Source organism: Olivibacter jilunii (assembly GCF_900607235.1).
GTDB lineage: Bacteria > Bacteroidota > Bacteroidia > Sphingobacteriales > Sphingobacteriaceae > Olivibacter > Olivibacter oleidegradans.
In genome coordinates this window covers 115,344-173,014 of the sequence record NZ_LR027854.1, presented here as the reverse complement: position 1 = coordinate 173,014, position 57,671 = coordinate 115,344, and the positions used below count along the sequence as shown (strand labels likewise).

39 protein-coding genes (2 of these 39 cut by a window edge) are annotated in these 57,671 nt (G+C 42.1%); 19 read left to right on the top strand and 20 right to left on the bottom strand.

Annotated features, from left to right (window positions below):
- The 10 genes in view from E0E36_RS20800 to E0E36_RS20755 are tightly spaced (at most 52 nt apart) and all read right to left on the bottom strand, a layout consistent with a single transcriptional unit that may run on beyond the window.
- On the bottom strand, positions 1 to 512 hold the 5' portion of the coding sequence (locus E0E36_RS20800; protein WP_130857695.1) for a GMC oxidoreductase. Its footprint begins 1,192 nt before the window's first position; the window shows 512 of its 1,704 coding nt (coding positions 1–512); the start codon lies at positions 510 to 512; its stop codon lies off the left edge, out of view.
- Positions 513 to 525: 13 nt separating this feature from the next.
- The gene (locus E0E36_RS20795) at positions 526 to 2,028 is read right to left on the bottom strand and encodes a PQQ-dependent sugar dehydrogenase (RefSeq protein ID WP_130857592.1); all 1,503 of its coding nucleotides are present in this window, start codon (positions 2,026 to 2,028) and stop codon (positions 526 to 528) included.
- 16 nt (positions 2,029 to 2,044) lie between these two features.
- Positions 2,045 to 2,818 (bottom strand): SGNH/GDSL hydrolase family protein, encoded by a 774-nt coding sequence (locus E0E36_RS20790; protein WP_130857591.1) that lies wholly within the window; start codon positions 2,816 to 2,818, stop codon positions 2,045 to 2,047.
- A 26-nt stretch (positions 2,819 to 2,844) separates the two neighbouring features.
- Entirely contained in the window at positions 2,845 to 4,224 is a 1,380-nt protein-coding gene (locus tag E0E36_RS20785; protein WP_130857590.1) for a Gfo/Idh/MocA family protein, read from the bottom strand.
- 52 nt (positions 4,225 to 4,276) lie between these two features.
- The gene (locus tag E0E36_RS20780) at positions 4,277 to 5,566 is read right to left on the bottom strand and encodes an enolase C-terminal domain-like protein (RefSeq protein WP_130857589.1); all 1,290 of its coding nucleotides are present in this window, start codon (positions 5,564 to 5,566) and stop codon (positions 4,277 to 4,279) included.
- Positions 5,553 to 6,710, bottom strand: a complete 1,158-nt coding sequence (locus E0E36_RS20775; RefSeq protein WP_207303795.1) for a dihydrodipicolinate synthase family protein — start codon at positions 6,708 to 6,710, stop codon at positions 5,553 to 5,555. The genes E0E36_RS20780 and E0E36_RS20775 overlap by 14 nt, the downstream gene beginning before the upstream one ends.
- The gene (locus E0E36_RS20770) at positions 6,652 to 7,674 is read right to left on the bottom strand and encodes an NAD-dependent epimerase/dehydratase family protein (RefSeq protein ID WP_242627351.1); all 1,023 of its coding nucleotides are present in this window, start codon (positions 7,672 to 7,674) and stop codon (positions 6,652 to 6,654) included. Before E0E36_RS20770 ends, E0E36_RS20775 begins: the two co-directional genes overlap by 59 nt.
- A 1-nt stretch (position 7,675) precedes the next feature.
- Positions 7,676 to 8,929, bottom strand: coding sequence for an Nramp family divalent metal transporter (locus E0E36_RS20765; protein ID WP_130857588.1), 1,254 nt, complete (start codon positions 8,927 to 8,929; stop codon positions 7,676 to 7,678).
- A gap of 16 nt (positions 8,930 to 8,945) precedes the next feature.
- Positions 8,946 to 10,418 (bottom strand): RagB/SusD family nutrient uptake outer membrane protein, encoded by a 1,473-nt coding sequence (locus E0E36_RS20760; RefSeq protein WP_130857587.1) that lies wholly within the window; start codon positions 10,416 to 10,418, stop codon positions 8,946 to 8,948.
- Between the two features lie 4 nt (positions 10,419 to 10,422).
- On the bottom strand, positions 10,423 to 13,500 hold the full coding sequence (locus E0E36_RS20755) for a SusC/RagA family TonB-linked outer membrane protein (RefSeq protein ID WP_130857586.1): 3,078 nt from the start codon (positions 13,498 to 13,500) through the stop codon (positions 10,423 to 10,425).
- Between the two features lie 359 nt (positions 13,501 to 13,859).
- On the opposite strand from E0E36_RS20755, the gene E0E36_RS20750 reads away from it, so the two are divergent.
- The 13 genes from E0E36_RS20750 (at position 13,860) to E0E36_RS20690 (ending at position 39,339) form a co-directional block, all read left to right on the top strand.
- On the top strand, positions 13,860 to 14,297 hold the full coding sequence (locus E0E36_RS20750) for an Hsp20/alpha crystallin family protein (protein ID WP_130857585.1): 438 nt from the start codon (positions 13,860 to 13,862) through the stop codon (positions 14,295 to 14,297).
- A 310-nt stretch (positions 14,298 to 14,607) separates the two neighbouring features.
- Positions 14,608 to 14,820 carry a hypothetical protein gene (locus E0E36_RS20745; RefSeq protein WP_130857584.1) on the top strand — a complete coding sequence of 71 codons (213 nt, stop codon included), beginning with the start codon at positions 14,608 to 14,610 and terminating at the stop codon, positions 14,818 to 14,820.
- Positions 14,821 to 14,905: 85 nt separating this feature from the next.
- Positions 14,906 to 16,720, top strand: coding sequence for an alpha-L-fucosidase (locus E0E36_RS20740; protein WP_013666128.1), 1,815 nt, complete (start codon positions 14,906 to 14,908; stop codon positions 16,718 to 16,720).
- Between the two features lie 120 nt (positions 16,721 to 16,840).
- On the top strand, positions 16,841 to 19,930 hold the full coding sequence (locus tag E0E36_RS20735; RefSeq protein ID WP_130857583.1) for a SusC/RagA family TonB-linked outer membrane protein: 3,090 nt from the start codon (positions 16,841 to 16,843) through the stop codon (positions 19,928 to 19,930).
- Between the two features lie 11 nt (positions 19,931 to 19,941).
- Positions 19,942 to 21,510, top strand: coding sequence for a RagB/SusD family nutrient uptake outer membrane protein (locus E0E36_RS20730; protein ID WP_130857582.1), 1,569 nt, complete (start codon positions 19,942 to 19,944; stop codon positions 21,508 to 21,510).
- Positions 21,511 to 21,528: 18 nt separating this feature from the next.
- Positions 21,529 to 22,983, top strand: coding sequence for an alpha-L-fucosidase (locus E0E36_RS20725; RefSeq protein WP_130857581.1), 1,455 nt, complete (start codon positions 21,529 to 21,531; stop codon positions 22,981 to 22,983).
- Positions 22,984 to 23,203: 220 nt separating this feature from the next.
- The gene (locus E0E36_RS20720) at positions 23,204 to 25,672 is read left to right on the top strand and encodes a glycoside hydrolase family 2 TIM barrel-domain containing protein (RefSeq protein ID WP_130857580.1); all 2,469 of its coding nucleotides are present in this window, start codon (positions 23,204 to 23,206) and stop codon (positions 25,670 to 25,672) included.
- A gap of 188 nt (positions 25,673 to 25,860) precedes the next feature.
- Complete coding sequence (locus E0E36_RS20715) at positions 25,861 to 28,428, top strand: glycoside hydrolase family 95 protein (protein ID WP_130857579.1); 2,568 nt, start codon at positions 25,861 to 25,863, stop codon at positions 28,426 to 28,428.
- Positions 28,429 to 28,439: 11 nt separating this feature from the next.
- Complete coding sequence (locus E0E36_RS20710; RefSeq protein ID WP_207303794.1) at positions 28,440 to 30,587, top strand: glycoside hydrolase family 31 protein; 2,148 nt, start codon at positions 28,440 to 28,442, stop codon at positions 30,585 to 30,587.
- Entirely contained in the window at positions 30,584 to 31,768 is a 1,185-nt protein-coding gene (locus E0E36_RS20705) for an alginate lyase family protein (protein WP_207303793.1), read from the top strand. Before E0E36_RS20710 ends, E0E36_RS20705 begins: the two co-directional genes overlap by 4 nt.
- 127 nt (positions 31,769 to 31,895) lie before the next feature.
- On the top strand, positions 31,896 to 33,782 hold the full coding sequence (locus E0E36_RS20700; protein WP_242627349.1) for an alpha-L-fucosidase: 1,887 nt from the start codon (positions 31,896 to 31,898) through the stop codon (positions 33,780 to 33,782).
- A 10-nt stretch (positions 33,783 to 33,792) separates the two neighbouring features.
- On the top strand, positions 33,793 to 35,049 hold the full coding sequence (locus E0E36_RS20695) for a glycoside hydrolase family 88 protein (protein WP_130857577.1): 1,257 nt from the start codon (positions 33,793 to 33,795) through the stop codon (positions 35,047 to 35,049).
- A 105-nt stretch (positions 35,050 to 35,154) separates the two neighbouring features.
- A complete protein-coding gene (locus tag E0E36_RS20690) occupies positions 35,155 to 39,339 on the top strand; it encodes a two-component regulator propeller domain-containing protein (RefSeq protein ID WP_130857576.1) in 4,185 nt (1,394 codons plus the stop codon).
- A gap of 66 nt (positions 39,340 to 39,405) precedes the next feature.
- On the opposite strand, the gene E0E36_RS20685 is transcribed toward E0E36_RS20690, so the two are convergent.
- From E0E36_RS20685 to E0E36_RS20675, 3 genes are all read right to left on the bottom strand, one after another.
- Positions 39,406 to 40,407 (bottom strand): aldo/keto reductase, encoded by a 1,002-nt coding sequence (locus tag E0E36_RS20685; RefSeq protein WP_130857575.1) that lies wholly within the window; start codon positions 40,405 to 40,407, stop codon positions 39,406 to 39,408.
- A gap of 76 nt (positions 40,408 to 40,483) precedes the next feature.
- Complete coding sequence (locus tag E0E36_RS20680) at positions 40,484 to 41,401, bottom strand: helix-turn-helix domain-containing protein (RefSeq protein ID WP_013666140.1); 918 nt, start codon at positions 41,399 to 41,401, stop codon at positions 40,484 to 40,486.
- A 117-nt stretch (positions 41,402 to 41,518) separates the two neighbouring features.
- Positions 41,519 to 41,770 (bottom strand): hypothetical protein, encoded by a 252-nt coding sequence (locus tag E0E36_RS20675; RefSeq protein ID WP_130857574.1) that lies wholly within the window; start codon positions 41,768 to 41,770, stop codon positions 41,519 to 41,521.
- A gap of 109 nt (positions 41,771 to 41,879) precedes the next feature.
- On the opposite strand from E0E36_RS20675, the gene E0E36_RS20670 reads away from it, so the two are divergent.
- Positions 41,880 to 42,521, top strand: a complete 642-nt coding sequence (locus E0E36_RS20670; RefSeq protein WP_130857573.1) for a hypothetical protein — start codon at positions 41,880 to 41,882, stop codon at positions 42,519 to 42,521.
- Position 42,522: 1 nt separating this feature from the next.
- Here the strand turns inward: E0E36_RS20670 and E0E36_RS20665 are convergent, their stop codons facing one another.
- Genes E0E36_RS20665 through E0E36_RS20655 form a run of 3 tightly spaced genes read right to left on the bottom strand, consistent with a single transcriptional unit; the run spans position 42,523 to position 45,235 of the window.
- Complete coding sequence (locus E0E36_RS20665) at positions 42,523 to 43,602, bottom strand: dipeptidase (protein WP_130857572.1); 1,080 nt, start codon at positions 43,600 to 43,602, stop codon at positions 42,523 to 42,525.
- A 9-nt stretch (positions 43,603 to 43,611) separates the two neighbouring features.
- Entirely contained in the window at positions 43,612 to 44,736 is a 1,125-nt protein-coding gene (locus E0E36_RS20660) for a D-TA family PLP-dependent enzyme (protein WP_130857571.1), read from the bottom strand.
- A gap of 28 nt (positions 44,737 to 44,764) precedes the next feature.
- Positions 44,765 to 45,235 carry a RidA family protein gene (locus tag E0E36_RS20655; protein WP_013666145.1) on the bottom strand — a complete coding sequence of 157 codons (471 nt, stop codon included), beginning with the start codon at positions 45,233 to 45,235 and terminating at the stop codon, positions 44,765 to 44,767.
- A gap of 291 nt (positions 45,236 to 45,526) precedes the next feature.
- Between E0E36_RS20655 and E0E36_RS20650 the strand changes: the two genes are divergently transcribed.
- Positions 45,527 to 46,507, top strand: a complete 981-nt coding sequence (locus tag E0E36_RS20650; RefSeq protein WP_013666146.1) for a sugar phosphate isomerase/epimerase family protein — start codon at positions 45,527 to 45,529, stop codon at positions 46,505 to 46,507.
- Positions 46,508 to 46,674: 167 nt separating this feature from the next.
- Here the strand turns inward: E0E36_RS20650 and E0E36_RS20645 are convergent, their stop codons facing one another.
- A complete protein-coding gene (locus E0E36_RS20645) occupies positions 46,675 to 47,700 on the bottom strand; it encodes a LacI family DNA-binding transcriptional regulator (protein WP_013666147.1) in 1,026 nt (341 codons plus the stop codon).
- 236 nt (positions 47,701 to 47,936) lie between these two features.
- Here E0E36_RS20645 and E0E36_RS20640 point away from each other — a divergent pair, with 236 nt between their 5' ends.
- From E0E36_RS20640 to E0E36_RS20630, 3 genes are all read left to right on the top strand, one after another.
- Positions 47,937 to 48,671, top strand: coding sequence for a rhamnogalacturonan acetylesterase (locus tag E0E36_RS20640; RefSeq protein ID WP_013666148.1), 735 nt, complete (start codon positions 47,937 to 47,939; stop codon positions 48,669 to 48,671).
- Between the two features lie 8 nt (positions 48,672 to 48,679).
- Positions 48,680 to 49,663 (top strand): pectinesterase family protein, encoded by a 984-nt coding sequence (locus E0E36_RS20635; protein ID WP_130857570.1) that lies wholly within the window; start codon positions 48,680 to 48,682, stop codon positions 49,661 to 49,663.
- 157 nt (positions 49,664 to 49,820) lie between these two features.
- Positions 49,821 to 52,301 carry a glycoside hydrolase family 95 protein gene (locus tag E0E36_RS20630; protein ID WP_130857569.1) on the top strand — a complete coding sequence of 827 codons (2,481 nt, stop codon included), beginning with the start codon at positions 49,821 to 49,823 and terminating at the stop codon, positions 52,299 to 52,301.
- 249 nt (positions 52,302 to 52,550) lie between these two features.
- On the opposite strand, the gene pelA is transcribed toward E0E36_RS20630, so the two are convergent.
- The 3 genes from pelA to E0E36_RS20615 are packed head-to-tail and all read right to left on the bottom strand — an operon-like array spanning position 52,551 to position 56,229.
- Positions 52,551 to 53,585 carry a pectate lyase gene (gene pelA / locus E0E36_RS20625; RefSeq protein WP_130857568.1) on the bottom strand — a complete coding sequence of 345 codons (1,035 nt, stop codon included), beginning with the start codon at positions 53,583 to 53,585 and terminating at the stop codon, positions 52,551 to 52,553.
- A gap of 2 nt (positions 53,586 to 53,587) precedes the next feature.
- Entirely contained in the window at positions 53,588 to 55,228 is a 1,641-nt protein-coding gene (locus E0E36_RS20620; RefSeq protein ID WP_446686257.1) for a glycoside hydrolase family 43 protein, read from the bottom strand.
- A gap of 2 nt (positions 55,229 to 55,230) precedes the next feature.
- Positions 55,231 to 56,229, bottom strand: coding sequence for a pectinesterase family protein (locus E0E36_RS20615; RefSeq protein WP_130857567.1), 999 nt, complete (start codon positions 56,227 to 56,229; stop codon positions 55,231 to 55,233).
- Positions 56,230 to 56,459: 230 nt separating this feature from the next.
- Here E0E36_RS20615 and E0E36_RS20610 point away from each other — a divergent pair, with 230 nt between their 5' ends.
- Positions 56,460 to 57,671: the start of a SusC/RagA family TonB-linked outer membrane protein gene (locus E0E36_RS20610; RefSeq protein ID WP_130857566.1), read on the top strand. Its footprint extends 1,779 nt past the window's final position; the window shows 1,212 of its 2,991 coding nt (coding positions 1–1,212); its start codon is at positions 56,460 to 56,462; its stop codon lies beyond the right edge, outside the window.

Here is a 57,671-nt window from a genome sequence, read left to right as displayed (position 1 = left end):
TTCTCCAAGCCGTCTCTATTGCCCGAAACGCCAATAAATTTTTCGACATAACTGTACCAAGGCGCAAGGTCAGCGTACCGAATAGGCCAATCCGTTGCAAAACCATCCCGTTTGGGCGCCTCAAATTCGTAATCGCTCCAGCGCTGCGTTTGCCTTGCCCATAACAAAGATTTACCGCCCACCTGATAACCTCTAATCCAATCAAATGGCTTTTCTTGAATGTAAGGGTGGAGGTCGTCACGAATGTAAAAATGTTCGGTCGACTCATCAAAAGCATAATGTTTGCTGATAATCGGATTATCTTCAACCATTTGTCGCGTCTTGTTATTATGGTGCTTAAATTGCCACGGATCCAGCATAGCCGTTGGATAATCCTTTACGTGTTTAACCATCCGCCCCCTTTCTATTACCAATGTCTTTAGTCCTTTTTCACAAAGTTCCTTGGCTGCCCAGCCTCCGCTTATACCGGAGCCTATTACGATGGCATCGAATGTGTATTCTCCTGTATCCATACGTGTATCCATGTTAATGGTTCACTCTCTCCTTTTTAATATCGTCTTTGCTTATTTGCTTTCCTTTAGACGCAAACTTCTTTCGTACATAACTTAATACAATCGCTAAATCCTTGTCATTAAGAAAGGAAAAGCTCGGCATTTCATTTTTTCCGTGTAATATCAAGCGAATGAATTCGGCTGTTTCTCCTTCAACTACTTTGTTATGCAGAAGCGAAGGGTAGGTCCCCGTAAGACCACGACCATTGGGTTTATGGCATGAGGCGCAGTAATTCGTATAGAGTATTTCTCCCTCACTTCGCATCTCTTTAGTATTACTTGCGATTTTTGCTTTTAATACAAGGTTGGCAGTTGATATGCTTTTGTCTACTTTCTTGATTTGTAAAATGCGATCATCATTTTCTTCTGCAAATCCATTGGGATTCCAATCACGATTACTGGTGGCCATATACACTGTTCCGTCAGGGGACGCGTATACGGCGCGGATGCGACCGAAGGTGCGTTCAAAAAAATGATAAACCGTATCGGCCTTCGTCCCTTCTTTGTTTAACGGAAGCGCATATAGGCTATTACCCTTTAGGGTTGCCAATAGCAATGTATTTTTCCATTCGGGAATTTCAGCTGATGCGTAATAAGCTAAACCTGCGGGTGCGATGGTCGGTGTCCAAGCATGTAAGGGCGGTGCTAATATAGAATCCTGGGCAAATAATCGTTCTTCTTGGCTGTCGACGTATCCGGCTATTTTAGGCCAGCCATAGTTGCCACCCCTTTGGATAATATTGACCTCATCGTCTGTGGCATCACCATGGTCGGAATTATATAAGATCCCCTTGGGACTAAAAACAAGTCCCTGTGGGTTTCGTAAACCCCAAGCCCATACTGCGTTGTTTGGAAACGGGTTATCTGAAGGAATGCTTCCATCTATATTAAAGCGCAGTATCTTCCCATTTGGAGAGGCTAAATTTTGCGCATTCTCATTTTGTGCGCCGTCGCCCGTGGCTATGATCAATTTACCGTCCGGAGCTATAGCTACTCGGGCCCCAAAATGGCCTTTCCATGCCGGATATTCCAATATCGTTAAGGGGTGAACCAATGTATCTGTTTCATAGGTGTAGCGAACCACCCTTGAAACATGAACTTGATCACTTTTACGCGCAGAATAGGCAATAAAAACATAAGGAGTTTCGGACATATTTGGATGTGTTACCATTCCCAATAATCCAGCGGTCCGTTCACGGTAAAGGTTCGGTAGCGTAAGAAGTGTTTTGATATGACCTGATTTAGCATCTATCTTGTTAACTTTTCCTGATTGCTCTGTAAACCAAATTTCATCGTCGGGTCCGCTGGTAATTTCCCACGGTACATCTAAGTGACTCGCTACAATATTTACACTTACATAGGTTGAATCCAGCAGGAAAATAGGTGCTTCTTCCTCTTGTTTATCTGTATGCTTACAGGTAAAAAAAAGAAATATACCGTAAATAATGAGTAGCCACGCAATGCATTTTTTTTTCATCTTATCTGTTCATAATTTAAATTTCGATAGCTTTTTGCCAGGAATGCGCAATTAGCCAGGCACCTGCTACCGTCGGATGAACACCATCCCATGACCAATGATTATCAGGAGCAATCTTACGCGCCTCATTAAATATCGCTTGATAGGGTATAAAAGCAGCCTTAAATTGTTGTGCTAATTCTTTGACAATTGATTGGTAGCTGGCAAACTCAGGATGCAGTGCCTCATACGGACTTCCTTTGAAGCCAGGCTGATACCATGGCTCGCCGATAATTAACTTGACTTGCGGTAAGCGGGCTTTAGTTGCTTTCAAAAGTTGCTCATAGGATTGGCGGAAGTCGCGAGTGGTTCCTTGGTAGCCTTTGGTTTTTGTATGCCAGAAATCATTAACACCAACCAATATGCTTAATACGTTTGGTTTTAATTTTAGGCAGTCTTCTTCCCACCTTTCAGCTAACTGATACACCTTATTGCCACTTATACCGCGGTTGTAAAAGACCATTGGTTTATCAGGATGATCAAATTGAAGTTGAGAAGTAACCAAGAATGCATATCCCGAACCGAGTGCCAGGGGATTATTCATCGAATGATCATTTCTTTTTCTTCCGGCATCGGTAATCGAATCTCCCTGAAAAAGTATGATATCATCTCTTTGAAGCTGAATGCTGGAGGAATTATCGATTAATTGGTTAGCTTTGCATAAGGCATCGGCTATCGGCAGTGTCGTAAGTAAACTAAGTGATGCTTTCTTTAGGAATGAACGTCGGGAAGCTGTAATTTCTTTTTTCATGATCGCGATGGTTGATGAGTATAAACTTAAAGATGATAGGGTTTCCTATAAGCGTAGTGCAGGTATTTATTCGCTTCTTCGTGATTCGTGAAGACTTCCTTTTGCGGATCCCAGGTTAATTGTTGCTTCTTTTCCAATGCGATATTAGCCAAATGTGCAAATACCGTAGAGTAATGCCCTTCCTGTAGTGGACAACAAGGCTCCTTTCTTGTTTGTACACTATGTAGAAAATCGCTTACCATGTTTTCGGTAATATCTAATGAATACCCTTTCGGAAGATTTGCTTGTGTTAAGTCAAATGACTCATCTTCTAGGTAATGATCCCATTTCTGAAATTGTCCTTCGGTAGTATGGTAAATTCGATAACCCCGATCACTAACGTACATCGTTCCATTCGTACCTCTGAATTCCAGTTCGCCATAAGGAAAAGGTTTGCCACTTGATCCTTCGTAAATACCTAAGACAGCTAATGTGCCTTTTGATAACTCAAAGCAGATTTGCATGGTATCCGGAATGGTACGGTCGTCATCAACAACAAAATTACCTCCCATGGCTGAGACGGCGATGGGGGCGGTTTCCCCTAACATCCAACGCATCAAGTCTGCATAATGCACACCCCAATTGGCCATTTGACTCGAATAGTCGCTCCACCACCTAAATTTATAGGGTGCAATATTATATTGGTAGGGCCGATAGGCCCGGGGACCAAGCCATAAATCCCAGTCAAAATCGGATGGTGGGATTTCCGGTTTTTGCTTCCCGATGCCTCGGGGGAATAAATTATTAAAGGTGTAGGAACGTGTTAAGGTAATTTTTCCCAAGCGACCCGATTGCACAATCTCAGCCGCTTTTTGATGTACGATAGAGGCTCTCCGATGCAGACCAACACTGACAATACGATCGCTCTGCCTTTGGGCCTCCAGCATTTTCTGTCCTTCATAAACCGTCATACCTAAGGGCTTTTCAATATAAACATCTTTTCCTGCTTTGATCGCGTCGATGGTTTGCAGGGCATGCCAATGATCCGGTGTAGCAATACATACAGCATCCACATTTTTGTCTGCCAATAGATCCTTATAATTTTTATAGCGTTTCACCTGCATAGGGAATTGTTCGCCCATTTGCGGTATTCTTGCCCCATTCTCTTCTTTAAATCGCTGATTAACTCGACTATCATCTCGGGTTAAGTAGGGTTCATAAATATCGCACAGGGCTACAACTTCACAATTTGCTTGCTTCATAAAGCTACGCAGTAATTGTGTCCCTCTATTTCCAACGCCAATAAAGCCCATTTTTACTTTTTTGGTATTAGCCAGCGAGGGGATTGATAGATTCATCAACCCGGCTACGGTTGCTAAGGTAGCTGTGTCTTTTAGGAAAGATCTTCTGGATGTTTGCTTTTCCATATGTCAAGTTGTTATTTGAACGTTTAATGAGATGTATACATAAAGCGTGCGTTTAAAGCAGAGAACTATAATGTTCAGCGCTTTCAAAAATACCACCACTTGTTGCATAGAAATCTTCATTTAAATAAAACACGCCCTGCTTGATTTTCGTCCAGTTCGCGTTATTCTTAGGATGATAAGTGCACATCTTTTCCCAATTAATATAATTCACATCACCATTGGTCTCGATCAGCCCCATGCCGATATCAGGGAAAGGAAGCACCCTACACGCTAGATTTTTATGCCAGTCTACCAGAATAGGATTAACCGTTAAATCAGAACAAGCACAGGGGATTCCTTTTTCCCAAGCAGCTTTTGCGATTTTTATCGACATGCTAAGCGTTTTTGCAATTCCTTTTAGTATAATAGCCCGATATCCTTTCTGTATAGCAACAATTGCCCCCTGTTCATCATGAACGCTTTCGTCAGCACCAATCCGTATGGGCACATCGGAAATGTCTTCTTCATTTGATTCCATAAGCGGTTCTTCGTACAATAATATTTGCTTGGCAGCGCCAATAGATTCAGCATGTTGCAAATACTTTAAAAACGTTTCTTTTTTTTCGTATCGTCCATTGGCATCCATGGTATAAAGTACTTTACCGTCCTTGGTATGGGGAGTTCGATAAGCTTGAAGTGCCTGATGAATTTGTGTTAACCGTTCTTGATCATGTTGTAACATCGTTTGTTGATCGCCTGGATAACCGGTTTTGATTTTGAAAACAAAATAACCCGATTGGGCGGCTTCTTTAATCTGTTCCAAGGGCATACCATAAGGAATTTGGAACATGACTGCCAGCCGATCACTTTTACTGGATAGTGCCGACTGATACGGTGCCGGAATAAGCGCATCGAAAGTTTCTAGACCATGTTCGGCAGCAAATAATAGCCAAGCTGCATGGTCAATGCCCACATAAGAGTTTAGTATAAAATTAATATGCAGATCGGCTTTGTTCGTGATGGATTTTCCATTTGAAATCAAATCAGGGAATATTTTCTCCTGTAAAGAAATGGGATGAGTAAAAGGCGTTTCCTTAATCAGATTTAAAGTGCTATTAGTCAATGCATACATCAAAGCATTACCTTTTGTTTCGCCATACTTAACAAATAAATCGGCGTCTCCATATAAAATACTTTGATTAGACAGGCCGATACTTTCTAAACTGGAAGAAGCTCTTAGTTTGGTGACAATTTGCCATAATTCGGTGAGGTAAGCCCCCTTAAAGCCAAAGGGACGAATCAGCTTCTCAATTTCAAAAGCACTATCGGTTTCAATAATTTGTATCGTTCTATCTTTTTCCATTTGACAAATCTTTAATTAAGAAATCTTGGAGAAATGTGTGATCCACTAAATCCGGATAGGCATTAAAAATGCGATCAATTTCTTCCATTTGTCCGGCTGAAAGGTCTTCTTCAGGATCCAAGCACCAACGACCGGGTAAAAGGCCCTGTCTTCGTAGTACTTCGTGTATTCCCGGGATACAACCTTTAAATTGATGGGCTGAATCGAATATTACCGCATTCATGTCTGTTACTTGCACACCTTTGGTAAGTAATGCCTGAACACCGGTAAAGTTGGTTCGTTTACACGTTTTTATTTCTTCCAGTAGAGCCACCGCTTTGCTTGTAAAAACGGCCCAGTGTCCCAGCAATCCGCCAACAAATTCTTTGGTAACTAGCTTGCCATTGATGGGAAAAGCGTAGGTGGTTAATAAATCGGCGACAATATTATCGTCGTTACCCGTGTATAACGCAATGTCATCTTTACGGCTTGAATGACATAGCGCGCGCACGACATCCAGGGTTTGATAACGATTGAATGGGGCAACCTTAATGGCCTCGAGATGCTTTATTTCGGCAAATTTTGCCCAAAAATCATAGCTAAATATGCGGCCACCCACGCTTGGTTGCAAATAAAAGCCGATAATAGGAATTATTTCCGCCACCTCTTTTGCATGCAACAGGATTTGATCTTCACTCCATTCGTTTAGTCCGCCAAGACTCAATAAGCCTAAATCGTAACCATATTTATTGGCTAACTGCGCTTCTTTAATGGCCTGTTCGGTGCGGCCACAGATCCCGGCAATTTTTAAAAAAGGATAAGGGGGACGATTACGCTCAATTTCGTCCGCAGCAATAGCTAGCACTTTTTCATATAAATTGACATGGGGTGATCGTATTGCAAATTGCGTGCTATGGACGCCTATGGCTATTCCACCTGCGCCGGATGCTATATAATAGCGCGTCAATTGACGTTGATAGAATTCATTTAGAGTCCTATCGGCGTTCAGCGCTAGTGGATGCGCAGGAATAACGGTACCCGTTTGTAAAAGCGATTTCTTCTCAGCTGATAAATATTGAAAGCTCATGTGATAATGTTGTTTGGTCTTAAAATCGGCCTTGTCTTTCTTGAAAATGCGTCGGCTTTTCGATGGTTTTTCCGCCATGATTTAACCAATTAGCGGTGATCTCGATCATTTGCCTTAAGGTTACTTTCGGATAACCGAATAACTGATGGGCCGCTGATGCATTGCTAAGAAGGGCAGTTGGCTGAGTTTCGTTAATAAAACGGGGAGTTTTGTTTAATAAATTACCGAATTGGTTCGCTAACCATTGAATAGAAACAGTTTCCGGCCCCGTGACGTTTAAAATTTTAGCGGGTACGGTACAGTGGAGCAAAGATCTCAACGCAATCTCATTGGCATCTCCTTGCCAGATGACATTTACATTCCCCATACGAAGATCAATAGGTTTGTCTTCCATCACTGCTTTGGCAATTTCCAGTAGAACACCGTATCGTAAATCAATAGCATAATTGAGGCGATAAATCAAGGTGGGAATTTGATATTTCTCAGCAAAGAATTGGAAGATCCGCTCCCGTCCGAGGCACGATTGTCCATATTCCCCAATAGGTTCCGGACTTTGCTCTTCTGAGCATCCTCCTGCAGTTACCAATGATAAGGGGTAGACATTTCCGGTAGAGAATATAACCATACGCGAATTTTTGAAGCGCTCGGCTATTCTACCTGGTAAATAGGTGTTCATGATCCAGGTAAACGGTTCTTTGCCCGTCGTTCCGAATTTCTGTCCTACGAGGTAAATAATATGCTCAACGTCCGGAAGTGACTGTAAGTGATCTTCGTTTAAGAGGTCCGCCGTAATGGTTTCGACGCCGCTTGCTTGAAGCAAATCCCTGCTTTCCCCATCTGAAAATCGGGATACTGCAATCACTCGTCGGTCTTTACCGGCAAGTTTGGAGGCTACATGCGCCGCTTTTGCCATACTTGGTCCCATTTTTCCACCAGCACCCAAGATCATAATGTCACCATCTATTTGAGACATATCTGCGATTAAGGAAGCTGAAGGCTCGTATAGCTTTTGTTCTAATAATTCTAAATTCTGCATCATCATTTTATTTTAAGAATAATTCATTGGCATTGCTGATAGCCAGCATAATTAAGACAATCAAACCTATAGAGGCGAAAAAATTGGTAGGTTTTGTATTGACAAGCGTCCCCATAATGTGGGTATCATTCGATATAACAAACATAGCGATGCCAATGAAGGGCACGAGGAATATGGTTACACTTTGAGCAAATACAATAAGCTCCAAAGGAAGCTTCCCAAAAACAATGGCAATGGCACTTCCAAAAAGCATAACCAAGGCGATAAAAAAACGTACTGCTTTGGCATCCAACTGATAATCAAAGCCAAATGCGTCTGCTATCAGAGTGCCACCAAGCGTCGCGTTTCCAATTAAGGAGGAGAAGGAAGCGCCAAAAAGTCCCATCAAAAATAAGCTGGATGCGTATCTTCCAAATAACGGCTCAAGTGCCCGCGCCATGTCCGAAGCATTATTCACGGGTAATTTTTCCGCATGCAAAACGGCCGCTGCACAGATCATGACCATAGCGCTCATTAGTCCCAGCATAATAATGCCTGTCATACTTCCATTTCGATGGCCGTCCGTAGCCAATGTGTTTTTTTTACGTTCCTGCACTAAATAAGATTGGTAAAATGCACCAACAATAGAGAAGCACGAAGCAAAAAATGCGATAACGAGACCGATTGATCCCGCGGGGAGGGAAGGAACGAATCCCGTAATAATGTCCTCAACAGAAGGCTTAACAAAGAACAAAGTGACGATAAACGAAAAGAGCATTAACGCAATCAATAGAATCATCAACCTTTCCAATATTTTATAAAAACCGCGAAAAAATAACAGCACGATTCCAATGATGTTAAAAAGTATAATCCATATAGGAATAGAACTATTATTGATTTCAGCAATGGAAATCCCTACGCCGATGGCATTTCCGGCTTGGAAGGACGTCGCTACTAAAAATAGCCCTAAACCGATAATTATAGCGGAAATTTTACCCCATTTTTTACGGATCACACCCAATAGCGATTCCTGTGCAGCGATGCCGATCCGCGCACCCATATGAGTGAAGATCGCCATAAAAAAAATGGCTAAAACCACAATCCATAATAAAGAGAAACCATAATCTGCACCTAGTTTAGAGGTAATTGTCATTTTGCTCGGACCGAATACAAGCGCTGCTGTAATAACTCCGGGACCTAAAGAGGCAAACCAATGCTTGAAATATTGGGTACGTGGCTTGTGGTAAGATGTAGAATTGGAGATTATTTCTTGATTTGGCATTTTATTATGTCTATAATTAATATCCTTCGTTTTGTACCAAAATACCTGCTGCCGATTGATCAATCTGACGTTGAGGAATGGGAAAACGCTTCATATAGGCTTGTGGCTTAAGTGTAACTTTTACGGGTGTTTGGTTTGCGTGATTAAATAATCGCTCTTCTTGTTTCATAACTTCTTCAAATTTTCCAGATCGAACCAGGTCAAACCATCGCTCATTTTCGTACGCAAATTCGAGCTGCCGTTCCAGAAATAACACATGGAAAAAGTCTTGCTCATTTGTAATTGATGCAGTTGTGTAGTTGTGATCGCTATTTCCAAAGGCCCGTTCTCGTATTTTATTAAGTGCATTCAATGCTTCTTGTTGTTGCCCAAGATGATATAGCACTTCGGCCTGCAGGAGTAGAATATCGGCATAACGCAAAATCGGTAAATCGAGTCCTGATTGCCCTTGGGTATGTGGCACGGCGTATTTATTGACATAGGGATACCAAATAGGAGGTACATTAGGTGTGTTTGGCGGAATCCACCATTCCGTAATGGTTGGGCTTTTGCGCCTATCGCCCTCCACATAATTCTTGTGTAGGCTCCAGGAAGGCAATGCAATTTCATTTCCGCGCGAGGCAATGCCAATAACGCCTGAATTCGGCAGAAATGCCGTGGATAAATTATGGCCATTCGAGCCGTCAATGTAGTTCAATGAAAATAGTACTTCCGTATTGTTTTCTGATGCAATCTTCCATAAGGAGCTAAAATCACTTACCAAGCTAAAAGAAGAGCCTGCTTCCTTAAAGAAACGATCCAATTGCGCTTTAGCAAGATCCCAATTTTGTTGGTAAACATGAACCTTTATCAGTAAAGCGATGGCCGCCGCTTTATTTGCTCTTCCATTCTCAATAGCGTTTTTCAGGGGAAGTATTTCAATCGCTCGTTCAAGGTCTTCTATAATCAAGGCGAAAATTTCGTCTTCGGCACTTCTACCGATACTAGCTGCTTCTTCAACAGACAGTATGCCGGTAACTTTGGGCACGTCGCCAAATAGCCTAACCAGATCAAAATAAAATAGCGCACGCATAAATTTGGCTTCTCCTTCAAATTGTTCTTTTTCACCTGAAGCATAGTCTGTCGGTTTATCCAAGTTAGTTAGTACTGCATTTGTACGGAAAATACCGTTATAGGTTGTTTCCCAAAAAGCAGCGATTAAAGGATTCGTAGCATTCACAGATAACATATCCATTTCGGGAGTCCCTTCGATTAAGGTATTCGCCGATAGATATAAGTTATCAGTTGGTACTTCTAAAATTTGATAATCGGTTGGTTTTCTTGTTTGTAATCTATTATAGATACCTAATACAGCTAGATCAATATCATTGGCGGTATTGTAATAGTTTTTTTCAGTTAACACCGATTCAGGAACAGGGTTTAGTAGACTGTCGTGGCATCCGCTTAGCAAAAATGCAAGAGAACATAGCGTATAGAAAATCTTCTTCATGTGACTAGAAATTAACATTTAGGCCTAATGTGAAAATTCGATTAACAGGTTCTGAACCACTATTATAACCAGGAGTACTATTGATTCCGTCGATTTCCCCAGCTGTATAACCTTCCGGGTTATAGCCGTGAAAATTTTTATCGGTAATCATAAAAAGGTTGTTGATGGAAGTGTAGAGCCGAAATTTTTTCATTTTTAGTTTGTTCGCAAGGTGTTCGGAAAAAGTATAACCGAAGTTTACGTTGCGAACGGCAAGAAAAGAGGCATTTTCGATATAGATACTGGAATTCGCCTGAAATTCCAATTGACTTAACGCCGCTGCAGGCATCTTTCCGTCGCCCGGCTCCTGTTCCGACCACCACTGCCCTTCTACTAAGGAGCGGCGCATTGCACCTAAGACATTGCCTTGGTAATATTGGTTCTCGAAGTTATAGATCTTAGCACCCAATGAAGCTTGAATGGCAATGCTGAGATCAAAATTTTTCCATGAGAAATCGTTCACCAAACCCAAAATAGTTTTCGGCATATAACTACCTAATATCACCCGGTCTTCGGGGTTAATGCGCCCGTCATCATTGACATCTTGATATTTCGGATTTCCGGGTTTGGATCCTGAAAGAACGGGGGTATTAGCTACTTCTTCCTGATTTTGTAAAACACCTATGGCTTGATAACCATAATAAGAAAACATGGGTTCTCCCAGTCGCAGCAGCCAGCTCATACCAAAACGATCCGTATATAAGCGCTCGGAAAGCCCACCCAGATCAATAACCTTGTTCTTATTATGAGCAAGATTGAAGGAGGTCGACCACGAAAAAGATCCTCCTTGAAAATTTCGAGAAGTCAATTCCAGTTCGATCCCTTGATTGCGGATTTTTCCAATATTCGTAAGCCAGCTTGTAAAGCCGGTAATCGCAGGAATAGATACATTGTACAACAAATTAGAGGTGGTTTTTTGGTAATAATCCACGGTAAGATTAAGTCGGTTTGCCCATAAGCCCAAATCAATACCGAAATCATATTCCTGCGTTTTCTCCCAGCTGAGTGACGGATTACCCAGGGTAGTTTGTACCTGTGCATTGGAAAGCTCATTGTTTGGCGAATAATAAGTGTTCCCGATTTGGCCTAGATAGTCAAAATTGCCAATATTAAAATTTCCGGTCGAACCGTAACTTGCACGTAGCTTTAAATCACTTATGGCAGAGAGACTTTTCATAAATTCCTCTTGCGAAACTCGCCAAGCAAGGGATGCCGAAGGAAACCATCCCCATTTATTATTTGGTCCAAAACGCGATGAAGCGTCCGTTCGCATGGAAGCGGATAATAGGTATTTGTCTTTATAAGCATAATGAACGCGAGAGAAATAGGAAACGAGTCCCCATTCTGTTTTAGACGTCCTGGTTTGGGCGGGATCGATAATCGCATTATTTAAGGTATGGATAATGTCATTATTGAATGACCCGGGTACGGCCCCCATAGCCGATGATCTGGAGGTTGCTCTTTGATAAGATGCTCCCAGAATCGCATCGAAGTGATGATTATTAAAATCCTTATTATAACTTAATACGTTTTCATTCAGTAAGTTAATGGTTCTGGAGTCACTAGCTGTACCAATGGATATGCCATTGGTTGAACCCCAAGTGCTTCGGAACCGATCGGAAGAAGAATAACTTATGGTGGTTCCTATGGAAGATTTTATTTTGAGCCCTTTGGCAAGATCGATACTGGCATACATTTCGCCTATGGTGGTCATGGCATCGTCAAAGTAGAAAGAACCTTCCATAAATGCCATGGGATTCGTTTGGCCGGATACGACGAGCCCCCAATAATCACGCGCTTTTGGATAGGAGCCATCTGGGTTTTGAACTGGCACAAATGGCGGATATTTGACCAAGTCGATCATCGCATGGGGGGATAAGCGATTACGTGTATAATTGGGATTAAGCATCAGCCCCATATTCACGCGATCGTTTACCTTTACATCCACATTTGCTCGCGCACCGTAACTTTTAAACCAGGTGTTTTTCAATGTTCCTTGCACATCTTTTATAATGGCTGATGCATAGTATTTTACGTTTTCGGTACCACCACTTACTGATAGATCGTAGTTCTGGAAAGGGGCAGGGGATAAGAGGGCATCTTGCCAATTGGTATTGGCATTGTTTCTTAGCGCATCGCTAACCTGATATTGAGGAGGGCGTCGATTGTCTCCCCAAACGGGAATACTGGTATCTCCACCAACATAATTAAATTCCCGGTTTTGGTATCTAACAGCGTAAGCGTAATATTCATCTTTATCCAGCCAATCATCGTGTCCCATGGCTGTCGAAACACCGCCATTTGCATTGATGTTAAGCACCGGCTTTCCCGTTTTTCCACGTTTCGTAGTAATAATAATTACTCCTCCCGCACCTCTCGATCCATAAATGGCAGCAGAAGAAGCATCTTTAAGTACTTCGATCGACTCCACATCATTCATATTGACATTGGCAAACGAGCCGCCGGGGAAACCGTCGACTACCACTAAAGGACTATTGCCTGCATCAATGGACCCTGAACCACCACGGATACGTATCAGCGGCGCCGAACCGGGAGCACTGCGCGTTTGCGATACGTTAACGCCCGCTAGCCTACCCTGGAGAGCGGCTTCGGGTCTAGCTAAGGGAATCTGGTCGAGATTTTTATTTTCCAGTTTTGACACGGCCGCTGTGACCGAGGATTTTTTCATTGTTCCGTAACCGATAACCACCACTTCGTCCAATGCGGAAATGTCTTCTTTTAACGTAATGGTTAAGTGTTGCCTTCCATTCACTTTATGGTTTTGACTGAGGTAACCTATCAACGAGAAGGTTAACGTAGATCCACTATTCGTCATGATACTGAAATGGCCGTCAAGGTCGGTAGTAACGCCCGTACGGTTAACGGTGTCCCGAACGGATACACCGGCCAAGGGTGCATTTTTTTCATCGACTACTTTTCCCTGCATACGAATGGTCTGGGCAGCCAGTTCGCCGATGGTGGAACAGGCCATTAACAAAAAAGCCAAGATTTTTGATGTTAGGTGATTTGTCTTTTTCTCCATAATTTAAGTTTTAATAAGCACCACTTTCGACCTACACCTACAGGTTTAAATCTGTAATGTGTACGTACACGTTAATATCGCAAGCAATTATTCATAAGTAATAGTCTAATGAGCAATATAGTCCCGCAGAAAGAGTTTATAATTTCGGTTACGTACCCGAAGATAGAAATTTAAAATTTACTTATCAAATATTTTGTAAATTTTTAAAGTAACAAAGCTCAGAGGATAACTGATACTTTACGGAGTCGGTCTACAATAATCTATTTAGAATAGAATTCTTTGAAACTTTCCATTTTTCTACTTGTTTTTTTATTGACTTGCATAAGGTTAACGAGTAAACTATAAAAAAGGAGGTTGTGATGTCACTTATTAGAAGAAGTAGAAGTGGTTTTCCTTCCCTGTTTGACGACTTTTTTAACAGGGATTTAATGAATTGGGACAGCGGCAATTTTTCACCGAACGCTACCGTCCCTTCGGTAAATATCAAAGAAACGGCGGACAATTATGAGGTGGAAATGGCAGCGCCGGGAATGAATAAGGATGATTTTAAAATTGAGCTCGACGGTAATCTGTTAACCATCTCTTCAAGCAAGGAATATGAAGATGAAAAAAGGGATGACGGATATGCGCGTAAAGAGTTTAGTTATCGATCGTTTCAACGGAGCTTCAATTTTCCTAAAGATGTAGTGGATGAAGATAAAATTGAAGCAAAATACGAAAATGGCCTATTGAAATTAACGATTCCCAAAAAAGAGGAGGCTAAACGAAAGGGACCCAGATTAATTAATATTTCTTGATTTCTATAGCCACCGACAGGTGGCTTTTTTATACCTTGTGGTATTTAACCAATTTTTACCCCATAATCGATCATAAATTCCTCTTTTTTTTCTTTTTTTAAGTGTTTATTTGCTTCAATTGTAAACTTTTAATCCCCTATTAAACATCTTTAAAGGCTTTTGATTCCATTTTAATAGCGAACATATCAGTTTGTTAGACTCCGCTTTGGCAGACCGGTTGAACAAAATATTGAAGCGGTATTAATTGGAAGAGGTGTCCTTTATTTTTAAAGTAAATAAACATGATAAATAGGATTGTTGCGGCTCACATTTGGTTTGTTTTGTTCGTTCATACGGATTTAGTGAAAGCGCAGTCCCCCCCTGGCCGGGACAGGCGATTGTTATCTATCGAAATGGTAAAAAGGAAAAAATTAAACGGGGCGATTTATTGATTTTTGCTGCTGAAAAAGATGACTGGATTGTTATGGTCAAAGATGGTACGAATCCCACATTATTTAACGCGAAGAAGTGGCCAACTGAATAGCCGGTTGCTTTATTTACATTTATTTACGAAAGATTCGTATTTGAATGAGAAATTATAAATTATAAGTTAATAAATTCATTTAAAAATGAAAAATTGGACTACACTATATAGTCGCAAATATCAACGGTGTATAGTAATTTGTGTATTTCTGTTCGGAATGACCGCACATGCACAAACCATGGATGAAATGTGGGAAAGCCGTTCGAGCGGTAAAGAGCACGCCAACATCCAGTGGTTTAAAGATGCTAAATTCGGTTTATTTATCCATTGGGGGCTTTACTCGCATTTAGGAGGAGAGTGGAAAGGGAAACGATATTATGGGAGTGGCGAGTGGATTATGAATCAAGCAAAGATTCCTGTGAGGGAGTATGAAGCCACTGCTGCAACTTTTAATCCCTCCCGATTTAATGCGGATGAGTGGGCACAACTAGCTAAAGATGCAGGAATCAAATATGTGGTTATTACGGCAAAACACCATGAAGGCTTTGCCATGTATGATTCTAAGGTCAGTACCTTTGATATTGTAGATGCAACGCCTTTTAAACAAGATCCAATGAAATTATTGGCTGATGCGGTTCGTAAACGGGGCATGCATTTTGGCTTTTACTACTCGCAATTTCAGGATTGGCATAATCCAAATGGGGGTAAAAATACCTGGGATTTTGATGAATCTAAAAAGGACTACCAAAAGTATTATCGGCAAAAGGCGATTCCGCAGCTAAAAGAGCTGATGTCTAATTATGGGGATTTAAGTATCGTTTGGTTTGACACGCCTGGTGGTTTGAGTAAAGAGCAAACGCAGCAGTTTATCGATAGTTTACGGTTGCTGCAACCGAAAAGTTTATTCAGTAGCCGAGTCGGACATGGTTTGGGTGATTATCGGGATTATGGCGACTCTGAAATGCCTGCCATGCCCATTAATGGTGCTTGGGAATCAATTTATACCCATAACGACTCCTGGGGTTACATGAAGCATGATATGAATTTTAAGACACCCGAAACGATTATTCGATTATTGGCCGAAGCTGCATCTAAAGGGGGGAATCTCATGCTGAACGTGGGTCCTGATGGTTCAGGTCGTATTCCAGCTTATTCAGCTCAGTTTTTACGGGAAACAGGGCGATGGTTACAGGTTAATGGCGAAAGTATTTATGGCACTACACAGGGCTTGATTCCTCAACAACCCTGGGGTGTAACGACATCAAAACCAGGAAAGCAATACTTACATGTTTGGACCCGACCCCGTAGCGGGAAGCTGCTGATTCCAAATGCCAATATGCAGGTGCAAAAGGTATACGCTTTGGCTGATGGGCAGCCTGTAAAATGGCATAAAAGGGGAGACGCTATTTGGATCGACTTACCCATAACTTTATCTGATGCGAAAAATACTGTATTTGTATTGGAATATGCGGGAGAAGCGCCTACCTATAACAAGAACGCGCCCATCACCATTTCCAACCAGTTTGACGAAAATGAGATAAAAGCAGCCTTTGCAAAAACGACGGGCAATGCCCGTATCGAAAGCTTAACCTACAGTCATTACTATGGTGATTGGAAACATACCAACTGTGTGGTCGGAATGGCTGATAGGGAAAAAGATATAATCGAATTTGACACGCAATTAATGGAATCCGGCAACTACCGGATTACGCTCGAATATGCCTGTGAGCCCGAAAGCGCTAATCAGGAGGGAACATTATCAATCAATGGACAAAACTTTTACTTTAGAACTTTACACACGGGTAGTTTTGATAAAAAAGCACCATTGCTCTTCGTTCGGCATGACGTGGCAACGATTTCAATAAATAAACCGGGACGGTATACTTTGGATATAAGGCCCTTAAGCGGTAAAAGCGAATTATTTAAACTAAAGGCTGTGATAATAAAACCGATAGATTAAAGAAGATGACAAAAACCATTTTGTACCCCTAAATAGAACGAAAATTACCCTTAGAGATTGGAGCGAATTGAGACTTTTGTGCACAAACCTAATGATGGCTAACCGCATAAACTAAAAAAGATGAAGGGTAAATTTACAAGAGGACTATTTATAGTACTATTATTATTTCAAACTTGTGCTTTGAGCTTCTGTGCGCTGGCACAGGGAAATAGCACCGTATCTGGTAAAGTGACAACGCCTGATGGACAAACTGCTCCGGGAGTAAGTGTCAGGGTTAAAGGAAAAAATAAAGGTACAACAACAGATGCTAACGGGCTTTACCAATTACAGGTGGAGTCTCAAGATGTGCTGATTTTTAGTCAGGTTGGTATGGCAACGAAGGAGGCGACCGTCAACGGACAAAAGCAAGTTAATATTATATTACAGGAGCTCAGCAATCAAATGGACGAGGTAGTCGTTGTGGGTTATGGAACGCAAAAGAAGGTAAACTTAACAGGTGCCATTGCTTCTGTAGATGGCGATGTGGTGAATAAGCGAATTGCTACTAATCCGACACAGTTGCTTCAAGGCCGAATGCCCGGTTTGCGCGTTACGCAAGCCTCCGGCGAAGCTGGAAATGAGAACGTGAATCTGCAAGTGAGAGGCTTGGGTTCCTATGGGGCCTCCGCTTCGCCACTGATTATTGTAGATGGTATTCCGGGAAGCCTAACAAATCTGAACCCGCAGGCCATCGAAAATGTTACGGTACTAAAAGATGCGGCTTCAGCTGCTATTTACGGAGCTAGGGCCGCAAATGGGGTGATACTGGTTACTACTAAGCAGGGGAAGGCAGGTAAAGCCAAGCTGACCTACGATTACAATATCGGCATTACCAAGGCGTCGTCGCTGCCGGATTTTGTATATAATTCAGTCGATTACATGAAGTTATATAATCAGGCTGCTATAAACTCGGGCATCACGAATTCCAATGCGATGTTCAGTCAGGAAATGATTGACGCTTATGCAAATGCCACGGATAAAAATTTATATCCTGATTTTAACTGGTTAGATGCGGTGTTTAAAACAGTACCGGTACAAACGCATAACCTATCACTTAGTGGGGGAGGAAGTGGAACAACTTATAACGTTATTCTTGGCTACGTTGATCAACCGGATATTATGGTTGGGACTTCTTTCAAAAAGTACAATTTACAGATAAACCTGAACGCGAAGATCAATGAACGAATTAATTTCGGATCCAGCATCACCTTGAACTATGGAGACCGAAAATATCCGAGGAATGGGAGCGAAGATCAATTTCTATCCACCATTAGTCAGTCACCACTCTATGGCCCTTACCTGCCGGATGGCAGTGGTCGTTATACCTCCCGAGCCTATCCTTTCCAGTCACCTAACAAAAATCCGGTAGCTGTGGCGGAAAATGCCTTAACCAAGTTAAACAACTATTATATGCAGGGCAATCTTTTTCTGAATGTTAAATTGCTGGAAGGATTAGAGTGGAGAACAAGTGGTGGCTTGAATTATAGCTTTTCTAAAAACTATACTTTTAAGCCGGTCGTTGAACAATATCTCTGGTTTGCGGGGCCGAATGATGCATCAAGTAGACTTCTCGATGTTGGCGGACAAGGTCTGACGGTTACGGACGATAATAATGTATATCCCGTAGGTTATACCCAACTTACTTATGATAAATCGTTTGGTAATCATCATTTAAAAGTGCTAGCCGGCACGCAAGTAGAATATAATAAAACCCAGATGCTTTTAGGTAGTCGTTTGCAATTCCCTAGCAATGAAGTACCTGAGCTAAATGCCGGTGGTGCAGGACAGCAAACAAATGAAGGTGTCACAGAAGAATGGTCGCTCAGATCTTATTATGGAAGAATAAATTACGATTACAAAGGGAAGTATTTATTAGAAGGAAATGCGCGTTACGATGCTTCTTCCCGCTTCCCTAAAGATTTGAAGTGGGCGTTTTTTCCTTCTGTATCAGGAGGTTGGCGTATAGCTGAAGAGGCTTTTTACGGAGATGGATTAAAAGCTGTTATGAGTGACCTCAAGTTGCGGGCATCTATTGGTACCTTGGGGAATCAGAACATCGGTAATTATCCTTATCAAACGGTGTTGAATTCGTCTTACGCTTATCCATTTGAAGAATCGTTACAGCAGGCTGCTCGTCAGGAAGCCATGGCAAATAATCGCATTAAGTGGGAAAGCACCACTGTTGTCGATTTCGGTGTTGACCTTGGTTTCTTTAACAATAAATTAATTGCCAATTTTGATTGGTACAATAAGGTTACTTCTGATATCTTATCTTCTTCAACCGCTTTCCCCGCTTATATTGGCTTGGCGGCGCCAACGGTTAATTACGGAGAATTGAGGAACCGAGGCGTAGAGCTTGGTTTACAATATAGGGAGACCTTTGGAGAAGTTGCGTTGAGCTTGAGTGGAAATATTCAAGCCAATCGTAATAAAGTGATTAAATATGGGGCCGAGCGCATTCAGGGAAACACGATTATCCGTGAAGGGTTGCCCTATGGAAGCTTCTACTTGCTGCAAAACATCGGTATCTTTCGCTCGCAGGATGATATTACTAATGCTCCTGTTCAACAAATTCCTGCAAAACCAGGCTACTTGCAATTTGCTGATGTCAATGGTGATCATCAAGTGGATAATAATGATCGGGTAGTGGTTCCAGGTGCGTTTCCAAATTTTGACTATTCTTTTAACGCCTCGGCTACCTGGAAAAATTTTGATTTGACCGTGTTTCTTTTTGGGTCACAAGGACAGAAGATATTCGTAAGTGAGTGGGGGATTGTTCCATTTCGGCAAGGCGGTGTATTCACCCGCGATTGGATGGAGGATTCCTGGACGCCTGAAAACCCGAATGCAAGCTTACCAATAGTGGGAGCCGAGGGCACGCCAGCCGCCAATAATGTTAGAACTGCTTCGACCTTTTTTCTTAAGGATGCATCTTTCTTACGATTGAAGAATGTCCAGCTCGGATACAACTTACCGGCAAGCATGCTAAGTAAAATCGGAATCAGTGGTCTACGAATCTATTTTGCAGGAGATAATTTGTTGACTTTTTCAAAATTCCCTGGTTTGGATCCTGAGCGTGGTGTATCTTCCGGCGGGGGAGCTACTTCAGGAAGATATGTAACGCACCCGCAGAATAAAGTATTTGCATTCGGTACTAGTATAACCTTTTAAAACCTGATGTTATGAAGCTTACATTAAAAACAATATATATTACTTTGGTTACGCTTGCAGCACTTAGTCTAAATAGTTGTACAAAAGACTTGTTGGAGAAGGATCCAACCGATAAGATTTCGGAGCAGAATTTTTGGAAAACAAAAAGCGATGCGGATTTAGCGTTGGCAGGTTGTTATGAGTTCCTCAGTAGAGGATACAATGCAACATCCTCCACTGCAGCTCGTGGTGGTTGGGGTGGCGCTTCCATGCTCTGGGATGGGCTTTCTGACGATGCCTTCGTCCCCAGCAGTTCCAATAGCTTTAATGTGATTTCCCGGTCGGGAATAACGCCTACAACCGGCGGGATGCAAACGGAAGGGTATGAGATATCCTATCAAGCGATCGGTGCTTGTAACCGCTTACTTGCCAATATCGATAAGATCGCTACACTGAGTGAAGAGCAACGCAATATATATAAAGGCGAAGCAAGGTTTATCAGAGCGCACTACTATTTTTTACTTACTCGTTTGTATGGCGACGTTCCTTTAACGCTGCAACCATTAGGATTAGATGAAGCAAGTGCTATGTTGGCTCGAACGCCAAAAGCAGCGATCATTTCTGCCATTTTGGAAGACCTTGATTTTGCGATTGAACACCTACCTAACACTTCTTATAGTGGACATGCGGTGCGGGGATCTGCTTTAGGGTATAAGGTCAAAGTACTGCTCACCAATAAACAATGGGACGCTGCTGCCAACACGGCGCAAATAATTATCGACGAAAAAGTATTTTCTATTTATCAGGGAGGTTATCGGAATCTCTTTAGAAAACCCGGCCAAAATAATAATCCCGAGATTATGTTTTCAGCAAAGTTTCTGCCACCTAATATGTACAGTCCTGCTGACATGATGTATTCTTACTTGAAGGCCGTGCAACCTTTATACTATTTGGTAGACAGTTACACATGCACGGACGGTAAGCCTATTACGGAATCTCCTTTGTATGATCCGAGTAATCCTTATGAAAATCGAGATCCGCGTTTGAAAGCATCCATTATTTATGAAGGCGTTTGGCGCGGGACAGATGCTTCCTCGGCCTTTGATCCCGTCTTTGAGAATGTGTTGGGCGGTTACCTGCCGCGTAAATATATTAACGAATCAAAATGGCCAACCAGCTATGCTACGCAAAGTGATCAAGATTGGGTATTTTTACGTTATGCCGATGTATTGCTTATGTACGCTGAGGCGAAAAATGAAAGCAGTGGACCCGATCAGACGATTATCGACGCACTGAATCAGGTCCGTTCTCGTTCCGATGTGAACATGCCCTTGTTTAACCTCAATGATAGTTATAGTCGGGAAGAACTTCGAGAAGTAATCAGGCAGGAACGGCGGGTTGAACTTGCTTTAGAGGGGCAACGTTATTTCGATTTAAAACGTTGGGGGGTTATCAAAGAAGTTATGGATACGATCCAAGATCCCGATGGTGCCGCAAGATTATTCCAAGCGCGTGACACGTTATGGCCGGTTCCGCAGTCTGAGGTCGATATCGCCCGAAGTTTAGGGAACGAGGGCTATAAGCAAACACCCGGTTTTTAACTGTTAACCTTATGTAAGATGAACAAGTTCGGACAATTGGCACGGATAATTTTACTCTCCATGAGCTTGGTACTTCCACTACAGCTTTTAAATGCACAAATACCGGTTGAGAAGGGTAAAGAGCGAATGAAATGGTGGACAGAAGCCCGATTTGGCATGTTTATCCATTGGGGCGTGTATGCCCAATTTGCTGGTGTTTATAAAGGCCACGAACAGGCAAGAGGTGGCGCTGAGTGGATTATGAACCGTTGTAAAATTCCGGTAGCCGAATACCAGGCTGCTGCTAAAAAGTTCAATCCGGTGCACTACAACCCGGATGAATGGGTAAGAATGGCGAAAGAAGCCGGTATGAAATATTTGATTATTACCGCTAAACACCATGATGGATTTGCCTTATTTAGAACTGCTGCCAGTAAATGGAATGTAGTGGATGCAAGCCCTTATGGCCGCGATCTGTTAAAGCCTTTGGCAGAGGCCTGTAGAAAATATGGGATTAAGTTAGGCTTTTATTATTCCCAGGCCCAAGATTGGAATAATCCCGGCGGATCGGCAGCCAGAAAATTAATGCGAGAAGGATGGCCAAACCCTGATTCGGCTCGGATAGATGCATATACCTTAACTCATAAAGGGCATTGGGATCCTGCTCAGGAAACGGTTTCGTTTGATGAGTATATCAATAAGGTTTCTGTGCCGCAGGTAAAAGAACTGCTTAGTAATTACGGCGATATTGCGATACTGTGGTGGGATACACCAACGAATATGACGGATGAAGCGGCGCTTAAATTACAGGAACAACTTAAACTGCAACCCCATATTATCACGAACGATCGGTTGAAAAGACCCAACTTTCCGGGAGATACGAAAACCCCCGAGCAAAAGATTCCGGACTTCAGTGAACTGGATGGAAAGTATTGGGAAACTTGTATGACCATGAATGGGACTTGGGGATATCGAACTTCTGACAATAACTGGAAATCAAGCGAAACCCTTATCCAAAACTTAATCGATATTGCCTCTAAGGGAGGAAACTACTTGCTGAATATCGGCCCTAAGCCCGACGGTACTTTCCCCAAAGAAAGCATCGATCGGTTGAAAGCAATCGGTGATTGGATGAAAGTAAATGGGGAAGCTATTTACGCAACTAAGGCTAGTCCACTTGCTCCATTGAATTGGGGTAGATGCACCATGAAAGAGACCGGAAATAACACCATTCTTTATTTATCTGTATTTGACTGGCCCTCGGACGGGAAATTGGTTGTCCCTAAATTGAGAAACAAGGTGCTATCTGCGATGCTTTTGGCCAACGGGCAAATCATAAAGGCGGGTAACAAAGGGGATACGGTCTCAATAGCTCTTCCTTTAGAAGCACCTGATAAGGTGGCGACTGTTGTTAAACTGGAGCTAAAAGGTCATGTGGAGGCTGTAAAACACGGATTACCTGCAAAAATGATGAAAAGTGGTGCATTGGATTAAGTGGTTGATCGTTGAGTAGTGAAATGGTTGAGTAGTTAAGTGGTTAAATGGTTGAGTAGTTAAGTGGTTAAGTGGTAAATGGTTGAGTAGTTAAGTGGTTAAATGGTTGAGTAGTTAAGTGGTTAAATGGTTGAGTAGTTAAGTGGTTAAATGGTTGAGTAGTTAAGTAGTTAAATGGTCGAGTAGTTAAGTAGTTAAATGGTTGAGTAGTTAATACATTATGTTTAGGTTAAAATATTGTTTATTATATACACATTTTTTTATAAGTTTCTTTTTAACCGCTCGTAGTCAAGAAACCCGTCGTATCGATAAAAGTTGGGAGTTTCTAAAAAGTGATTTAGGCGGTATTTGGGAAGCCGTAAGACCCGTTGGGAAAGGCAATCCGGAAGCGGTGCCGATTTGGCAGCAGGTTGACTTACCGCACTGCTTCAATGCAACTGACGGGGTCGATCCGGATGTAAATTATTACCAAGGTCCTGGATGGTATCGGAAAAACATAAAGGTTGATAACCCTTATCAAAATGGGCGGACGCGTTTGCATTTTGAAGGCGTCGGACAAAAAACGGAGGTTTATGTTTATACAACAAAGGTAGCTGAACATATCGGTGGCTACGACGAATGGGTGGTGGATATTACGGATGCGGTAAAAACCTTTACCGCAAACCCCATCTGTGAAAAACAATTTCACGGACAGGTTCCTATCATTGTTCGAGCAGATAATTCCCGTGACCTGGAAATGATTCCCTCCGATCTATCCGATTTTAATCTATATGGGGGTATCTATCGGCATCTTAACCTGCAATATATACCACAAGCTTCCATTGATAGGGTTTTTACTAAAGTGAGTGTGGATCCTCAAGGTAAGGAGGGTTCGTTGCACATCAGCGCACGGTTCTTGCGTGATGACGGCAGCCGAAATTTAAAAGTAGATATCCGTCTTTTAGATCCACAAGGGGAACAGGTGGCACAATTTGAAAAAGAGGTATCGACACAAATAAAAGAAATTGATTTAGCTTGCCTGAACGTTAAGAAGCCGATTTTATGGAGTCCTGCCCAGCCGTCATTATACAAGTTAATCGTGACTGCAAAAACAGGAATGGATAGCTGTACGGTAGAAGAAAAAATAGGATTTCGACATTTCGAGTTTAAAAAGAAGGGGCCATTTTATCTGAATGGAGAGCGTTTGTTACTACGCGGTACCCATCGGCATGAAGATCATGCCAGTGTTGGGGCAGCCATGACGGATTCCATGATCCTTAAAGAAATGCAACTCATGAAAGAGATGGGGGTTAACTTCATCCGATTGGGACATTATCAACAGTCGAGGGTTGTTCTGAATGCCTGCGATAGCCTCGGTATGCTGGTTTGGGAAGAAATTCCATGGTGCAGGGGTGGCCTGGGAGGAGAACAGTATCAAGCGCAAGCGCGACAAATGTTGACTAATATGATCGAGCAGCATTATAATCATCCGTCCATTATTATCTGGGGATTGGGAAATGAAAATGACTGGCCAGGCGATTTCTCAGTATTTGATAAGGAGAAAATTAGAGCCTTTATGAAGGAGCTGAACGATCTGTCTCACCGCTTAGATCCATCAAGAAAAACAGCTATTCGGCGCTGCGACTTTTGTAAAGATATCGTAGATGTTTACTCGCCGTCTATCTGGGCTGGTTGGTACCGAGGTTTGTACACTGATTATAAACAGGCTTCGGAAGAGGAAATGAAAAAAGTCAACCATTTCCTTCATGTCGAATGGGGAGGTGATAGTCATGCACGCCGACATGCCGAAAATCCGGACAAAGCCTTAGCGAAGATTACAACAGGAGATGGGGTGGATGAAAGAGCGGGGGATGCGTCGCTGTATGGTGGGGCAGCGAGGGTTTCAAAAGATGGTGACTGGAGTGAAAGTTATATCTGCAATCTGATTGATTGGCACTTGAAAGAACAGGAAAATATGCCTTGGTTAACGGGAACAGCTTATTGGCCTTTTAAGGACTTTTCTACACCGGTGAGGCCGGATAATCCAGTACCGTATGTGAATCAAAAGGGTGTTGTAGAACGTAATTTAAATAAAAAGGAAGCCTATTATGTGTTCCAATCTTATTGGGTTAAAAAGCCAATGGTACATATTTACGGGCACACTTGGCCAACGCGCTGGGGTGAACCGAATGAAGAAAAAATGATCAAGGTCTATTCCAATGCAGAAGAGGTGGAGCTTTTTGTTAATGGAAAAAGTATGGGAATTAAAAAAAGAAATGTACAAGATTTTCCTGCCGCTGGTTTACGATGGATGGTGCGGCTTCGTGAAGGTGAAAACCATTTTAAAGCCGTAGCAAAAAATGGAAAAGAGATGGTGAGCGATGAACTTAGGCAAAACTATCTAACAGCAAAATGGGATAAACCCGTACGAATGAACCTACAGGAAGTCGACCGTGAGGGCGACATTGTCACCCTTCAGGCTGATTTGCTGGATGCGAAAGGTGTCCTGTGTTTGGATGCCCAAAATTGGTTACACTTTTCAGCTGTGGGTGATGGAAGTTTGATCGACAATCAGGGAACCTCCGATGGCTCGCGGAAGGTGCAGGCTTACAATGGTCGGGCGATGATTAAAGTGCGCCTAGCAAAGGGGAAATGCGTAGCTAGCGTGCAGTCGGAGGGGATGGAAACGACTTTTGTGAACTTGCAATAGTTAAATCGTAAAGGAGTAGGGTCGTTAAATGCTTGAGTAGTAGAGTAGTTAAATGGTTGAGTAGTTTAGTAGTTGAATAGTGGGTGTCTACATTTTAGCATGGCGCGATCGAACACTTAATAAATACAAAGGAAGGTCGATGACGATTTGAATCCAAATTTGAGCGTGGGATAATAACCAAATAGAAAATGAATAAACCTAAGATCTCTCTTTTTGTGTTCGCAAGCTGTGTCTTTGCCACATTAATGGGTAATACGCAAGAGCAAGAAAAGTTACTAAAATTATGGTATACGAAACCGGCATCGGTTTGGGAAGAGGCCTTGCCGTTGGGCAACGCCAAAACAGGGGCCATGGTATTTGGGGGTGTTCAAGTAGAACGCTATCAACTGAACGACAATACCCTTTGGTCGGGCTTTCCTAATCCAGGGAATAATCCAAATGGCCCCAAAATACTCCCACGGGTACGAAGGGCCATTTTTGACGGCGACTATGAAAAAGCGGCAAGTTTATGGAAGCAAATGCAGGGTCCCTACTCGGCTCGCTATTTACCGCTTGGCGACTTATTACTCGATTTTCATCGTCCCGATTCATTGACTACTTCGTATCAACGCGATTTGGATCTTGATAAGGCCCTGTCTACGATAAAATATACTTATCGTGGGGTAATGTATACACGTGAGACCTTCATCAGCCGACCTGATAAGACGATGGCTATACGAATAACAGCGAATAAACCGGGTGCAGTCGCCTTTGATGTCGCGTTAACAAGTAAATTGAAACATCAAACAAAGGCCACTCGTCATGATTATTTGATACTTCAAGGGAAAGCGCCCAAATTTGTCGCAAACCGTGAATATGAGCCACAACAGATTGTTTATGACGACAGGGATGGCGAAGGTATGAACTTCGAAATACATGTGAAAGTGCAAGCAATAGGCGGTGAAGTAAAAACGGACGACAATAGATTGTGTGTTTCAGGAGCCGATTCGGTAATACTTTGGCTAACAGAAGCAACGAGCTTTAACGGTTTTGATAAATCGCCGGGTTTGAACGGGAAGGACCCCGCCGTAGAAGCGGCAGCTTGTATGGAACGAGCTTCAAAATCAAGCTATCAGGAAGTGAAGTCGCGGCATATAGCGGACCATGCGGCACTCTTTCGCCGAGTGTCTATCGACTTAGGGAAAGATCCGGAAGCTGTGCGATTACCCATTGATGAAAGAATGTTACGTTTAGCAGAAGGGAAATCGGATAATGCGCTACAGGCTTTATATTATCAGTATGGCCGCTATCTATTGATCGCTAGTTCTAGGCCGGGAGGGAGGCCGGCAAACTTACAGGGAATATGGAATGATATGGTTCAACCGCCTTGGGGGAGTAATTATACCACCAATATCAACACCGAAATGAATTATTGGTTAGCAGAAAATACCAATCTCTCCGAATGTCATCAACCCTTGTTTGATTTTATGAAAGAATTGGCAGTTAATGGAGCGGTGACAGCTAAAGTGAATTATAACATTGACGATGGATGGGTGACACATCATAACTCCGATTTATGGGCAAAAACATCGCCTCCCGGCGGTTACGACTGGGACCCCAAAGGCATGCCTCGGTGGTCGGCATGGCCTATGGCAGGTGCTTGGTTTTGTACGCATTTGTGGGAACATTATCTCTATACCGGCGATAAAAAGTTTCTCAAAGAGGAAGCTTATCCTTTGATGAAGGGAGCCGCTTCTTTTATGCTACATTGGCTTATTGAAGATCCCGGTAGCCATTATCTTATTACTAACCCGTCAACTTCACCTGAAAATACGGTTAAAATCGCTGGAAAGGAGCATCAGTTGTCAATGGCTTCTACCATGGATATGGCAATCATAAGGGAATTGTTTAATGCCTGTATTCGTTCTGCCGATATTTTGGGAAGTGATAAAGATTTTAAAGAAAAATTGATAATGGCTAAAGCAAAGCTTTATCCGTATCATATCGGCCAATACGGACAATTACAGGAGTGGTACCAAGATTGGGATGATCCAGCAGATAAACATCGGCATATCTCTCATCTATTTGGTCTTTATCCAGGTAATCAAATAACCGTACTCGGCTCTCCGGAATTGGCAGCAGCAACCAAACAGTCGTTGATTCACCGAGGCGATGTGAGTACTGGCTGGTCAATGGCTTGGAAAACCAACTGGTGGGCTCGCTTACAGGACGGAAATCATGCTTACAAGATTTTGAAGGATGCGTTGCGTTATATCGACCCGAATGAAGAAAAGGAACAGATGAGCGGAGGTGGTGCATATCCGAACCTCTTCGATGCACATCCACCGTTTCAAATTGACGGGAATTTTGGCGCAACCGCCGGCATGACCGAGATGTTATTGCAAAGCCATGCCGGAGAAGTTCAATTGCTGCCTGCCTTGCCAGACGCTTGGCCAGCAGGCAGTATTAAGGGCATAAAGGCACGCGGAAATTTTACAGTTGAAATCAATTGGGCAAATAGAAATTTAACACGTGCGCTTATTCGTTCGGAATTGGGGGGGAATTGTAGATTAAGAACACCTATTCCGGTTAAAGTGTTGGAAACTACCGGTCAATCTTTGAGAAATGCTTCTCAAAATGAATTATTAATGAAGCCTGAAAAACCACGCTTTGAGCAAAATGGGCAGGCTTCTTTGCAATCCCTGAACTTAAAAGAAACCTATGTAATAGATTTTCCAACGGAAAAAGGGCGAATATATACGATTGTGCCCTTGTAAAACTCATTTGAATGAATAATATACGTTATTATAAACTTTTATTTTTTCTGCTCATAACATGCTTTAAAAGTTACGGGCAGGAAATTAATTGGACGGAAGTATTGCCAGGTGTTTGGAAAGGCGTCGTAGGGAAGCCTGAATCTTATAACTTATTAACTGCCGCTGGTGTGACGCCCCGGTCGGAAGCAATTCGAAAGTTGAGTAATACTTCATTTCCGTTCGTAATGGCTGATGTTTATGGAGGTACGGTGGATGGAAAAACCTACCTGCGTTTTCCTTTGGATTCGTTGGAACAACTATTTGGTTTCGGTCTTCACTTTCAGTCCGTGCATCAGCGAGGGAAAATTTTGCGATTACATGTCGACCATTATGGAGGGGTAGATAATGGCCGAACACATGCACCTACCCCTTTTTATGTTTCTTCAAATGGTTATGGCGTTTTTATCAATAGCGCACGTTACTTGGATGTATACGCTGGTTCTGCAGTGCGAAAGGATAGTAAACACCCCCCTCAAGCAAAGGATCGCAACGTTGATAAAACCTGGACAGCACGACCTTATAGCGATGCGGTTGAAATATTGGTCCCTGCTGCGGGTGTGGAGTTTTATGTCTTCGGTGGACCGACACCCTTGGATGCCGTTCGTCGATTCAATTTATTTAATGGGGGTGGTGTATTGCCGCCTCGCTGGGGATTAGGTTTTACCCAGCGCGTCCAACGACTGTACAATGCTGAAGAGGTGGAAGAGGAGGTGAAAGCTTTTGAACAAAGGGGATATCCTTTGGATTTTGTAGGCTTGGAGCCCGGATGGCAAAGCAAATCATACCCTTGTACTTTTGAATGGGATCCAAAGCGCTTTCCCAATCCAGAAGCTTTGGTGCAAAGATTGCTAAAAAAAGGTGTCCGAATTAATTTGTGGACGAACCCCTATGTTTCTCCCGCGTCGCCGATTTTTAAAGAAATTAAACCTTTTACCTCCTCCCATACGGTATGGGTAGGCTTGGTGCCCGACTTAATGATGGCGCAAGCTAGAAACACCCTCTTTTCTCAATGGCAACGAAGCCAAGTCGATATTGGCATTAGCGGTTATAAGATAGATGAAGTTGATGGAGGCGATCACTATTTGTGGCCTGATGTGGCATCCTTTCCTTCCGGTTATGCTGCCGAACAGATGCGGCAGACCTATGGCGTGCTTATGCAGCGATATAGTACGGGCTTATATAGAAAGGAGAATAAGCGCACTTATGGTTTAATACGAGGATCCAATGCGGGTGCGGTATCATTCCCTTATGTTATTTATAACGACTATTACAAGCATGAAGATTTTATTACCGCATTGGTAAATAGTGGTTTCGCCGGCGTGCTGTGGACACCGGAAGTTCGTGCTTCCAAGAGTGAAGAGGAATGGTTACGGCGTTTCCAGTCGACTATTTTTTCTCCGATGGCCATGATTAATGCCTGGGCAAGCGGCACAAAACCCTGGTCTTTTCCCGATGTGGAGGCGCACGTAAAAGAAGCAGCACTTTTGAGAATGCGCATGATGCCTTATTGGTACAGCGAATTTGCTAAATATCATTTTGAAGGAACGCCGCCATTTCGCGCTATGAATTTAGAAGAGGGTTTTACGCTAGGGGAATCAAAAAAGGTAGTGACAAACGATCTGGAAAAGAATCCTTACGCAGAAGCATATCATCGAGAAATTAAGGATCAATATATGGCGGGTGAATATCTTCTGGTGGCACCCATGTTTACGGGGCAGACGAGCAGAGAAGTGCTATTGCCGAAAGGCAACTGGTACGACTTTTACACGGGGGCATATGTAGGCAATGGCGAAACCATCACCGCCACACCGGGCTTAGATAAAATACCGGTATATGTGAAAGATGGAGGAATAATACCATTCATGCCTCCTTTGCTACATGCACCTAAAGCTGGTGAACAAGTCGCTATTGAGGTTAGGCACTATGGTAAAAAAAACGGTGAATATGATTTATACGAGGATGACGGCGAAAGTTATGATTATGAAAATGGAGAATATAGTTTTAGAAAGATAAAGGTTGAACGTGGGAAGGAGGGCAATTGGGAGGGTTGGATAGCACCGCCCGAAAAAGGGAAGCCAAATACGATCGAAAAGGTAACGTTTAAATTCATGACGCCATGAGGTATTTAGACTACATGATCTATGTATGCTTGCTGGTGGGTAGCTTGTGCGTATCGTGGGTAGACCTGGCGATCGATACGTCTTATGAAAAAGAGGCGGAACAAATTCTAGGCAAGCAGATTTTACGGCGAGCAGCATGGGCTATGCAACAGCAACCGGTAACGATTACAGCGGAGCAATCGTCAAGAAGCAGCGGGGGAAAGCACGATTTCTTTTCTGAAGGTGATTATTGGTGGCCTAATCCCGCGGATCCAAATGGTCCTTATATACAACGTGATGGTATGACAAATCCGGATAACTTTGTCGCTCACCGCAAGGCAATGATCCGCTTTAGTCAGATAGTAGGTGCCTTGGCTTCCGCTTATCGGCTAACTAATGACGAAAAATATGTTATGCATGCCTTGAAGCATCTGGAAGCATGGTTTGTGAATCCTGAAACGCGGATGAATCCTAATCTTTTGTACGCACAGGCAATTAAAGGACGCTTTACCGGGAGGGGCATTGGTATCATTGATACCATTCATCTCATGGAAGTTGCACAGGGAATTTTAGTCATGAAGGATGCTGCGGTTTTTTCTAATGGACGGCTAAAACAATTTAAAGCATGGTTTTCGGCTTATTTAGCGTGGCTGATCAATCATCCCTATGGTAAGGATGAAATGAGTGCAGAGAATAACCATGGGACCTGTTGGACAATGCAAGTGGCTTCCTTTGCGAAGCTCGTGGGTGATGAGCAATTGCTGGATTTTTGTCGCAAACGATACAAGACGGTTTTGTTACCTAATCAAATGGCACAGGATGGTAGCTTTCCACGTGAACTTAAACGTACCAAACCTTATGGTTATTCGCTTTTCAATCTGGACGCCATGGTTATGTTATGTCAAATAGCTTCCATACCGACGGATAATTTATGGGATTTTCAATTGGCAGATGGGCGTTCGATAAAAAAGGGAATGACCTTCATGTTTCCATACATAAAAGAAAAGGACACTTGGCCCTATGCAAAAGATGTGATGTATTGGGATTATTGGCCGGTTGCACAGCCCGCTTTATTGTTCGGTGCGAAAGCCTTCGACGAGAAGCTTTGGTTAGCCACGTGGAAAAAGCTCGATCATGAGCCAAAGGTAGAAGAAGTAATTCGAAATCTACCAATTCGAAACCCTATTATTTGGTTTAGGTAGTTGAGTCGTTAACTGGTTAATAGTTGAATAGTTGAGTGGTTAAATAGTTGGGTTGTTAAATGGTAGAATAGTAAAATAGTTAGTGTGGGTCGAAGACGATTGCAGAAATCTGATAACGGATAAAATAATGAGAAAACGAAATTACCTTTTATACTTTCAAGTCTTTAGTATTGCTTGTATGCTGAACACTGCGCTGTATGCACAGGACGTGGGTGACGAGGGAACAAAAATGTACAATGATCCAAAGATGCGGGATATCACAGCTATTGAAGAGGCGAAAGCGGGGTGGTGGACCGCCGCCATGCGTAAACACAACCAACGGATTGCTTGGTGGCGGGAAGCCAAATTTGGTATGTTTATTCATTGGGGAGTTTATTCGCATGCAGGTGGCGAATGGAAAGGCAAGGAAGTGGGCGGTTATGCGGAGCATTTGATGCGTAAGGAGAAGATCAGTCGACGTGATTACTTAGCTTTGGCAAAGCAATTCAATCCGGTACATTTTAATGCAGAACAGTGGGTACTGGCAGCAAAAAAAGCCGGGATGAACTACTTTATCGTTACAGCCAAGCATCATGACGGCTTTGCAATGTATAATACGCAATATTCCGATTTTAATAGTATAAAGCAAACGCCTTTTCATCGTGACCCCATGGCCGAAATAGCACAGGCTTGCCGCAAATATGGTATGAAATTCGGCTTTTACTATTCGCACGCTTTTGATTGGGAACATCCGGATGCGCCCGGTAATGATTGGGAGTACCATAATCCCGGTGGTGATAAATTGATCGGAGGTGCCGATTGGTATGATAAGCATCCGGGATGGCTTCCGAAAGCCCAACGATATGTAAATGAAAAGGCCATTCCACAAATTCGGGAGCTATTGCTTAATTACCACCCGGATATATTATGGTTCGATACGCCGCACAAATTACCTTTCTCGGAAAATCTGCGTATTTTGAAAGCAATACGAGAAACTGATCCTGAGGTCGTCGTTAACGGCCGCCTCGCGCGTAGTACGGGCGGAAATTTTGGCGATTACTTGAACACGGCCGACAGACCCGCGGAATTTTATCCGGTAAAGGGCGACTGGGAGGCCATTCCTACTACCAATGAATCCTACGGATACTCCAAATATGATCATAGTCATAAACCCGCCTCGTTCTTTATCCGTTTATTGGCAAAAGCCGCTTCAAGAGGAGGTAACCTACTCATGAACGTCGGACCAATGGGGGACGGAGCCTTTGATCCAAAGGATACGCGGATATTGGATAGCATTGGAATTTGGATTAACAAGAATAAAGAAAGTATCTATGGATCAACTCCCACAACTCTACCTGTTCAATCCTGGGGCGTAGTTACGCAGCGCGAAGATAAATTATACTTACATGTGTTCAATTGGCCAAAGGACGGAAGGTTACTGGTTGGAGGTCTGAAAAACGAAATCCGGCGAGCATATTGCTTAAATAATCAGAAAAAAAACTTCGCTACAGCGCGGATCACCTTAGAAGATCTCGCTATTGAGCTTCCTGCTCAGGCGCCGGATCCAGTTAATAGTGTAATCGTTATTGAATTGAAAAATAAGGTGTTGTCGGTAGATAACGCCCGACTTTTGAATGATCATATTCCAAATCGTTTACTTGCCTTTGATGCTATATTGATCGGTAAGGAATTTAAGTATGGCGATGGGAAGTCGAACCGATACTATGTTGATGGATGGAAAACTTGCAAACAAAAAATGTACTGGCCAATTCGTGTCATCAAACCTGCACCTTACCGGTTAAGGATAAAATATAGTGCTAACACCCTAGGTAGTTTATACGAGATCAGTATAGGTGAAAAGATGTTAAAAGGCGAAACCAAAAAGAATAAACCGAACGAAGATTTTGTAATAGATGACTTAGGGGAAATCGCACTTACTGATTCACGGTCTATGCTTGAGCTCAAAGCTGATCGAATAGTGGGAGATGAACTTATGAAACTGTTTGAAATTCAGTTAATACCTATTAATCCTTAAAAAACTAGTTATGATTTTTATATTCGTCAATACCCGTCAGTCAGACCTGAAACAACCGAAGCGAATTGCATCCCAATGCAGTGTTGCAATTGCATGCCAACTATTGTTTTACTATTTGTTCCTTCCGCACTTGTCTTATAGCCAAGTAATCCCAAAAGAAAAAGAAATGTGGCAATTGGCTGAAAGACAATCCAAATTAATGATCAAGGAGTTAGCGACTGTTCACCAATCAGATACCTCCTTGGTTTCTCCCCGGTCGCTGTCAGAAAAGGGGGATTTAATTGTGGTAAAGCGAAGCGATTGGACAAGCGGTTTTTTCCCGGGTGTGTTATGGTATCTTTACGAGTATACGGGTAACCAAGATTGGAAACGGGAAGCCCGTAGGCTTACGACTATGATAGAAGACGAACAATACAATGGCAGAACGCACGATATGGGCTTTAAAATCTATTGTAGCGTCGGTAATGGTTATCGCTTAACAGATGATCCGCATGATCGGGAAGTACTTATTCAAGCCGCAAAAACCTTGGCAACCCGTTTTAATCCAAAAGTGGGTTGTATACGCTCTTGGGATCATAACAACGATAAGTGGGATTTTCCTGTTATTATTGACAATATGCTCAACCTAGAGTTGCTGTTTGCAGCTACCAAGCTCACGGGCGATTCTTCTTTTTATAAAATTGCGGTCAGCCATGCAAATACAACCATGAAGAACCATTTTCGCGCCGACTATAGCACCTACCATGTTGTTGATTACAATCCTGAAACGGGTAATGTGCGAAAAAAGAATACCCATCAGGGATATCGCGATGAATCGACTTGGGCAAGAGGTCAGGCTTGGGCTTTGTATGGATATACAATGTGTTACCGCGAAACAAGAGATCGCCGTTATTTGAAACAAGCTGATCATATAGCTAAATGGCTTTTCAGCCAGCCTAATATGCCAAATGATTTGGTACCCTATTGGGACTTCAACGCTCCACAAATACCAAATGAATCCAGAGATGTGTCAGCCGCTGCAGTTATGGCTTCTGCATTATTGGAACTAAGTGGTTTTAGTAAGGAACGCAATGCATACCGAGAAAAAGCTACACGCCTTCTAAACAGTTTGATAGACCACTATACCACTAACATAGGTAGGAACCGCGGCTTTATTCTCATGCATAGCACGGGTTCTAAACCGGCAGGAATGGAGGTGGATAAGCCTTTAAGCTATGCCGATTACTATTTTTTGGAAGCGCTATTAAGAGCGAGAAAGCTAAAGTAATAACGCATCCAATTTGTTTTGGCCAGATCACAAAACAAGCTCATTGTTTCTAATATATTCCGTACTTTTACGCTAACCAAATAGTGTTAACCTAGTATTCAATCAATGAAATGTTTTTTTGCGAAGCCTTTGTTGGTAGTGATTAGTCTTTTAACAAGCTTCTATATTTTGGAGGCAAAAGATATCCGATTTTTACATCTCGACGTAACTGAAGGGTTATCTCAAGGAAGTGTATTTGCGATCGTACAAGACTACAAGGGTTTCATATGGATCGGTACACGAGATGGTTTGAATAAATATAATGCACGCAAATTTATTGTTTATAGAAACAATCCAAAAGATACTACTTCATTAGGTGATAATTTCATCCAGTCGATTGCAGAAGATAGCAAGAAACGATTGTGGATCGGTACAGGAAATGGCCTTAATCTGTACGATCGTGCACTTGATAATTTCAGAAGGATTCCCTTAGCTAATGTTGAAACAGCAAGTTCTCCAAGCGAACCCGCGGTCCATTTTATTATGGAAGATCACGACCATCAGGTGTGGGTGGGAACCAATCAAGGGCTCTACCGGATTAAGGAGGATACGCAAATTGTTGCGGAACTGGTTTTTAATAATATCTCTGTAGACATCGGTGACGAAAAAAGATATTTTAAGAATATTCGATCAATTTATGAAGATAGTGAACATAAACTATGGTTTTGTACTGATGAAGGTGTAGTTTCCACAAGCTATGTGCCCCCTTATAAGAAGCTTAGGATTAACCGCGCTTATCCAACTTATGCAAGGTTAACGGAAGCGCGTGACCAGCGTGCCGTAGCCATTTTGGAAATAAGTCCTCATGTTTTCTGGATTGCAACAAAAACCAACGGTATAGCTGTGCTGAATGAAAAAACAGGCGAGATTAGCTACCACAAACATATCGAAGGCGATCCATACAGTCTGCCTAGCAATGATATCCGATCTATTACCAAAGATCGGAAGGGAAGACTGTGGATAGGAACATTTAATGGCTTAAGCTTATATGAACACGGACGGTTTAAGAGTTTTCACGCTAATGACAATGACGAGTACAGCTTAAGCAACAATTCTATCAGGCCGATATATCAGGATAAAAGGGGATCCATATGGATTGGAACTTACTTTGGTGGCCTGAATGTGATTGATAATGATATACCGGCTTTTAAAAATTTTGCCCATCAACCTCATAACAATAGCCTAAGTTATAATGTAGTAAGCTCTTTCGCCGAAGATGGTATGGGCAACCTAATAATCGGAACGGAAGGTGGCGGGATAAATTACTTAGATAATCGTCAACTTAAATTCAAACATGCTAAATACCAAGCAGGGGAAGCGGGAAGCCTGAGTCACAATAACGTGAAATCGCTATGTATTGATCGTGAAGGTAACTTATGGATTGGAACATACGATGGAGGCCTCAACTTAAAGCGGAAGGGTGCAACGAATTTTGAACATATTAAGCATAACCCAAACAATGATCGTTCACTTTCCAATGACAATATATATGCTTTAGCTGAAGATAGTAAAGGAGACTTATGGGTAGGGACTTACGGTGGCGGTTTAAACGTTAAGCGTAGAGGTGACCGAACGCTTTCTTTTGACAAATATAATCTAGAAAATAAAAAGCTCTCCTCTAACATGGTTCGATCCATTTATGAAGACTCACAGGGAAATCTATGGGTAGGAACACAAAACGGATTAAATCTAAAACGACGAGGCAGTGACTATTTTCAGACTTTTGTTTGCGATCCCAATAATCCTAAGTCTATTAGCGGAAACGACATCATCAGTATACACGAAGACGGCTTGCATCGCATTTGGGTAGGAACTTATATGAATGGACTGAATTTATACCATCCCAATGATAACAACTTTACGCACTTTAATGCAAATATGGGACTGCCCGGAAATAATATTTTCGGAATCTTGAGTGATGACCATCACAATTTATGGTTAAGCACCAATGCGGGCATATCTTGTTTTAATCCGAATACAGAGAGCGTTCGAAATTACAATACCATCGACGGATTAATTGGTGATGAATTTATTTACGGGGCGTATCATAAGCTGGCCAATGGTACCTTAGCTTTCGGAAGTTCGGCAGGGTTTACATTGTTCGATCCGGACAGTATCAGTATCAATTATTTTGAACCGCCTGTAGTTTTTACGGATTTACGCCTGTTTAATAAGAAAATAGTGCCGGAAAGCCAAAGTGTCATCGACAAAGATATTTCTTTATTGGATGAGTTGGTCCTTAATCACAAGCAATATGTCTTCAGCGTTGAATTTAGTGTTTTGAATTATATACATGCTGATAAAAATAAATATGCTTATTTGTTAAAAGGATTTGATAATGACTGGAACTTTGTAAATACACCCATTGCCACCTATACTAATTTAGATCCCGGGACTTACGAATTGATGGTTAAAGGAACCAATAATGATGGGATTTGGAGCAAACCAACAAGCCTTATAATTCATATTTTGCCGCCACCTTGGAAAACTTGGTGGGCCTATGGTCTATACCTATTACTCGTAAGTATAGTCGCCTATTTTGTAATCCAGTTCCTTAAAGGAAGAAATCAATTAAAACACGAATTACTACTGGAGCACCTCGCTTTGGAAAAACAGAAAGAGATACACGAGGCAAAGCTTAACTTTTTCACGAACATATCGCATGAATTTAGAACGCCGCTTTCTTTAATTGTAGGGCCTATTGAGCGTTTGCAGGAAGAAGATTTGCCAACAAATGCGAAGCCGCTTTTGCATAATGCTTATAAGAATGCAAATAGATTGCTGAATTTAGTAAATCAATTACTCGATTTTAGAAAGCAGGAGAGTGGCCATCTTGATTTACAGATACAGAAAACAAACCTTGTGCGGTTTGTGGAAGAAATTGTAAGTAATTTTCTATTCCTTGCGGCAAAAAAAAATGTTCAGATTACTATTGAAAATAAAATAAATGATGGCGTCGATGTTTGGATAGATCATGAGCAGATGGAGAAGGTGCTCACCAATTTACTTTATAACGCCTTTAAGTTTACCGATAGTGAAGGGCGGATCAAGGTACAGATCGAAAAAAAAATAGAAACGCCGATATACCCATCCGGAAACTGTATTATCGAGGTTTGGGATACCGGTTGCGGTATTCCGGAAAAACATCTTCCTTATATATTTGCTCAATTTTATCAGTCGAAATCCTATGAGGATCAAACCCACACCGGTTCTGGAGTAGGTTTAGCATTGGCTCAGGGTTTGGTGAAAATGCATCATGGAAATCTTTCCGTGCGAAGTAATCTCGCAAAGGAGTTGAATGATTTTAACACGGTATTCCGAATTGAATTGCCGCTAGGGAAATCACACTTCAAAGCAACGCAATTATTAGCAAATGAAAACAAAATGGAGCTACACAAGGTGAACGATTTAAACGATGCGCTCTCTTGCGACGCAAAAGAGGAGGAAGTAGTTGATAACTCAACTAACCAGTCGGTCGTGCTGATTGTAGAAGATAATGTAGAATTGCGACGATTTATTGTGGGAAGCTTGCAGGATAAATTTAAAGTACTCGAAGCTGGAGATGGCTTGGAAGCTTGGCCGATTGTTGAATCAATACAGCCGGATATTGTGGTAACAGATGTAATGATGCCTACATGCGATGGAATCAGCTTACTTCGTAAGATCAAAGGAGAAAAAAATACGAATCATATTCCCGTCATCTTATTAACGGCGAGAACCGCAGACCCCTATATGATGGAGGCTTTCAAGGAAGGTGGAGATGATTACATTACGAAGCCTTTTAGCTTTAAATTGTTGGCGTGGAAAATTGCCAATATGTTGGAAAGCAGAAAACGACTTAAAGAGAAGTTTGTTCAGGAGTATTTATTGCAACCACATAAGACTGATGTTGTGGAAACAAATAGCTTTATGGACGATGTGATCACAATTGTAGAGGAGAATTTAAACGATGATAACTTCAGTGTGCACGCATTGGCAAGCGAAGTGGGAGTCAGCCGCACGGTGCTGTATCGTAAAATAAGGCAACTATCGGGCTTGAATTTAGTGGAATTTATTAAGGTTGTACGTCTTAAGAAAGCAGCACAGTTGCTTGAGACGAATAGCGGGTTAACTATTAGTGAGATCGCCTATAAAGTCGGATTTTCTGATCCGAAATATTTCAGTAAATCGTTTAAAGCTTTTTATCATAAATCGCCAAAAAGGTATATAGAAGACGTGATGGAACAAAAGAGCAAACTAAACATGATCTAAATGTAAGGTGTTCTATAAGCAAGTTATTAGACTTTCCCGAACACCTTACATCTTCATCTGATCAATTTAGTTATTTACTAACTTTAAAGCCCCTTCACTGTAACGTTGGCCCGTATTTGGATATTTATCCATGAGTTTCTGTATCTCGTCTAAATCAGACTGACTAAGATGAACGTCTACGGCTTTTGCATTCTCTTCCAAGTACTTTCTTTTTTTGGTGCCTGGAATAGGGATCATGTCTTTTCCTTGTGCAAGCACCCAAGCTAAAGCCAATTGAGCAGGTGTAATTTGCTTGTCGTTGGCCATTGCAGCAAATTCGGCTGCTAACGACTGATTATTGGCGAGGTTTTCACCGCTGTATCTAGGTAAGGTTTTTCTGAAATCGCTTTCGTCTAAACTGTTGACATCCAGTGTGTTGGTTACCAAGCCTCTGGCGAGCGGTGAATAGGGAATCAAACTGATATTCAGTGCGCGTGCTGTGTCTAAAATTTCACCTTCTACATCCCTGGTCAATAGCGAGTACTCACTCTGTAAAGCCGCGATCGGGTGTACAGCATGGGCTTTTTTCAAGGAACTTGCCGAAGCCTCGCTTAAGCCAAGGTAGCGTACCTTTCCTTCTTTCACCAATTCAGCCATGGCGCCGACGGTTTCCTCTACGGGAATGTTTGGATCGACACGATGCGCGTAATAGAGATCGATGGTATCGATCTTAAGCCTACGAAGACTATTTTCTACTGCTACTTTTAACCAAGCTGGAGAGCCGTCAAAATAGGTGCCCGAGGCGGCGCTAGGGCCTGCTTTACCATCTTTAAAGCGGAAACCAAACTTGGTAGCGATAAAAACTTTATCGCGATTTGGAACAAGCACCTTTGAAATAAGCTCTTCGTTTGCGCCGTTTCCATACATATCAGCTGTATCCCAGAAGTTGATACCTAAATCAAGCGCTTTATGTAAGGTTGCTATACTTTCGTTATCGTCGGTTGGGCCATAAGCAAAACTCATCCCCATGCAACCAAGTCCTATAGCAGATAATTGGGCTGTTGTGTTACTTAAATTTCTGTATTCCATATGTTATGTTTTTTTAACAAATTTAGGATGAATAAGATAGGCTGTCCTATACTAATCAAACGACTTATTATAAAATTCACACATGCACATACTGTTCTCTGAAAATGCCCGGTGTCATCCGCGTTTGTTTTCTGAAAAAGTTGTTGAAGTACGGTGGATAGGAAAAACCTAAACTATAGGCGATTTCCGAAATGGTCCAATCTGAATGAATGAGAAGTGCCTTTGCTTCTTTAACTAACCGTTCGGCAATATGCTGCGTGGTTGTTTTGCCGGTGATTTCTTTCACTGAACGATTTAAGTGATTTACATGCACCGAAAGAATGTTCGCGTAATCTTGTGCAGAGCGGAGCCCCAATGTCCTTTCTTGACTATCGATTGGAAACTGCCGTTCTAAAAGATCCAAAAATAAATCGCATACGCGTGAAGCGGAAGAATGTGGTAAGTAACTTCGTACAGGTTGCATTTTCATCGCTTCATGAATAATCAATTGGAGATAATTACGCAGCAGATCGTATTTATGCACGTAGTTAGTGGTAATCTCCTCCATCATCTTTTCGAAAAGCTCACTCACAGCCCGACATTGTGCCTCGTTTACAAAGAAAACGAAGTCGCCACCCACCTTAAACAGCGAGAGCTGATTTAAAAGAAAATGTGGGCTGTCAGTTTGTAAAAAAGACGCCGTAAAGAGGCAAAAATAACCTTCCTGTTTATCACTGATTGCTTCCCATGAATAGGGAACGGTAGGATTTGAAAACAGCAAGGCAGGGCGATCGATATCTACCCACTTATCTGCATAGTAAAGTCGTCCGGAACCAATGATTAGTGAGATTTTATAAAAGTCCCGCCGATTGTATGGTGTAGATCGAAAACAATTCTCCCGTGTAAATACATTAAAGTGGCCCAAACCATTGGCATTATTGGTTGAAAGGCCAAATGGATTAGCCCGTGGGTTTCTATTATAAAAGTCTTGTAAGCTCTCTGCTTTATTGATCATATTTGTTCTCCGTTCCTCATTACTAACGAAAATACGAAGATTATAGTCTTTTGTCAATTAGGCAATAACACGCCCAACCCATCTTTATGAAAGTCCTACAAAGCCTACGGCTTACAGCTAATTACCAGCTAGTTCCTTCTGCTCAATAGCTTTTCCAATCGAAGTTAGACTGGCTTGGTCCAGTTCACCCCAAAGCTGTACCCACTCGTTGCTTTCTTCCTTTCGAATTTCTGCTAGCTGCTTGTCTTTATCAAAACAGCTATAATAAGGTGCGCCATCACTTGTTTCCAGTTGATCCACGCGTAGTGTTTTTTCCGTTCCTTGAATATGAGCCTTTATATTAAAGGAGATGTCCGCTGTATCTGCCATAACAATCGTTTTCTATCCTATTTGAAAAACAGTTAATATATTATATTGTTTGTATATTAGTATAACCGTGCTGCGGATTTGAAAGACCAAACATGATATACTAATTTGCATGAACGTAATAATCCACGAAAAAAAGTGGCTCCATATAGGCCTATTCTTACTTATCGGTATATTGGGTTTAGGGGTGCTGAAGGCTTTGATACCGGCTGCCTTTCTAAAAAAAGTGACCGGGACGGTACAAGAAATACAGCAAAAGTATAGTGCTGAGGGAGATAAAAAGTTAATCCTAATTTCATTTAAACAACAACCACTGCTTAAACATAGCTATGTAAATAAAGACTATCTTCCAAGCCCGCAAGTGAGTGAAATTAAAGAGCAATCGCAACTGGTAACTTACATATCGAGGAATGGAGGGGATCGTTTTTATGGGCTTGAATTAACTGATGGTACGCTTATACAGTCGAAGCGATGGGATTTATTGTCAGCCTATTTAAATCATTCTTTCGTGATTTTTACGTTAATGGCAATTCCCATTGGACTTTACCTGATTTACGGAAAGAAATTATTACAGTATAAACGTGATTGGATAGGATTTGCTATCTATGCCCTTACGCTGGCCTTTGTTTGGGGAAAACTGCATATTTTCTTGATGATATTACTGGTAATTGGCTTAATTCAAATAGGAAAAAGACTTTCAAAGCAAAAGGATGAGCAGGTGACAAACGACATCGATCTACCTGCTCAAACCTAAATTAATTGTTTTGCCATGCCTTCCTTAAGAACCGTAGCCAATTGCCATGACATATCTTCACAATATCGTCGGCTGTATAGCCCCGGTCAGCCAGCTTTTCATTGAATGATTGTAGGTCGGCAATCGTCTCCAAATCATACGGGCATTGCTCTTTCCCAAAGGCACCATCCAAATCTGATCCAATACCGACGTGGTTGCAATTTCCGGCTATTTGACAAATGTGATCGAGATGATCTATCAATACGTCCAGATTGCACTGCATCTCTTTCGGTGTGGAAATGCCACGCTGCCAATTGGGAACCATCATCCAAGCATCTAAAGCGCCACCTATAACGGCCCCTCGTTCAATCAGCACTTTTATTTGTTCATCGCTAAATTGCCGATTGTGATTAACCAACGCTCGGCAATTATTATGGCTCGCCCAAACAGGTCCATTGAAATGATCCAATGCCTCCCAAAAGCTATCATCACAAAGGTGTGTTGCGTCCAATATGATGTTGAGCTTCTCCATTTCTTCCAATAATTTACGCCCTTCGGGTCCCATAAAGCCTGTTGCATCCGTCCCTTGGGCATAACGACCAGGTCCGTAATGTGCCGGGCCTACCGCACGAAGCCCACTTTGCCAAGCTAGGTGCAAATGCTCAGTGGTGATTAGAGAGTCCGCTCCCTCTAAACTTAAGATGTAGCCAATCACTTTCTTTTCGGATGGAGTGCCTTCATCCTTCCATAAAGTGACATGCGCTTCCAATGACGTTAAATTGTTTATTTGACGCATCTCACCTTTGGCCTCCATGGCCTTGTACCACGCCAATTGCCCTTGCGTTTGTGCCCAGGCCTGTTCAGGCGAATGCCATCCGGGTAATGGATTATCGGGTGCAACATATCGGGCAATTTGAGTGGCTACTACAAGGCCTATATGGCCTTTCCGCAATTCGGGTAAAGATACCACCGCCTTCCCGCGGTCGGGTTTATCAGTCAACCCTTCTTCTCGTTGGTTGATTTCCTTAACAGATTTGGTTAAATCTCGGTTCCATTCCAAGGCATTCATGCTCAAATCAAGATGGGCATCTATAATAAACATAGTATGTCTTTAAATTGTAAGTTTTCGTTTCCTGGCAATGATCTGCCACTCGCCGTTCCACTGATTATCTGTAACCGCAAATGCGGTATCGTATAAAGCAACTGTCGGACAAATGTGATACGGTATTCCGTACAGAACATCGCCAACTGTATAATCGCCGGTATCGGAAACTTCTATAACAAGATGTTCCTCACTATGCGATATAGCACGGGCCTCCGGCGCGTTTATAAAAAACACTCGTTTACCCAACTCATTTTCGGAAGCAATAGCTTTATGCCCTAAGTCTAAACAGAGCCTTTTATCATCTATAATTGAGATAACCCTACTAAGGACAAGGGCTGCTATTTGAAAGGGTTGCTCCGTGAAGAGATTTTGATAACCCTTATCCCAAAAGATAAAGGTTCCGGGACTACATTCTACGTCGTCTCGCTCGCTCGCAGCATGAATCGGAAAGGTTGGTGTCCCGCCTGCAACAATGATGAGACGCCGTTGGTAAAGCGCATTTAATTGTACAATAAGTTGCTCGATTTCCGTGAAGTAGCGATGGCATTGATTTTGACGTGCCTCTAGTGATGCTTCATGAATATGGCCATCATAACAGTGTAAACCTAAAAGTATTAAATTCGATAGCGATGAACATTGTTCGGCAAGAGCAGAAACTTTATCGGTTTTAATACCGGTACGGTTCATGCCTACATTGATGTCGAAATAAATATTTAGGTTGAAGCTTTCAGCAAAGGCCACCTGATTTAATTGGCTGGCAATATCAAATTGATCAACCAGGCAGGCGAAAGACGTATTGGGAAATCGCTTTACAAGCGCGATAAAGCGATTAATATTAGGTCCGACAGGTTGGTATGCCAGTAATACATCCTGAACGCCACAATCGCCTAACAGCTCTGCTTCCGCAATTGTGGCGCATTTGAATTTGTTGATACCTGCTAGTTGCAAAAGCTGTATGGCGTCAGCCGATTTGGATGTTTTGATATGCGGGCGAAGCTTGTCGACTGATTTAACCATCGACATCAGCAGCTGAATATTATTTTTTACAAGCTCCGGGAAAACAACAAGTGCAGGTGTCGATATATCTTCTACATTGCTAATTCTATATGTAGAGGCTATTTCAGTTTCCATATTATCAGATTAGTAGATTGGCCGATTCTTATTCTATTTCAAACAGTGCTTCTACTTCCACCGGAATATTGTCGGGTAAACTTCCCATACCGACGGCACTCCGTACGCCGATACCGTTTTCTTCGCCCCATACTTTTGCAAATAATTCACTGCAACCGTTAATAATATAAGGATGTTTCTCAAAATTACCGGTACAGTTTACCATGCCCAATACTTTAATAACACGTTTTACTTTATTAAGGCTTCCTAAGTTCGTTTTGATCGTCGAGAGCATCGTTAACCCTACCTGTCGCGCCGCCAGTTTACCGTCTTCCATATTGATGGTTTCCCCGATGCGGCCTATAATGAGACTTTTATCGTCTCGGACAGGGCCATGTCCCGAAAGATAAAGATACTTTCCATCAATTAAATAAGGCTTATATACACCTAAAGGTGCCGGTGCAGGAGGTAAACTTAACCCAAGTGCTTCAAAATTCTTATCAGCGTCTATAAATTCCATGTTTTTATTCTTTTGTTATTTAGTACGTCTATAAATGTAGGATATTGTTTCTATTTGGCAAAACCTTTCAAAGCGATATGCTCTAAGCCGTAAGCCATATGCCTCTTAAATAGCAAAATAAGAATAAAAATACGTGTCGCGTACGATTCCATATGAACTTTTTTCAAGTAAATGACAACTTCGTCATAAAAGCTTAGTGCTTACTGCCAGTTGCTTACCGCCAACATCAACTTGATTTTACCATAAATAAGTGTAAATTAGACGAGCTAAATTATCCTATAACACTTGAATATGGTATCTAGAAGAAAATTTATAAAGCAATCCGGCCTAGCCGTTGCTTCTGCTATGGTAAGTAGCCAGGTATTAGCCGCATGTGGTAACAAGCGTCCTCAGGAAGCGGAAATAGGCTTGCAATTATACACAATGCGTGATGAGCTTGCGAAAGACGCGAAGCAAACGATCATGAAAATAGCTAATATCGGTTATGGACATGTCGAAACTTTTTATGATTACGGTACAGAAAAAGGCTCCGGCAAATATTGGGGCTTAAGTACCGAAGAGCTAAAAAATGTGTTGGCAGACAATAATCTGCAGACCTATAGCGGGCACTATCAGCTGAATAATTTTCTAACAATGGGGAAGGGGCAAGAGGACGAGTTGAAAGCACAAGCAGATATTGCCGTTAAGCTTGGTCAACGTTATCTAATTGTTCCGGTACCACCCTTTAATCTTATCGATAAGTTAACGCTTGAAGACTTTAAATTTATGGCAGAACAGCTGAATAAAGGTGGTGAATATTGTAAAAGCTTGGGACTTAAAATTGGATACCATAATCATTTTTGGGAATTTAGAAGCTATGGACCAGACAAAAGAACAGGATATGACGTACTTGTTAGCGAAACGCAACCTGACTTGGTTGCTTTTGAATTGGATATGTTTTGGGCAATAAAGTCCGGCGCTCATCCAATAGAACTATTTGCCAAGTATCCTAAGCGTTTTGAAATGTGGCATGTAAAGGATATCGATAAATCAAAACCGGATGTTATTGTTGGCGAGGGAAAAGACTCACTCCCTTCAATGGATATCTTAAAGGACATCAAATTTGCAGAAGTTGGAACAGGAGCAGTAGATTACAAGGCGATCTTCAAAAAGTCGGAGGAAGCAGGTTTAAAACACTTCTTCGTTGAGCAGGATGGTATTTACATGGAGAACCATTTTGAAAGCATCCGATTGAGTTTTAATTATATTAAAGATAATTTGATTGGGAAATAGTTAAATAGTTGAGTGGTAGAGTAGTTGAGTCGTTAAGTGGTAAAGTAGTAGAGCTGTTTAGTGATTCGGCAATAAATAATAGAAAAGTAGTAGGAGCCGTAGCACCAACTATAACTTTGCTAAGTGATATAAATGAGGCTGACAGCTGATTTCCGATTGTCTAAAGCCTACAGTAGTTTACCCGGAATCCGTTCGATCAACTCCGTTCCTAATACGATGGATTCGTGCTCATAGACGGGATATTTACTTTCAATGAGCTGAATTAAACGATCAGTCGCCACCCTGCCCATTTCAAAGGCAGGTTGGCGTATACTCGAGAAATCGGTGCTGAATAAATCCAGTACGTCACTGTTTGAAAAACCGGCTATAGCTGGCATATAAGCCTTGTCGCCATATTTTTTGATTGCCGTTAAGCAACCAATACTGAGGCGATCGCTCGCCACGAAAATCGAATCGGGTTTTTCATCCATCGATAAAAAATATTGAACGGCAGCATCCACCTCTTTTTGATTACTGCCTCCATGATGACAATACGTAATGTTAGCCTCCTCAATAGGAATACCATTTTCTGTTAGCGCCTCTCTATATCCCGCTAACCGTTCCTTTGTAATAGAAAGATGGGGTGCATTCGCTAAATGAGCGATCTTTCTGTAACCTTTTTCTATCAGGTGTTGAGTCGCCATTTTTGCACCATTTCGATTATCGGAAGACACTTTGTGCGTGGCTAGCCCATCATAGATGCGATCAAAAAAGACAATTGGTAAACCGGCATCATGGAGTTTCTTAATATGATCAAAATTGGTCGTTTCAGCGGATAGAGAGATGAGAATACCATCTACTGATCGGTTTGCTAAATGTTTGATATTCATCACTTCTCGGTCGTACGAGTCATGCGTTTGCGTAATAATGATATTATAGCCATTTTTATACGCAATGGATTCGATACCGTCAATTGCCTGCGAAAAAAAGCTGTTTGCTACCTCGCAAACCACCACCCCGATGGAATAACTCTTACGTTGTTTTAAGCTTAAAGCAATCGGATTTCGTTTATAGTTGTTTTGTTCGGCATAGGCCAATACCCTCTTTTTTGTTTCCGGATTGATCTCATAACTATCACTTAAAGCCCGGGAAACGGTAGAAGCGGATAGATTGAGTGCTTGAGCAATGTCTTTTATTGTTATTGGTTTAAACACATTTAGCTTTTTTGAATATCAAACTTAGCTAAAAATGACTTTAAATGCAACGATTTCCAATAGCTTGGTCGCGATTTTTGTTAATTGGAAGATATCGTGACGGTTAGGTGCAAACGATACCGGTATCGTTTGCGCTAATTTTCTTGTTTGGCTTTTCCATCTTTGTTTAACAATTATGTAAACTTGCCGGTAAACGCTTACAACCAAATTAGAAATCTTAACGTACCAACTGAGAAATGGAAAAGAAAAAATTACTGCTTCTGCTGTTTTGTAGCCTGTTGTTGTACGCTTTCACCAAAAGACAACCTACTACCCTATGGATGATGGGCGATTCAACGATGGCTATAAAAGATGCCGATAAGTACCCTGAGACGGGCTGGGGCGTCCCTTTTGCCACTCTATTTAAACCAAGCGTGCGGGTGAGAAATATGGCAAAAAATGGGAGAAGCACGCGCTCGTTTATTGATGAAGGTCGGTGGCAGGAAATCTACAATCAACTCAAATCGGGCGATTATCTTTTTATTCAATTCGGACATAACGACGAAAAGGTGAATAAGCCAAAGGTAGGTACGGATATAGCCACATTTAAAGCCAACCTAAGTATGTTTGTCGAAAAAGCCCGCGAAAAAGGGGCTGAGCCGGTGTTGTTGACTTCTATTGCACGACGCAATTTTGAACAGGGAGTTTTGGTTGATACACATAAAGGTTATCCGGCGGCAACTCGGGAGGTGGCGGATAGTTTACAAGTGCCCCTAATTGATCTTACCGAGAAAACAAATCGCTTGTTAACTAAATTGGGTGAACGGAAGTCCGAAAAACTCTTCCTCCACTTAAAACCGGGACATAAAAACTATCCGGAAGGGGTTGTCGATAATACACATTTGAATAAGGAAGGAGCGATGACTGTTGCCAAATTAGCTGTGGAGGGGATAAAAGAGCTAAAGCTCAGCCTTGTCAAAGAGTTTAAATAAGATACATCATGGGAAGAGCTTTAAGCAGTATTGTTTTCTTAATTATCAGTATGGCTTATGGGTTAGCATCGGTAAAGCAATCGACAATCGTTGTAGCAGAGGATGGTTCGGGAGACTTTAAAAGCATTCAGGAGGCTTTCAATGCTGTTCCGGATTACAGCAAAAATGTTACCACTATTTTGATAAGACCCGGTGTCTACAAAGAACGTCTCCTTTTAAAGTCCTCAAAGCGGCGTGTCAAATTATTGGGAGAAGATCCTCATAAGACCTTGTTGACCTACGATAATTTTGCTGCCAAACTTAATCCGGAAACAGGAAAGAACTATGGCACTACCGGATCTTCTTCTTTTTTTATAGAGGCGGATGATTTCACCGCTGAAAATCTAACATTTGCGAATTCCTCCGGACCCGTGGGGCAAGCGGTTGCTGTTAACATAACCGGTAATCGTGTAGCCTTCAAGAACTGTCGATTCTTAGGCTTCCAAGATACACTTTATACAAAAGGGCCCCAAGATGATAAAAGCAAGGAAAGTTTGCAATACTTTGAAAATTGCTATATCGAAGGAACGGTAGATTTTGTTTTTGGCGCAGCAACCGCTCTTTTCATGGAATGTGAATTGCACAGCAAAGGTGATGGCTATGTGACGGCAGCTTCTACTCCACAAGGCAAATCCTATGGTTATGTATTTATCAACTGCAAACTAACAGCGGCAAATGCTGCCATTTCTGCGGCTTTAGGACGACCTTGGCGTCCTTATTCGAAAGTGGTTTATATTAACTGTGATATGGGCGAACATATTCGTCCTGAAGGTTGGGACAATTGGGGAAAAGAAGAAAATGAAAGGACCGTTTTTTATGCGGAGTACAATAGTCAGGGCGCTGGCGCAAATTCCGACAAAAGGGTCGATTGGGCTAAGATTCTGAATAAGGAAGACGTTGAGGAATATACTAAAGAAAAGATATTAGGTGATTGGGCTCCTTTTAACCGTTAATGTTAATATGGTCCTATAAGCGTAAACCGTGTTGTATACGGCCGTATCAATCAGGGGAATAATAATTTTGCATACATCCGAATGCCAACGTTGGAAAAATGGAAGGTTTTTAGTAATATTGAACCTGATAACCGATTATGCCATTAAGTTATATCCTATGATGCAAACAACCTTTCTACAGAAACGTGCATATATCCTTCTTTTATTAGTTGTGTTCATTTACTCAGCAGTTAATGCGACCGGATCGGATTCATACAAACTTTGGTATGATAAGCCCGCGGCCCATTGGAACGAGGCCTTGCCTATCGGTAACGGTCGGTTGGGAGCGATGCTATTTGGTGGTGTAAAGCAAGATCATCTGCAGCTGAACGAAGAGACCATTTGGTCGGGCGGACCGGGAAATAATAGTAGCAAAGATTTGTATTCGACTATGCAGGAAATACGGCGTCTGTTATTTGCAGGGAAATACAAAGAGGCTCAAGACCTTTCGAATAAAGAAATGCCAAGGGAACCGGAAGCAAACAATAATTACGGTATGTCCTATCAACCTGCGGGTGATTTATGGATTGATTTTTTACATGAGGGTGAAACAGTGGCATACCGGCGCGAATTAGATATTGCTGATGCGTTGTCTACGGTGACTTATAGAGTAGGTGAGGTAACCTATAAAAGAGAGTACTTAGCCACAGCTCATGATCAGGTAATAATGATGCGCGTGACCGCTGATAGAGCAGGAAGTATAAGCTGCAATTTGAAATTGAATACGCCGCATCTCATACATCAACAACATTTTATTGGCAATCGAATCTATGTAAACGGCACCTCGGGAGATAAGCAGAACAAAAAAGGTCAGGTTAAATTCTCAATTGCTGTAGAACCGAAAGTAAAAGGGGGGACGCTACAAGCAGAAGGAGAAATGTTGCGTGTACGTCAAGCGGATGAATTGACGGTGTATATAGCTATCGGAACAAATTTCAATAATTATCATGATTTGGGTGGGGATGCCCGCGAACGGGCTGATGATTACCTAAACACCGCGTTGAAAAAAAGCTACAGAAAAATCAAATCAAAGCATGTAGAAGATTATAGGCGATACTTTGATCGTGTATCGTTAGACCTGGGCCAAACAGTTGCTATGAATAAAGCAACTGATCAACGAGTGGCGGATTTTCATTTAGGTAATGATCCGCAATTGGTGTCGCTTTATTTTCAATTTGGCAGGTACCTGTTGATCTCTTCTTCCCGTCCAAGCACGCAGCCTGCCAATTTGCAGGGAATCTGGAATGATAAATTATCACCTCCTTGGAGTAGTAAGTATACCGTTAATATTAATACCGAGATGAATTACTGGCCTGCCGAGGTAACCAATCTGAGCGAGATGCATGAACCTTTGTTTGCTATGCTCGAAGATTTATCGGTTACAGGAAAGGAAAGCGCCTGGAACTATTACCGTGCTCGGGGTTGGAACATGCATCACAATACCGACATATGGCGTGTTACGGGGATTATCGATGGTGGTTTTTATGGTATGTGGCCAATGGGTGGAGCGTGGCTTTCGCAACATATTTGGCAACACTACTTGTTTAACGGAGACAATGCCTTCTTGGCTAAATATTATCCGATACTGAAAGGAGTAACGCAGTTTTATGTAGATGTGCTGCAGGAAGAGCCGAAGCATAAATGGTTAGTCGTAGCGCCATCGATGTCACCCGAAAATTCTTACCAATCGGGTGTAGGTATCTCAGCTGGGACTACTATGGATAATCAACTGGTTTTTGATGTCTTTTCAAATTTTCTGGAAGCAGCACATGTTTTGCAGGTAGACGAAGATTTTATGGACACTGTAGCTAGTAAACTAAAACGATTGCCCCCAATGCAGATCGGTAAACTCGGACAGTTACAGGAATGGATGGAAGATTGGGATCGCGCAGATGACCGTCATCGGCACATATCTCATCTCTATGGATTATACCCCGCTGCACAGATATCACCTATTCGGCACCCTACTCTTTTTGAAGCCGCTAAGAAGTCACTTGTTTTCCGGGGCGACAAATCAACTGGTTGGTCTATGGGTTGGAAAGTAAACTGGTGGGCAAGGTTACTGGATGGCAATCGTGCTTATAAATTAATAGCTGATCAACTGAGTCCTGCTGCTAATGATGGCAACGGCGAAGCAGGCGGTACTTACGCTAATCTGTTAGACGCACATCCACCTTTTCAAATTGATGGAAATTTTGGTTGTACCGCGGGAATAGCTGAAATGCTGATCCAATCGCATGATGGTTGTTTACACATTTTGCCAGCTTTGCCCGATCAGTGGCAGAATGGTGAGGTGAAAGGATTGAAAGCCCGAGGTGGCTTTATTGTGGACATAGCATGGAAAGATGGTAAGCTACAAAAGCTGAAGGTACATTCTCGACTTGGAGGCAATTGCAGAATCCGGATTGCTAGCGCGAAGATGGTCGATAAACTTGCTGTAGAGAAAGCAATAGGCGAAAATTCGAATCTCTTATATAAGGTACCCGAAATTAAAGAACCAATTAGTCACATAGGTCAATTAGCGGCAAATTATACGGAAGAATTCGAGGAATATGATTTACCAACTAAAAAGGGAAAGACTTATTTTCTCTTAAAGTAAGATACTTGTGAAAGCCCATTTACATTCTTGTTCCATTCGAGCTATATCCGATATAGGTACGCACTATAGAAACCGAAGGAATACCCAATGGGTAGCGGAGATATACCGAATGACAGGTGGATATAACGTGGACTAAAGGTGGACTTGATGTGGACTTAACGTGGATTTAGACAACTTGATACCTTTTAAAAAAATGAGATACTAATTGTGAATGAGAAAGGATTTACAAAGATACGAATAATTACCCCATTAAAATTGGTTCAACTTCCATTTTTTATAGGTCTTCCTTACTTTATCTCCCCAATTTCCATACCAAGCATAGCCTACGCGGCGCTCGTTTTCAATAGCTGAAAGTGTCTGACGAGGTACACCATCGCGTCCGACAAATAAAGGTTCTTGCTGCTTTAAATCATAAAAGCGAGCCCAGCAGTCGGTTCCCGGTTGGTGAACCAGTACACGATCTTTTCCACTAGGTTGCGTTGAATCTTCAATAATTACAGCTTCTTTATTCTCAATTTTATGATCGGCAAACCATTTCACACCAGTTTCGATTGCTTCTATTAATAGAGGTGATTTTGGCTGGTCCATTAGGAAAAGCAAAACATCACTAGACTCAGCAGCAGCAAGCGAAGGTAATTCATAAACCCTCGCTTTTGCCGGTTGTAACCTATCTTTATCATATTGTGCTGCCCAGATTGTTTTTTGTCCGTTTATTATAACCTGCGTTTTCAATATACAATCGACACCCAAATAAAGTGCCTTTTTTGCCTTTTGCTTATAGTCTTCTCCAAGAATACCAAAGCTGTTTGTTGCTGCCACAATGTCTTGCATAATCCGCAAGACATTGATCATTGCGCGATCATTATACGTGATTTGCGATCGATAAAGATGGGTGTCGGGATAATACTGCGGCCACCCTCCATTGGGATATTGAGCTTCTATAAGATAATTAATGCCTTTTTTTGCCGCACTTAAATATAATTTATTCTGCGTTTTCTCATACGCCTTGATCAGGTAGCGGATTTCGCTACTGGTTGCATTATTATCTATCGTAGCATCCGTTAAATCTTTTTGTTCCTCAGCAAGCGCAATTTCTGATGTCGTAAATACATGCTGATAGTCCACTTTTTGTTTGTTGAAAAATTTGGACCAGCCACCGCAGCTTCTTTGTAATAACAACATGTTTTCAGCCGTTGGATCCGTTTTTTCCTGCTCCTGTACAAAACCAAAGGAGCAGAGCAAAAAAATTAAACTAAGCCACCGAAAACATTTCAACGCAAGCATACTTATTTTTCTATTCTAAACCAGTCGTAATCGCCCCATCCGGAATCGTTGATTTGGGTTGAACGGGTACTAAAAAGGCCAACTTTTGCGCCAATCCATTGCCCGGGAGTGGCCTTAAATAAGGCATCAATTTCTATAAATGTCTTGCCATCTTCGCTATAGCTAAACTGACATTGCGCGCCGGCATTTACACGGACACGAAGGTAAAGCGTATTTGTTTTTATTTTCGAGATAATTCTCTCCTTTTCTGTTGCACCTTTATGTGCATCTTTCGCTTCTCCGTATACCAGCGCTATGCCGTCTTGCCCGTTTTTTAGACTTAAATGGGCATAACTTTGCCCCATGATAATTAAACCGGTTTTTTCATCCTTTATTTTCTCATTCGGTGAGAAAGTGACCTTTGTGGTTGCTGTAAATACTTCCGTGGGAAATTTTTGTAATAATATATTTGGAACATCCCATAAATTGCGGGCGCTGTCCGGAGCCTGCTGTGTATAAAGTCGCAGTACGCCCTTTTCAGGATAAAAGAACGACCAAGTGGCCTTCGGATTGGCTTGCCATTGCCATTGTTTGCCCATGGCTCGATCATTGAACTCATCACTTTCGACAGGTGTTTGTATAGGATAGTTTTTTCCCACATTCGGTTTTTGATGGGATAAAACCGGTTCACCCGTTCCTTTTCCTTCCACATCTTTCCCTATAACAGGCCAGTCCTTTACCCATTTCATGGGTTGAAGATGCACCACTCTTCCATAAGCATCTTTATCCTGAAAATGAAGGAACCAATCTTCACCTTTCTGCGTGTCTACCCATCCACCTTGATGAGGCCCATTGATGCTTGTATTCCCTTGTTCCATGGCTACATGCCTTTCGTAAGGGCCGTAGATGTTTTTTGAACGTAGTATGAGCTGCCAGCCCGTGGCTACTCCGCCAGCTGGCGCCATGATATAATAATATCCGTTCCGCTTATAAAATTTAGGTCCTTCAATCGTAGGATCTAAAGCATGCCCATCATAAACAATCGTACCCTCGTCTAGGTTTTTTGTGCCATCAGCACTTAACCTCTTGATGGCTATGATACTTTTAATACCGGCGCGACTACCGGCATATGCATATGCAATGTAAGCTTGGCCATCGTCATCCCACAAAGGGCAAACATCAATCATTCCTTTACCTGCTTCAACAAGCACCGGCTCCTCCCAATCACCCCACGGGTCTTTTGTTTTGATCATATAGATGCCAAAATCAGGATCACCATAGTAGATATAGAACTCACCATTATGATGACGGATGGATGGTGCCCAAACCCCGTTGCCATGTTGCGTTTTTGAGAAGTGATCAAAGGGCGGCTGCCTTTTTAAGGCATGTCCAATAAGCTGCCAGTTTACCAAGTCCTTCGAATGTAAGATTGGTAAACCGGGAACGGCATCAAAGCTGGAAGCTGTCATGTAAAAATCATCACCTACCCGAATGACGTCGGGATCGGAATAATCGGCGTCAAGCACGGGATTCTTATAGGTACCGTTGCCCTGATCGGCCACCCAAACCTGCGAGACATAAGGCTTGTCTTGCGCTGTCGATTTTATGAGGGAACAAACTATTAACAATAAGGATAATAAGCCTGTGTTTCGTAGCATTTTCATGTTTACTTGTTAGTTGTCGGATTCCAAGGATCCTGGTAATTGAATATCTGCTTAAGCGTATAAGACTCTATGTCTTTTTCTGTCAGCTGTTTACTCCATTTCACGCGAGCTGCTGCATGAGCTCCCGGTCCTTCACTGTGGAATTCTGCATAATAAGCAGTTGATTCGTTTGCCGGGTTACGCCAGTTGTCCCATCCTTGCGGAAGGATATGTGGACCCATATGGCAGCGTATAAAGACTGTCTTGGCATAAGGGCGCCAAGGTCGGCCAAGATACACCTTCGTTGCTTCTTTATCTGCAGTAAGCTTGCAATCTAAAAAGACAAAGCCGAAGGCTTGCCGTGGTGTTGTGGATGCTGCTGTAATATACGAGTTACTTAAACTATGAATAGTACACCGTTGAAAAACTGCAGTAGCCTGTCCAAATATAAAATCGGTGGTTCCTTCAATATAACAATTGACGTAGTATTGTCGACTGTTTTCCGTGGCTGTATAGAGTGTGTCTTGATTCCCCAAGAGCCTGCAGTTTTTTATGACAACCCGATCCGCTTCCACATGCAAAGCCACTGCTTGGCCAACGCGACCCGCTGTATTTTGTATTGTCAGTCCTTCAGCGGTAAAATCATTTCCCTGCACCAAAACCGTATATGAATTATAGGTTGTAAAGGCTTTTTTTCCAAAGGCATCAACCGTATCCGTATAGGGCTTCCCGGAATAGTCTGCGTTAGTAATGATTGTTTGCCCGGTACCGTCTCCAATGAAAGAAATATTCGTTTTCCATGACGGGATAACTATCTTTTCTCTATAAACACCTTTTCGGATATAAATCCGAACCTGTTGCTGTGATAAGTCGCGCACGGCATTGACTGCTTCTTGAATCGTACGGAAGTCGCCATCGCCCTCTTGGCTAACAATAAAGCGATCCGGATAAACGGTTTGGGAAAAAATCGAATGATGAAATATACAGCCGAATATAATAATCAATAGTGCGATCCTCTTCATAATATATAGGAAGGTTATGGATTTTCTGATTGGTCCGTAGAACAAGAATAGGGAGAATTTTTATAATGCTAGCAGGGCAGAACGATAATTTTTACGCAATCGTTTCCGGGATCGATTGCGTAAATTTCAAGTGATGCCAACGTTGGAAATACACTGGGATAATTCTATACTTGCGAATCAGATGCTAAGCAATTAAAATCACAAGCCAAAATTAATACTAGCTAATCAAAATGATGCAATTACCTAAAAGAATCAGCAGTTTTTTTATTATGTTTTTTTGTCTGACGGGGATTAACTTATCCTTTGCGGTTGGACAAAATGGGACCGTTACAGGAAAGGTGGTCGATAAAGAAGGGTTACCCCTAATTGCTGTCAGCGTGTTGGTGAAAGGAACCACCACTGGCACCAGTACAAATAATCAAGGAGAATTCAGCTTAACACTGCCTGCGATGCCAGCTACCTTGGTTTTTAATTATGTGGGATACAAAACCCGGGAGATACCAATTGATGCACCAAAGAGATTATCAAATGTCGTGTTAGAAGAAGACGCAACTAACTTGGATGAGGTAGTAGTAATCGGCTATGGCACGGTTAAAAAAAGGGATCTCACAGGAGCAGTCACTTCAGTCGCGCGTGAAGAGCTAACAAAATTACCTACTACGAATGTAATGGAGTCAGTACAAGGAAAAGCGCCTGGAGTAGATATTGTGCGACAAAGCGGTTCTGCCACATCCGGTGTAAGCATTACTGTGAGAGGTAATCGCTCCATTACCGCTGGCAATGGACCACTCTTTATTGTTGACGGGATGCAATATTCCAGCATTCAGGATATCAACCCCAATGACATTGAAAGTATGGAAGTGTTAAAGGATGCCTCTTCCACTGCCATATATGGTTCAAGAGGAGCGAATGGTGTGATCATTGTCACCACCAAGCGAGGTGTATCCGGTGCTCCTAAGGTTTCCTTTAATGCTTATTACGGCGTACAAAACGTGGCGGGATATCCGCGCGTAATGAACGGACAGGAATATGTGGCTTTACGTAGGGAAGCTTATCGTACTACGGGTGTTTGGAGCAGTCCGGCCGACGATGCCAAAATATTCAGTAATGAGCAACTCAGTTTTATCGAAAACAATGTTTCTACCGATTATGCGGATATGTTATTAGGAACAGGACATCAACAGGATTATCAGCTAAACATTTCCGGGGGTACGGAGAAACTGAAATCTTACTTCTCGGTTGATTTTTTCAATGAAAAGGGACTATTCGAAATGGATGATGCCAGACGCTATACCGCTCGGTTAAATCTTGATTACCAAGTGGCCGGTACACTTAAAGTGGGAACGCAAACCCAGTTAACTTATTACGATCAAAACAAGCGTGCCGATCCGCTTAATCAGGCAAATAAAATTAGTCCGCTGAATACACCCTTTGACACAGAA

Excerpts from the sequence above, each read along its gene's own strand:
- E0E36_RS20770 (WP_242627351.1), bottom strand. The coding sequence starts at position 7,674 with ATGATGATGCAGAATTTAGAATTATTAGAACAAAAGCTATACGAGCCT.
- E0E36_RS20685 (WP_130857575.1), bottom strand. The coding sequence starts at position 40,407 with ATGGAATACAGAAATTTAAGTAACACAACAGCCCAATTATCTGCTATA.
- E0E36_RS20785 (WP_130857590.1), bottom strand. The coding sequence starts at position 4,224 with ATGGAAAAGCAAACATCCAGAAGATCTTTCCTAAAAGACACAGCTACC.
- E0E36_RS20650 (WP_013666146.1), top strand. The coding sequence starts at position 45,527 with ATGGTATCTAGAAGAAAATTTATAAAGCAATCCGGCCTAGCCGTTGCT.
- E0E36_RS20690 (WP_130857576.1), top strand. The coding sequence starts at position 35,155 with ATGAAATGTTTTTTTGCGAAGCCTTTGTTGGTAGTGATTAGTCTTTTA.
- E0E36_RS20620 (WP_446686257.1), bottom strand. The coding sequence starts at position 55,228 with ATGAAAATGCTACGAAACACAGGCTTATTATCCTTATTGTTAATAGTT.
- E0E36_RS20720 (WP_130857580.1), top strand. The coding sequence starts at position 23,204 with ATGTTTAGGTTAAAATATTGTTTATTATATACACATTTTTTTATAAGT.
- E0E36_RS20740 (WP_013666128.1), top strand. The coding sequence starts at position 14,906 with ATGAAAAATTGGACTACACTATATAGTCGCAAATATCAACGGTGTATA.
- E0E36_RS20725 (WP_130857581.1), top strand. The coding sequence starts at position 21,529 with ATGAACAAGTTCGGACAATTGGCACGGATAATTTTACTCTCCATGAGC.
- E0E36_RS20705 (WP_207303793.1), top strand. The coding sequence starts at position 30,584 with ATGAGGTATTTAGACTACATGATCTATGTATGCTTGCTGGTGGGTAGC.
- E0E36_RS20730 (WP_130857582.1), top strand. The coding sequence starts at position 19,942 with ATGAAGCTTACATTAAAAACAATATATATTACTTTGGTTACGCTTGCA.
- E0E36_RS20655 (WP_013666145.1), bottom strand. The coding sequence starts at position 45,235 with ATGGAATTTATAGACGCTGATAAGAATTTTGAAGCACTTGGGTTAAGT.
- E0E36_RS20700 (WP_242627349.1), top strand. The coding sequence starts at position 31,896 with ATGAGAAAACGAAATTACCTTTTATACTTTCAAGTCTTTAGTATTGCT.
- E0E36_RS20710 (WP_207303794.1), top strand. The coding sequence starts at position 28,440 with ATGAATAATATACGTTATTATAAACTTTTATTTTTTCTGCTCATAACA.
- E0E36_RS20615 (WP_130857567.1), bottom strand. The coding sequence starts at position 56,229 with ATGAAGAGGATCGCACTATTGATTATTATATTCGGCTGTATATTTCAT.
- E0E36_RS20680 (WP_013666140.1), bottom strand. The coding sequence starts at position 41,401 with ATGATCAATAAAGCAGAGAGCTTACAAGACTTTTATAATAGAAACCCA.
- E0E36_RS20750 (WP_130857585.1), top strand. The coding sequence starts at position 13,860 with ATGTCACTTATTAGAAGAAGTAGAAGTGGTTTTCCTTCCCTGTTTGAC.
- E0E36_RS20765 (WP_130857588.1), bottom strand. The coding sequence starts at position 8,929 with ATGCCAAATCAAGAAATAATCTCCAATTCTACATCTTACCACAAGCCA.
- E0E36_RS20630 (WP_130857569.1), top strand. The coding sequence starts at position 49,821 with ATGATGCAAACAACCTTTCTACAGAAACGTGCATATATCCTTCTTTTA.
- E0E36_RS20670 (WP_130857573.1), top strand. The coding sequence starts at position 41,880 with ATGAACGTAATAATCCACGAAAAAAAGTGGCTCCATATAGGCCTATTC.
- E0E36_RS20640 (WP_013666148.1), top strand. The coding sequence starts at position 47,937 with ATGGAAAAGAAAAAATTACTGCTTCTGCTGTTTTGTAGCCTGTTGTTG.
- pelA (WP_130857568.1), bottom strand. The coding sequence starts at position 53,585 with ATGCTTGCGTTGAAATGTTTTCGGTGGCTTAGTTTAATTTTTTTGCTC.
- E0E36_RS20665 (WP_130857572.1), bottom strand. The coding sequence starts at position 43,602 with ATGTTTATTATAGATGCCCATCTTGATTTGAGCATGAATGCCTTGGAA.
- E0E36_RS20795 (WP_130857592.1), bottom strand. The coding sequence starts at position 2,028 with ATGAAAAAAAAATGCATTGCGTGGCTACTCATTATTTACGGTATATTT.
- E0E36_RS20780 (WP_130857589.1), bottom strand. The coding sequence starts at position 5,566 with ATGGAAAAAGATAGAACGATACAAATTATTGAAACCGATAGTGCTTTT.
- E0E36_RS20695 (WP_130857577.1), top strand. The coding sequence starts at position 33,793 with ATGATTTTTATATTCGTCAATACCCGTCAGTCAGACCTGAAACAACCG.
- E0E36_RS20755 (WP_130857586.1), bottom strand. The coding sequence starts at position 13,500 with ATGGAGAAAAAGACAAATCACCTAACATCAAAAATCTTGGCTTTTTTG.
- E0E36_RS20760 (WP_130857587.1), bottom strand. The coding sequence starts at position 10,418 with ATGAAGAAGATTTTCTATACGCTATGTTCTCTTGCATTTTTGCTAAGC.
- E0E36_RS20735 (WP_130857583.1), top strand. The coding sequence starts at position 16,841 with ATGAAGGGTAAATTTACAAGAGGACTATTTATAGTACTATTATTATTT.
- E0E36_RS20775 (WP_207303795.1), bottom strand. The coding sequence starts at position 6,710 with ATGGCGGAAAAACCATCGAAAAGCCGACGCATTTTCAAGAAAGACAAG.
- E0E36_RS20715 (WP_130857579.1), top strand. The coding sequence starts at position 25,861 with ATGAATAAACCTAAGATCTCTCTTTTTGTGTTCGCAAGCTGTGTCTTT.
- E0E36_RS20660 (WP_130857571.1), bottom strand. The coding sequence starts at position 44,736 with ATGGAAACTGAAATAGCCTCTACATATAGAATTAGCAATGTAGAAGAT.
- E0E36_RS20790 (WP_130857591.1), bottom strand. The coding sequence starts at position 2,818 with ATGAAAAAAGAAATTACAGCTTCCCGACGTTCATTCCTAAAGAAAGCA.
- E0E36_RS20635 (WP_130857570.1), top strand. The coding sequence starts at position 48,680 with ATGGGAAGAGCTTTAAGCAGTATTGTTTTCTTAATTATCAGTATGGCT.
- E0E36_RS20675 (WP_130857574.1), bottom strand. The coding sequence starts at position 41,770 with ATGGCAGATACAGCGGACATCTCCTTTAATATAAAGGCTCATATTCAA.